This is a genomic window from Mycobacterium sp., assembly GCF_046091765.1.
Lineage (GTDB): Bacteria > Actinomycetota > Actinomycetes > Mycobacteriales > Mycobacteriaceae > Mycobacterium.
Window position 1 is genome coordinate 1 of record NZ_JBJTCF010000131.1, and the last position, 56,746, is coordinate 56,746.

Here is a 56,746-nt window from a genome sequence, read left to right on the forward strand (position 1 = left end):
TCATGATCCCGAACGCCGACACGCCCGAGGGAATCGAGCTCGGCAACCAGATCGCCGGCTACGCCCTGGCGAACGCCAAACGCTGGGGCGTGTTGCACGTCATCTGGCGGCAGGGCTTCTATCCCGGCATCGGAACCCCCAACTGGATGGCTGACTACGGCTCGCTGACGGCCAACCACTTCGACCACGTTCACATCGCCACCGACGGTGGCGGATATCCGACCGGTCGCGAGGTCTACTACCTGGGGTCGGTTCGCACAGAGCCGCCGAATTGACCGGTAGGAGACTGCCGTGGCCCCCCGGCCGCACCTGGTGGGTCACACCGCACCACACCCGCTGGCTGGTCGCGTGCGTGTCAGTGATGCTGGTGGCGGTGTGGGCCGGGGGAGCATCGTTCGCGGTGGTCCTGGTGTTTGTCGCGATCTTCGCCTCCGGAGCGGCACTAATCGCACTGGACAGCCCGGCACCGGTGCCGCACGCCGATGACAGCGCTCACGACGGCGTCGACGAAGCAGAGTTACCCGTCGGGTCCGGCGTCACGCCGAACGACGGCACGTCCCGTGCTTGATCAGCGTCTCGCGCTCCGACTCACTCAAGCCGCCCCAGATTCCGTAGGGTTCCCCGACCTGAAGCGCGTGTGCGCGGCACTGCACAATCACCGGGCAACTGCGGCACAACTGCTTGGCCCGCACCTCGCGCTGGGCGCGCGCGCGGCCGCGTTCGCCGTCCGGATGGAAGAACACCGACGAGTCGACACCCCGGCACAAGCCGTGCATCTGCCAATCCCAGAAGTCCGCATTGGGTCCGGGTAGGCGCTGTGGTTGAAGCATCTGAAAGTTCTTCTCCCCAAGAGTATTTCGCCCGATGATGCGACGAATGATGTCGGGAGCTGTCGTCGCTGACTGCCCAGTGCACGTAACGCTAGGAGTCGCAGGGAAACCACGTCAAGGGTCCCCGGCCGTGTCGGATTTCACGGGGCTCCGGGCGAATTTACCTGCCGGTCATCTCACCTGTTGCCGCCCGATGGCTCGACCTGCACCCGACCGGACTGGCTGGCCACAGTGGCGATCTGTCGCACTCCAGTTGACATGGCCGTAACGCGACGACCACGAACTGTTTACACCCGGATTTCGAGGGGTTGATACCGTCGCGACCCGATGATCTCGACGACGCTGGCCGACGCCGCGTTCGGTCACGACCCCGGCCGCTGGCCGCTGCCCGCCGCCGGCAGCGCGGCCGAACTGTGGTTGCGGGCGGTCGCCGCCGGCGGGCAGGGCCGCTACGCGAGCGCCCGCGCGGATCTGGCGGCCCTGGCTCGGTTGCGCCCGGCCGGGAGGCTGGGCTCACTGGCCGCGAGCACCGCGGGATCCTTCCTTCGCCAGCAGGGCTGGCACGGCCAAGCCCACGACTGGGACGGCCGGGCCTGGGCCAGAGCCGGCGACGACGCGGAGAGTGGAGTCGACGCCCTGATCGGACTGGCCGCCGACGCGCTCGGTGTGGCCCGGCTGGCGGCGGCGGCGGCCCTGCTGCGCCGCGCCGTAGACCTGCTGGGCCGGGCGCAGGCGCCACCGGCCCGGCTGGCGATCCGGCTGGCCTGGGTGCACGCCGAATTGGCGATGGCCGCAGGGGCGGGTGCCGAGGCCGTCGGCCATGCCCGGCGCGGCGTCGACCTGGCCGAGCAGGCGCTGCCGGCGCTGCGGCGCCATCGCGTCAAGAGCGATGTCGTGCTTGCCGCTGCGCTCTGCTGCGCGGGCGATATCGCGCTGTCCCGCACGGTTGCCGAGTCGGCTCTGGCCGACACCCGCGAGCACGGACTGGTCCCGCTGACCTGGGCGCTGGGCTGTCTGCTCGCCGACATCGGGGGCGGGTCCTACTCCGACTCCGAGATCGCCGACATCCGTGACCGCAGTGCCGCCTTCATCACGCGCCACGGCGGTCGTTGGAGCCGTCGCTAACCGTCCATCCCCGGTCAGGCCGATATTGTCGTGGTCAACACCGCTTCCGGCGATATCCGGTACGTAACGTTGGAGATGCCCTCGTCGATGACCATTCCGGGAGAACGTCTCGACGCGGCCGTCGCTGAAGCGGTTGCCGGCAGCCGGGATGCGCTCCGGGAGGTGGTCGAGACGATCCGCCCGGTGGTGGTCCGCTACGTGCGGGCCCGAGTCGGTACCGCGGAACGCAGCGGCCTCTCAGCCGACGACGTTGCCCAGGAGGTTTGCTTGGCCGCCATCCAGGCGCTGCCGCGCTACCGCGACCAGGGCCGTCCCTTCATGGCCTTCGTGTACGGCATCGCCTCGCACAAGGTCGCCGACGCCCATCGGGCGGCGGCCCGCAACCGCTCCGACCCCACCGACGCCGTACCGGAGCGCTACTCGCTGGAGTCCGGTCCCGAGCAGCGGGTCATCCAGTCGGACTCCGCGGCACGGATGAACAAGCTGCTCCAGGTACTCCCGGAGAAACAGCGGGAAATCCTGACGCTGCGCATCGTGGTCGGCCTGTCGGCCGAGGAGACCGCCGATGCCGTCGGCAGCACCCCCGGCGCCGTCCGGGTGGCTCAGCATCGGGCGCTGGCCCGGTTGAAGTCGGAGATTGCCTCGGCGGGGCTGGATGCGGGGTCGGACTATGTCTGAGCGGCCTGACATGCCTGCGAACGCCTCGCCCGGGGGCGAGCCTTCGCTGGACGCCGTGCGGCGCACCGACGAATTCGTGGATGCGCTGGCGGCCGGGCGTCCGGTCGCGCCCGAGGACCAGGCCGATGCGGCGCTGGCGGCCCTGCTCGGTGGCTGGCGCGATGACGTCAGGCGCACCCCCGAACCCGGCGTGGTCACCGAGTCCGAGGCGGTCGCGGCGCTCAACGCGGGTCTGGCTGAACGCCCCGCCGGTGTTCGCCGCGAGCGCCCCTCCGGTGCGCGGCGCACTCGCCGCGGACTGAGCGTGGTCGGCGCGGTGGCGGCCGGGATGCTGTGCATCGGCGGGTTCGGCGCGGTCGTCGCCGGCTCCGGACCGGGTGATCCCCTCTACGGCCTGCGGACGATGTTGTTCGGCGTCCCCCGAGAGGTGCGCGACGACCAGGTCGCCCTGGCCGCTCGAACCGAACTGCAGCAGGTCCAGGACCTCATCGCCCGCGGCGACTGGCAGCAGGCCGAGCAGAAACTGGTCGCGGTGAGCACTCAGGTCGCCAGCATCGGCGACGAACAGCAGAAGCAGGAACTGTTCGACACCTGGAACGACCTGTCGGCGAAAGTCGTCGAACGCGACCCGGAGGCGACCGTCCCACCCGGCATCACCTTCACCGTGCCGCCCGAGGCCACCGAACTGGTGCCTGCTGTGGCTTCGCCGACCAGCGTGCCGCAGACCCCGCCGCTGGGTGAATCGCCGTCGCCCGCGACCAGCCCGACCGCCCTGCCGACAACGACAGCACCGACCACTGCATCGACAGCGGGCGCGACTGCGGGCTCGACTGCGGGCTCGACTGCGGGCTCGACAACGGGGTCCGCGGCGACGACAGCTCCGACGACTTCGGCCTCCACACCGACGACTTCGGCCTCCACACCGACGACTACGTCTGCCGCGGCAGCCACGACCACACCGACGAGTGCGGCGCCGACCACGACGGCGTCAACAACTACAGCGGGAACGACGGCCACTGCCACGACACGGGCAGCCACGACGAGCGCATCGGTTCCGGTAGCCGCGACGGCGCCGACGTCTGTTCCCACCACAGCGTCAGCGGCGCCGAGTCCGGCGGCGGCGAGTCCGGCAACCACGACGGTGCCGGCCACTACTGGGGCCACTACTGGGGCTACTACTGGGGCCACTGCTCAAGCCCCTGCGCCGGCTTCTACGCCGGCTACCCCAACGGCCGCGACACCGGCACCGGCGGCTCCGACCACGGCGGCCACGCAGGCACCGGTCATCACGACGACTGTCGTGGTGCCGGTACCCGAATCCGCGGGCTAGCCCTCAGCGCGGATTGTCAGCGCGGATTGTCAGCGCAAATTGTCAGCGCAAACGGTCAGCGCAAATTGTCATAGTCGGTCGTCGCCTCGTCGAGGGCCGCATCGGCATAGCCGCGGCAGTAGTCCCACGTGACGTAGGCTTCCGGCTCCGGATCGAAGGCGGGTTCGTGCGGTCGCACGGTGCCGTCGACGAGGAGTTGGAGAAGATTGGCGCGCAACATGTCCCAGTCGTGGTAGTGGTCCTGCTGGCACTCGTCGCAGCACACCACCAAGCCGCGCACCCCCCGGTGAGCCAGCAGCGACTCGTAGATCGCCAAGTCGGCGAGGTCGGCCTCCACCGCGGAACGCTCCTGAGGGTCCAGCGGTTGACCGGGCTCCAGGGCGTCCAGCGCCGCCGACGGATCGCACGGGTCATCGGCGAACGGATCGGGCGGCAAGCCCGGCGGCAGATGATCGCGCACGGCTCAACACTACGCAGCCCCCGGATACGGCGCCAGAGAACCCGGCGGGCAAGCCGATAGGATGATGCCCAGTCCCCGCCCGCCGATGGAGGCCCTACCGATGTCACTCGCCGAAGGCGCCGCCGACCGGATCCCGGTCGCAACCAGCCCCGCGGTCCTCACCGGGGGCGACGACCCGAACAAAGTCGCCATGCTGGGGCTGACCTTCGACGACGTACTGCTGCTGCCGGCGGCCTCCAACATCGTGCCGGCCGCGGCCGACACCTCCAGCCAGCTGACCCGCAAGATCCGGCTGAGGGTGCCGCTGGTCAGTTCGGCGATGGACACCGTCACCGAAGCCCGGATGGCCATTGCGATGGCGCGCGCCGGTGGCATGGGAGTGCTGCACCGTAACCTCGCCATCGCCGAGCAGGCCGGTCAGGTCGAGATGGTCAAACGTTCCGAGGCCGGGATGGTGACCGATCCGGTGACCTGTTCACCGGAGAACACCCTCGCCGAAGTCGACGCGATGTGCGCCCGGTTCCGCATCTCGGGTCTGCCCGTCGTCGACGACGACGGCGCCCTCGTGGGCATCATCACCAACCGGGACATGCGTTTCGAAGTCGACATGTCCAAACGGGTCGCGGAGGTGATGACCAAGGCGCCGCTGATCACCGCTCAGGAAGGCGTCAGCGCCGACGCCGCGCTCGGACTGCTGCGGCGCAACAAGATCGAGAAACTTCCGATCATCGACGGCCGGGGCCGGCTCACCGGGCTGATCACCGTCAAGGACTTCGTCAAGACCGAGCAGCACCCGCTGGCAACCAAGGACAGCGACGGTCGGCTGCTGGTCGGCGCCGCCGTCGGTGTCGGCGAGGACGCCTGGGACCGGGCCATGGCACTGGTCGACGCGGGCGTCGACATCCTGGTGGTCGACACCGCCCACGCGCACAACCGCCTCGTGCTCGACATGGTCGGCAAGCTCAAGGCCGAAGTCGGCAGCAAAGTAGAAGTGGTCGGCGGCAACGTCGCCACCCGCGCCGCCGCCGCGGCACTGGTCGACGCGGGCGCCGACGCGGTCAAGGTCGGGGTGGGACCTGGGTCGATCTGCACCACCCGGGTGGTGGCCGGGGTCGGTGCGCCCCAGATCACCGCGATCCTGGAGGCCGCCGCGGTCTGCGCGCCCGCCGGGGTTCCGGTCATCGCCGACGGCGGGCTGCAGTATTCCGGCGACATCGCCAAGGCGCTGGCCGCCGGAGCGTCGACGACCATGCTGGGGTCGCTGCTGGCCGGTACCGCCGAGGCGCCCGGCGAGTTGATCTTCGTCAACGGCAAGCAGTTCAAGAGTTATCGGGGCATGGGTTCGCTCGGCGCGATGCAGGGGCGCGGCGCGGCCGGGTCCGGATCCTTCTCCAAGGACCGTTACTTCCAGGACGACGTGCTCTCCGAGGACAAACTGGTCCCCGAGGGCATCGAAGGGCGGGTTCCGTTCCGCGGTCCGCTCGCCACGGTCATCCACCAGCTCACCGGCGGCCTGCGCGCGGCGATGGGCTACACCGGCGCGGCCTCCATCGAGGCGCTCCAGCACGCTCAGTTCGTGCAGATCACTGCGGCCGGGCTCAAGGAGAGCCATCCGCACGACATCACCATGACCGTTGAGGCACCTAACTACTACGCCCGCTAAGCCGGAGGGGGTCAATCGTGCACGACATGGTTGATATCGGACTGGGCCGGGCGGCTCGCCGGACCTACGAACTCGCCGACGTCAACGTCGTGCCGTCGCGGCGCACCCGGTCCTCCAAGGACGTGTCGACGAGCTGGCAACTCGACGCGTATCGGTTTGAGAACCCGGTCGTGGCCCATCCCACCGACGCGCTGGTCTCCCCGGAGTTCGCCATCGAACTCGGCCGCCTCGGCGGGCTGGGAGTGCTCAACGGCGAGGGGCTGATCGGTCGGCACGCCGACGTCGAGGACAAGATCGCCCGGGTGCTCGAGGCCGCCGAGAAGGACGTCGACTCCTGCGCCGCGATCCGGCTGCTGCAGGAACTGCACGCCGCCCCGCTGGAACCCGACCTGCTCGGGGCGGCGGTGGCCCGCGTTCGCGACGCCGGGGTGACCACCGCCGTGCGGGTCAGCCCGCAGAATGCCCGGGCGCTGACGCCGGTTCTGGTGTCAGCGGGGATCGATCTGCTGATCATCCAGGGCACCATCATCTCCGCCGAGCGGGTGACTCAGGGCCGCGACGATGGCGGCGAACCGCTGAACCTCAAGACGTTCATCACCGAACTGGACGTCCCCGTGGTCGCCGGCGGCGTGGCCGACCACCGCACCGCCCTGCACCTGATGCGCACCGGCGCGGCCGGTGTGATCGTCGGCTACGGCTCGACCTCGGGTGTGACCACCAGCGACGAGGTACTCGGCATCAGCGTGCCGATGGCGACCGCGATCGCCGACGCCGCGGCCGCGCGCCGCGAGTACCTCGACGAAACCGGCGGCCGTTACGTGCACGTGCTGGCCGACGGCGATATCCACACCTCCGGAGACCTGGCCCGGGCCATCGCCTGCGGCGCCGACGCCGTCGTGCTGGGGACCCCGCTGGCGGTGGCGGCCGAGGCGCTGGGCGGCGGCTGGTTCTGGCCGGCCGCCGCAGCGCACCCGTCCCTGCCCCGCGGCGCGCTGCTGGAGGTGGCCTGCGGTGAGCGACCTCCGCTGGACGTCGTGCTCAACGGCCCCTCCGACGATCCGTTCGGGTCGCTCAATCTCGTCGGCGGGCTGCGCCGCTCGATGGCCAAGGCCGGCTACTGCGACCTCAAGGAGTTCCAGAAGGTCGGCCTGACCGTCGGCAGCTGACCGCCTAGGCTGGTGTCATGCAACCGGATGTCGACGTACTGATCATCGGTTCGGGCTTCGGCGGCAGCGTCAGCGCGCTGCGGCTGACCGAAAAGGGCTACCGTGTCGCGGTCGTGGAGGCCGGTCGGCGCTTCGCCGACCACGAGTTCGCCAAGACCTCCTGGCGGCTGCGCGAGTTCCTCTGGGCCCCTCGGCTGGGCTGCTACGGTATCCAGCGAATTCACCTGCTGCGCAACGTGATGATCCTGGCCGGGGCCGGCGTCGGCGGCGGCTCGCTCAACTACGCCAACACCCTCTACGTGCCGCCGGATCCGTTCTTTGAGGATCCGCAGTGGTCGACCATCACCGACTGGCGCTCAGAGCTCATGCCGCACTACGACCAGGCGCAGCGCATGCTCGGCGTGGTGACCAACCCGACCCTCACCGATGCCGACCGCATCATGAAGGAGGTCGCCGACGAAATGGGCGTGGGTGACACCTTCACCCCGACCCCGGTCGGGGTGTTCTTCGGCACCGACGGACGCAAGCAGCCCGGCAAGACCGTGCCCGACCCGTTCTTCGGCGGTGCCGGGCCCGAACGCACCGGCTGCATCGAGTGCGGGGAGTGCATGACCGGTTGTCGGCACGGGGCGAAGAACACCCTGGTCAAGAATTACCTCGCGCTAGCGGAAAAGGCTGGTGCGCAAGTCTTTCCGATGACCACGGTCACCAGCTTCGAGCCGCGCCCCGACGGGATGTGGTCCGTCGAGACGAGCCGCACCGGCCGGTGGCTTCGCAGGAAGCGTCGGACGTTCACCGCGCGCCACGTGATCCTCGCCGCCGGGACCTGGGGCACCCAGCGACTGCTGTTCGAGATGCGCGACACCGGCCGGCTACCCCGGCTTTCGGAGCGTCTGGGCCTGCTCACCCGCACCAACTCGGAGTCCATCGTCGGGGCTGGGCGGATGCGGGCGCTGTCCGATCTCGATCTGACCCACGGCGTCGCCATCACCTCGTCGATCCACCCGACCCCCGACACCCATATCGAGCCCTGCCGCTACGGCAAGGGCTCCAACGCGATGGGACTGCTGCAGACCCTGATGACCGACGGGGCCGGGGCCGAAGGCACCGATCTGCCGCGCTGGCGGCAACTGCTCGAGCAGGCGGGGCGCGATCCGCGCTCGATGCTGCGCATGCTCAGCCCGCGGCGCTGGAGTGAGCGCACCGTGATCGCCCTGGTCATGCAGCACCTGGACAACTCGATCACGACCTTCACCGCCCGCGGTCTGTTCGGCCGGCGGCGGATGACCAGTAAGCAGGGCCACGGCGAACCCAACCCGACGTGGATTCCGGTCGGTAACCGGGTCACCCGCCGGATCGCCGAGAAGATCGACGGCGTCGCCGGCGGCACCTGGGGCGAGTTGTTCAACATCCCGCTCACCGCGCACTTCCTCGGCGGGGCGGCGATCGGCGCAGACTCCGAGCACGGGGTGATCGATCCCTACCACCGCGTCTACGGCTACCCGACGCTGTACGTCGTGGACGGCGCGGCGATCTCGGCCAACCTGGGGGTCAACCCGTCGCTGTCGATCACCGCCCAGGCCGAACGTGCGGCGTCGCTGTGGCCGAACAACGGAGAGGCCGACCCGCGCCCGGCCCAGGGGCAGCCCTACCGGCGGCTGAATCCGGTCGCACCGCGCTCCCCGGTGGTGCCCGCCGAGGCGCCCGGGGCGCTGCGCCTGCTGCCGATTCAGCCGGTCGCCCGCCCGTAGACTGTCCCGGTGCCACGCCCGCCGCGCCCCGTCCTGGTCGTCGACTTCGGTGCCCAGTACGCCCAGCTGATCGCCCGCCGTGTGCGCGAGGCGCGGGTCTTCTCCGAGGTGATCCCGCACACCGCCGGCGTCGAGGAGATCAAGGCCAAAGACCCCCAGGCGATCATCCTGTCCGGCGGGCCGGCCAGCGTGTACGAGCCCGGCGCCCCGCAACTCGACCCCGCCCTGTTCGAGCTCGGGCTGCCGGTGTTCGGCATCTGCTATGGCTTCCAGGCCATGGCCCAGGCTCTCGGCGGCACCGTCGATCGCACCGGAACCAGCGAGTACGGTCGCACTGAACTCAATGTCCTTGGCGGGCAGCTGCATTTGGGCCTGCCCGGGACGCAGCCGGTGTGGATGAGCCACGGTGACGCGGTCACCCGCGCGCCGGCCGGCTTCGAGGTGGTGGCCGCCAGCGCCGGCGCGCCGGTGGCGGCGTTCGAAGACCGCAAGCGATTGCTCGCGGGTGTGCAGTACCACCCGGAGGTCATCCACACCCCGCACGGCCAGCAGGTGCTGAGCCGCTTTCTGCATGATTTCGCCGGGATCGGTGCCGAGTGGACGCCGGCCAACATCGCCGATTCGCTCGTCGAGGAGGTGCGCCGGCAGATCGGTGACGCCCGCGCGATCTGTGGGCTGTCCGGCGGTGTGGACTCCGCGGTCGCGGCCGCCCTGGTGCAACGGGCGATCGGTGATCGGCTGACGTGCGTATTCGTCGACCACGGCCTGCTGCGCGCGGGGGAACCCGAGCAGGTCGAACGCGACTTCGTCGCCGCGACCGGCGCGCGGTTGGTCACCGTGGACGCCGCGGCGAGGTTTCTGGAGGCACTGTCGGGCGTGCGCAACCCCGAGGGCAAGCGCAAGATAATCGGCCGGGAGTGCATCCGCGCGATCGAGGGTGCGGTGAGCGACCTGCTCTCCGGCGAGCAGGTGGACTTCTTGGTCCAGGGCACGCTCTACCCCGACGTGGTGGAGTCCGGCGGCGGGACGGGTACCGCCAACATCAAAAGCCACCACAACGTCGGGGGACTGCCGCCCGACCTCAAGTTCTCCCTTGTCGAGCCGTTGCGGCTGCTGTTCAAGGACGAGGTCCGGGCGATCGGGCGCGAACTCGGACTGCCGGAGGAAATCGTTGCGCGCCAACCCTTCCCGGGGCCGGGTCTGGGGATCCGGATCATCGGTGAGGTCACCGCAGAGCGGCTGGACACGTTGCGCCGGGCGGACCTGATCGCCCGTGAGGAACTGACCTCGGCCGATCTGGACGGCCAGATCTGGCAGTGTCCGGTGGTGCTGCTGGCCGACATCCGCTCGGTCGGGGTGCAGGGCGACGGTCGCACCTACGGCCATCCCGTTGTGCTGCGTCCGGTCTCCAGCGAGGATGCCATGACCGCGGACTGGACCCGGGTGCCCTACGAGGTGCTGGAGCGGATCTCGACGCGGATCACCAACGAGGTCCCGGAAGTCAACCGGGTGGTACTGGACGTCACCAGCAAGCCGCCGGCCACCATCGAGTGGGAGTGACGCCCGAGCGCCTAAGTCCGTGACGCCGCAGCGATCTCGGTGATCGCGGCGTCCAGGGCGCGGTCGAACTCCGCGTCGCTCTGCTGGGCCGTCAGTCCCTCGGTCAGCGCCCGGGAGAAACTGGCCACGACGCCGTGGTTGCGCGCCAGACGCGCGCAGGCCTCCGCCCGGGTGTAGCCCCCGGACAGCGCCAGCACCCGCATCACGCCGGGGTGGCCCACCAGGTCGCGATAGTGGTCGTCGGTGTCGGGCAGGGTCAACTTGAGCATCACCTGCGCGCCGCCGAGGCGGTCGAGATGAGCCAGCAGCGCGGTCCGCAGTTGATCCTCGGCCGCGGCCTTGCCGGGACTGCGGATGTCGATCTCCGGCTCGATGATCGGCACCAGGCCGGCGTCGAGGATCACCTGCGCCACCTCGAACTGCTGGTCGACCACGGCCTGCAGGCCGGCCCCGGGCAGCGTGATCACCGAGCGCATCTTGGTGCCGAAGATCCCGTTGTCCACCGCCCGGGAGAGCAGTTCGCTCAGGCCGGTGATCGGCTTCATGACCCGGGCACCGTCCTGCTCGGGCGCCAGCCCCTTATCCACCTTGAGGATCGGCACGATCCCCTTGACCCCCCAGAGGTAGTCGGCGCTCGGCCGGTCGGCGATCCAGCGGTCCATCGTGTCCTCGAACAGGATCGCCGCGATGATCCGGTCGCCGGTGAAACTCGGGCTGGTGATGATGCGGGTGCGCATCTGATGCACCAGGTCGAACATCTCCGCATCGCCGGAGTAGGAGTCCTCGGGGATTCCGTACAGCCGCAGGGCCCCGGGCGTGCTGCCGCCGCTCTGGTCCAGTGCGGCGACGAAGCCGTCCGCGTGGGCGATCTTCTCGGCCTGCTCAGTGTTCATGACCAGCATGGTGCCAGAGGGCCCTTGACGCTGTCGGGGGCCGGGCGTTTACTCATATTCGAACGTATATTCGAACTCCCGGAGGTGCCCGTGACGGCGGCGATCACCCGTGCCGAGCAGCTGTACGAGCTGCGCCGGCGGCTGGCTCAGATGTCGGGAACGCCGGGCGCCCCGATCGCCGGGCGCGCTTCCGGGGGGCTGCCGCGCGGATCGGTGGCGGTGCTTTCGGGCGCCCGGTCGCTGCCGGTCGGCATGGTCGCCGCGACGACGGCCGCCGGCGGTCACGCCGCTGTCGTCGGTCTGCCGCAGTTCGGTCTGCTGGCCGCGGCAGAGCGCGGCGCGGACCTCAGTCGGCTGGCGGTGATCCCCGACCCGGGCGCTGATCCGCTCGAGGTGGCCGCGGTGCTGCTGGACGGGATGGACCTGGTGGTGCTCGGCCTGGCCGGCCGTGCGGTGCCCGCGGCCCGGGCGCGGGTCCTGGCGGCCCGCGCGCGGCAGCGGGGCTGCACCCTGCTGGTGACGCAGGGGCACTGGCAGGGCGCGATGCGGATGGACGCCCGGGTGTCCGGGTACGACATCACCCCGGGTCCCGGATGCCGCGCCGGCGTGGCGGCGGCGGGTTGCGGGCGCATCAGCGCGGTGCGGGTGGCGACCCGGATGCTGGGGCGCGGATGAGCGCGCGGGTCCTGGCGATCTGGTGCATGGACTGGCCGGCCGTGGCCGCGGCGGCGTCGGCCGGGCTGCCGCCCACCGCCGCGGTTGCGGTCATGCACGCCAACCGGGTGGTCGCGTGCTCGGCTGCGGCCCGCGACGCCGGGGTGCGGCGCGGCCTGCGCCGCCGCGAGGCCCAGGCCCGCTGCCCGGGGCTGCACGTCGCGGTTGCCGACCCCGCCCGTGATGCACGGTTCTTCGAAGGCGTGACGGGCGCGGTGGACGACGTGGTGCCGCGCGCCGAGATACTGCGGCCGGGTCTGCTGGTGCTGGCGCTTCGGGGCGCGGCCCGCTACTTCGGCTCCGAGCAGGCCGCCGCCGAACGGGTGCTCGACGCGGTCGCCGCGGCCGGCGCCGAATCCCAGGCGGGGATCGCCGATCAGCTCGCGACGGCGGTGTTCGCCGCCCGGGCGGGACGGGTGGTGCCACCCGGCCAGGATGCGGCGTTCCTGTCCGGGCTGCCGATCAGGGAGTTGGCGGGTGAGCCCAGCCTGTCCGGAACCGGCCGATCGGAGCTGGTGGACCTGTTGTGGCGCATGGGAATTCGAACCTTCGGACAGTTCGCGGCATTGCCCCGCCGCGACGTCGCCTCCCGGTTCGGATCCGATGCGGTGCTGGCGCATCGGCTGGTTCGCGGTGAACCCGGGCGCGGACCTTCGGGGCATGAACGTCCGGAGGAGTTCGACGCGGTGCTGCACTGCGACCCGCCGATCGACCGGGTCGACGCCGCCGCGTTCGCCGGACGGGCCCTGGCCGCAGCCCTGCACCGCAGCCTGGCGGCGGCCGGTCTGGGATGCACCCGGCTGGCCGTTCACGCCGTCACCGCCGACGGCGGGGAGTTGACCCGGGTGTGGCGCTGCGCTGAGCCGCTGACCGAGGACGCCACCGCCGACCGGGTGCGCTGGCAGCTCGACGGCTGGCTGGTCCGCCGGGATGCCCGGAGCCGCGCGCTCGGCCCGGTGACGATGCTGCGGCTGCATCCGGTGGAGGTCATCTGCGCCGAGGCGCTGCAGCTTCCGCTGTGGGACGGCCCCGGCGAGGAGGACCGGGTGCGGGCCCGGCGGGCGCTGGTGCGGGTGCAGGGGCTGCTCGGTGCCGAGGCCGTGAAACTGCCCGCGCTCAGCGGCGGCCGCGGGCCCGCCGAACGCATCACCCTGACCCCGCTCGGCGACGAACAGGTGCCCCGGGCGCCCGTCGACCGGCCCTGGCCCGGGCAGTTACCCGAACCCGCGCCCGCGGTGCTCGTCGACGACCCGGTCGAACTGCTCGACGCCCGGGGCGATCCGGTGCGGGTGAGTTCCCGCGGAATGTTCACCGCCGAGCCGGCCCGGCTGGCCGGGGCGGCTTCGCGCTACCGGGGCGAACTGAGCTGGTGGGCCGGGCCGTGGCCGGCCGACGGCGGCGACGGCCCGATCGCCCGCGCGCAGGTGCTCGTCGACGGCTGCGCGCTGCTGCTGTGTTACCGGCAGCGCCGGTGGCACGTGGAGGGCGCCTATGAGTGAGGTCTCACGTCAGCCAGGCTCCGCGCCAACGCGCCGACCCGCGCCACGAACCGTTCGACGAACGTCGCGGGGTCGCCCGCCAACGCGGGATCGAGCGCCACCGCCGCAGCCAGCGGGTCGTGCAGGTGCGCCCGATATCCGACGCCGCGCCCGAGGTTGACCTCGAAACGGAATCGGACGGCGTCGTCGATGAACTCGACCAGCCGGGTCCTCGCGCCCGCCGCCCCGGTCAATCGGTCCAGCACCGCCGGGTCGATCACCGCCTGCTCGGTGAGGGTCCGGTCGCAGAGGATCAGACTCCGCCGGTCCCAGGCGACGGCCACCTCGTCGGCGGCCTGTGGGTCGACGTCGGCGTTACGCGCGGCAACGACGACCAGTCGCCGTAGCAGGCCGGGCAGGGCCGGTTCGCGTCGCAGCGCCAGCGCCAGGTTGGTCAGCGGCGCGACGGCCACCCCGACCAGCGTTCCGGGGTGGGCGCGCGCGGCCCGGACCCAGGCTTCGGCGGCGTCGTAGCCGGCCGGTCCCTGCTGTGCCGGCGGCAGCACCGCGTGGCCCAGGCCGCTCGGCCCGTGCAGATCCCCGGCCGTGACCAGCCGCGTCCGCAACGGAGCCGGCGCACCCCGCGAGACCGGCACGTCGGTCGACCCGCACAGCTGCAGCACCCCGAGGGTGTTGTGGCACACCTGGTCCACGGCCACGTTGCCGGCGGTGGCGCCGACCCCGATCAGTTCGGCGTCGTCGCTGGCGATCAGGTAGATCAGGGCCAGCGCGTCGTCGACGCCGGTGTCGACGTCGGCGAACACCGGCTGGGTCACCGCGCGTCGGCCGACGCCGCCAGTTGGTCGCGGAACCAGCCCGGGCAGGGCTGCTTCTCGAAGGTGGTGGCATCCACGCAGACGTGGGTCATCGTCGCCTCGGCGATCAGGTGCGCGCCGCGGGTGATCGTGTAGCGGCTGCGCAGCGAGGTGTTCCCCGGCGGCTCGATCGCGACGTCGACCGTCAGTTCGTCGTCGAACCTCGCGGGCGTGCGGAACCGCAATTCGCTTGCCGCCACGACGAAGTCGACACCCCGGTCGGTCACTGCGTCATAACTGCCGAACACCTCGCGCAGCGCCTCGCTGAAGGCCATGTCGACCCAGGTCAGGAAATGGCCGTTGAACGCCCGGCCCTGCATGTCGCACTCGACGTAGCGCACCCTCAGCGGCATCGCGAAGTGTGCGTCGGCGCCCACCCGTCAGACGGTATCGGGGGAGACGTTGGTGATGCCGTTCCAGTCCTGCAGCGTCCATCCGTTCACCGGGTTTCCGGTGACCACCACGTAGCCGGTGTTGGGCAGCGGATGGTCGTCGAGCAGGCTGTCCTTGGGGTTGCGGACATTCATCAGAATCCACATCATGATGGCGTACCCGCTGGAGAAGGCGACCGGTTTGTTGTCGCCGCCCTCGTAGATCTTCTGAATCGCCCCGCTGAACTGTCCGTTGAACTGCCCGCCGTTGACCGATCCGGGGATGGTGAACTCGCGGTTGCTGCGCAGCCACTCCCGCATCGGCATCCGGTAGGTCGCGGCGGAGACCTCCTCGTCGGACCCCTCGAACCAGCCCGCCGGGATCTCATTGAGCCCGGGCAGCACCGTCGCCTGCCCGCCGAGTGCCCGGGCGAGCGGGGCCGCCGACTGTTCCGAGCGCAGCAACTGGGAGGTGTAGATGCCGTCGTAGGCGTTGCCCTTGAGCCGGTTGGCCAGGGACTCCGCCTGCTGCTGTCCGGCCGGGGAGAGCGGCGGGCCCGGCGGGGCGGTCTCGATCACGCCCTCCTCGTTGGCTAACGATTCGGCGTTGCGGATCAGCGTCAGGGTGATGATGCGCTCGCCGGGCGCCGACGATCCGCCGCAGGCGGTGGGCACCACGAGGACCAGCAGGGCGAGGACGGCCCCCAGCACGGTTCGGAGGCGGGAGAGGTTCATGCTGACTAGGGTGCCTTGTCGATCGCACTTGCGGGGCGGAATCCCGGTGGAATCCCCGGGCGGGCACCGTTGATACCTCAGGAGGACTCCGATGGCACTCGATCCGACGGCGATCGGTGCGGTGACCCAGCCGCGGCTGTATGAGTGGACCGACCGCGACACCCTGCTCTACGCCCTGGGCGTCGGCGCCGGCACCGCTGACCTCGCCTTCACCACCGAGAACAGCCACGATCTCCCCCAGCAGGTGCTGCCCACCTATGCGGTGATCTGCTGCATGGGCTTCGCTGCCGCGCCGCTGGTCGGCTCCTTCAATCCCGGCATGCTGCTGCACGGCTCCCAGGAGATCCGGCTGTTCGCGCCGCTGCCGGCCGCCGGGTCGCTGCTGGTGGTCGCCGAGGTCGCCGACATCCAGGACAAGGGCGAGGGCAAGAACGCGATCCTGATCCTGCGGGCCCGGGGTTGCGACCCGGACAGTGGCGAACCCGTCGCCGAGACCCTGACGACCCTGGTCATCCGCGGCGCCGGGGGTTTCGGCGGCCAGCCCGGGCAACGCCCGGCGGCACCGCAGTTCCCCGACCGCGAACCCGACGCGCGCATCGCCCTGCCCACCCGCGACGATCAGGCCCTGATCTACCGGCTCTCCGGTGACCGCAACCCGCTGCACAGCGACCCGTGGTTCGCCCGGGAGCTGGCCGGGTTCGACCGGCCGATCCTGCACGGGCTGTGCACCTACGGCGTCGCCGGCCGGGCGCTGCTCGCCGAACTCGCCGGCAATCAGGCAGCGCGGCTCACCGCGATGGCCGGCCGGTTCTCCGCCCCGGTGTTCCCGGGCGAGACGCTGACCACGTCGATCTGGCGCACCGAACCCGGGCGGGCGGTGTTCAGGACCGAGGCTGCTGGGGCCGGTGGAGCCGCTGGCGCCGGTGGAGCCGAAAGCCGGATCGTGCTCGACGACGGGGTCGCCGAGTACACCGGCTAGATGACCCCGGCTAGATGACCCCGGCTATATGACCCCGCCCATCAGCCGGCCGATTACGTAGGTGATCGCCATCGCCACCGCGCCGCCGATGACCACCCGCTGGGTCGCGCGGACCGGGTCGGCGCCACCCAGGCGCGCACTGACCCAGCCGGTGATGGCCAGCGCCAGCAGCACGGCGACGAACGTGATCGGAATCCGCGGTGCCGGCGGCGTCAGCAGGATCGCCAGCATCGGCAGGATCGCTCCGGTGGTGAACGCCACCGCCGAGGAGATCGCGGCGTGCCAGGGGTTGGTCAGCTCGTGCGGGTCGATGCCGAGTTCGATGTCGATGTGCGCGGCGAAGGCGTCGTGGTCGGTCAGTTCCCGGGCCACCGTGCGGGCGGTCGTCGGGGACAGGCCCTTGGCCTGATAGAGCCCGACGAGTTCTTCGAACTCCTCCTCGGGATATTCGGCGAGCTCGCGGCGCTCCTTGGCCAGCAGCGCCTGCTCGGTGTCGCGCTGGGTGCTCACCGAGACGTACTCGCCGAGCGCCATCGAGAGCGCACCCGCGGCCAGCCCGGCGATCCCGGCGGCGAAGATCGGGCCGCGATCGGTGGTGGCAGCCGCCACGCCGATGACGATGCCTGCCACCGAGACGATGCCGTCGTTGGCGCCGAGCACGCCGGCGCGCAACCAGTTGAGTTTGGTGTTGATGGCGCCGACATGCGGTTCGGCGGGATGGGTCTCTGACGTCACCCCGTGAGCGTAAGGGGCGATCACCCCCTGTTCTATCGAACGTATGTTCTATACACTGCTCCGGGTGGGCTGGAACGACGGACCGCCGAACTGGGCCGAGATGGAGCGGGTACTCAACGGCAGACCGCCGCCGTCCGGCGGCCTGGCCGGACCGCCCGCCGACGGCAGCGACAGCCCGGCCTGGTCGCGCAAACGCGGTGCCTATCGCCCGCCCGCCGGGCACCGGACTCCTCGGGACGCAGGGGATCGCGCGGTTCGCTACGCCGAGTTGCACGCGCATTCGGCGTTCAGCTTCCTCGACGGGGCGAGTACGCCCGAGGAACTCGTCGAGGAGGCGGTCCGGCTGGATCTGCGTGCGATCGCGCTGACCGACCACGACGGGCTCTACGGAGTGGTGCGGTTCGCCGAGGCGGCCGCAGAACTGGGTATGCGCACCGTCTTCGGGGCGGAGTTGTCGCTGTCGGGAACCGCGCGCACCGAAGCGCCCGATCCGCCGGGACCGCACCTGCTGGTGCTCGCTCGCGGGCCGGAGGGGTATCGGCGACTTTCCCGCCAGCTGGCTGCCGCACATCTGGCCGGTGGGCACAAGGGCAGGCCGCGCTACGACTACGACGCACTCACCGAGGCCGCCGGCGGACACTGGCAGATTCTCACCGGTTGTCGCAAAGGGCATGTGCGACAGGCTCTTACCGCCGACGGGCCGGAGGCGGCGGCTGCCGCCCTCGCCGATCTGGTGGAGCGTTTCGGCCGTGACCGGGTCAGCGTTGAGTTGACCCACCACGGTCATCCCCTCGACGACGAGCGCAACGCGATACTGGCCGGTCTTGCCCTGCGTTTCGGAGTCGGCGTGGTGGCGAGCACCGCGGCGCATTTCGCCGAGCCCGGTCGGGGTCGGCTGGCGTCGGCCATGGCGGCGATCCGTGCCCGCCAGTCGGTGGATGAGGCGGCCGGCTGGCTGGCCCCGTTGGGCGGATCGCATCTGCGCTCCGGACACGAGATGATGCAGCTGTTCCGCCGATGTCCGGAAGTCGTCACCGCGGCGGCCGATCTCGGTGAGCAGTGCGCCTTCGAGTTGACGCTGATCGCCCCTCAGCTGCCGCCCTTCGATGTTCCCCGGGGGCACACCGAGGACAGTTGGCTACGCGAATTGACCATGACCGGCGCCGGGCAGCGGTACGGGCGGCGAGCCGGTGCGCCGCGGGCCTACGCACAGATCGAGCGCGAACTGCAGATCATCGCCGCGTGCCGGTTTCCGGGTTACTTCCTGGTGGTGCACGACATCACCCAGTTCTGCCGTCGCAGCGGAATCCTCTGCCAGGGAAGGGGTTCGGCGGCCAACTCGGCGGTCTGCTACGCGCTGGGGGTCACCGCGGTCGACCCCGTCGCCAACGACCTGCTCTTCGAACGGTTCCTCTCACCGGCCCGTGACGGCCCGCCCGACATCGACATCGACATCGAGTCCGACCGCCGCGAAGAAGTCATCCAGTACGTCTATGAACGCTATGGCCGCGACTACGCCGCGCAGGTCGCCAACGTCATCACCTACCGCAGCCGAAGTGCCGTGCGCGACATGGCCCGGGCACTGGGTTTCTCGCAGGGCCAGCAGGACGCCTGGAGCAAGCAGATCGATCGCTGGAGTCCGGTCGCCGCCGATGTCGACGGTATTCCCGAAGCGGTGGTCGACCTGGCGGTCGAGATCTCCGATCTGCCCCGGCACATGGGCATCCACTCCGGCGGCATGGTGATCTGCGACCGGCCCATTGCCGACGTCTGCCCGGTGGAATGGGCGCGGATGGCGGGCCGCAGTGTGCTGCAGTGGGACAAAGACGACTGTGCGGCAATCGGTTTGGTCAAGTTCGATCTGCTCGGGCTGGGCATGCTCTCAGCACTGCACTACGCCATCGACCTGGTGGCCGAGCACAAGGGCATCGAGGTGGATCTGGCCCGTCTCGATCTCTCCGAGCCGGCCGTCTACGAGATGCTGCAACGTGCCGATTCGGTCGGGGTTTTTCAGGTGGAGTCCCGGGCCCAGATGGCCACCCTGCCGCGCCTGCGGCCACGGGTGTTCTACGACCTGGTCGTGGAGGTGGCGCTGATTCGTCCCGGTCCCATCCAGGGCGGTTCGGTGCACCCCTACATCAAGCGGCGCAACGGTCTCGAGCCGGTCACCTACGACCATCCGTCCATGGAGCCGGCGCTGCGCAAGACACTGGGCGTTCCGCTCTTCCAGGAGCAGCTCATGCAGGTGGCGGTGGACTGCGCGGGATTCTCCCCGGCCGAAGCCGACCAGTTGCGCCGCGCCATGGGTTCCAAGCGATCCACCGCCAAGATGCGGCGTTTGCGCGACCGTTTCTACGCCGGGATGGCCGAACGGCACGGCATCACCGGGGACGTCGCCGACCGGATCTATGAGAAGCTCGAGGCCTTCGCCAATTTCGGTTTCCCGGAGAGTCATTCGCTGAGCTTCGCCTCGCTGGTGTTCTACTCCTCGTGGTTCAAGCTGCATCACCCGGCAGCGTTCTGCGCCGCACTGCTGCGCGCCCAGCCGATGGGGTTCTATTCGCCGCAGTCGCTGGTCGCCGACGCCCGCCGGCACGGAGTGCTCGTGCACCGGCCGTGTGTCAACGCGAGCCTCGCTCACGCCACACTGGAGAACGCCGGACTGGAGGTTCGGCTGGGGTTGGGTGCGGTGCGCCACATCGGCGACGACCTTGCCGGTCGCATCGCCGGTGAGCGCCAGGGGGGTGGGCCCTACCGTTCGCTGCTGGATCTGACCGGACGGATATGTCTGACGGTTCCTCAGGTCGAGGCGCTGGCCACCGCCGGGGCGCTGGGCTGCTTCGGCCTGACCCGCCGTGCGGCGCTGTGGGCGGCCGGCGCTGCGGCGACCGAGCGTCCCGACCGGCTACCCGGAGTGGGTTCCGCATCGCACGCCCCGGCGCTTCCCGGCATGAGTGAGCAGGAACTGGCCGCTGCCGACGTGTGGGCGACCGGAGTCTCTGCCGACAGTTACCCGACCCAGTTCCTGCGCGCGGACCTCGACGCACTCGGGGTCATTCCGGCCGGGGGACTGGCGTCGGTGCCGGACGGCAGCCGGGTGCTGGTTGCCGGGGCGGTCACCCACCGCCAGCGTCCGGCGACCGCCCGGGGGGTGACGTTTCTCAATCTCGAGGACGAAACCGGGATGGTCAACGTGCTGTGCACGCCGGGAATGTGGACCCGGCACCGCCGGTTGGCGCTGGGCGCGGCGGCGCTGCTGATTCGCGGTCGGGTGCAGAACGCGAGCGGTGCGGTGACCGTGCTGGCCGAGCGGATGCGCCCCCTTGCGATGGCCGTTGGATCCCGATCCCGTGATTTCCGTTAGTAAAAGAGAACCGTACCTGAAATTAAGATAAGAAAAGGCTTGAATTTGGCTGTTAATTCGATACTAATATGCCGTGCTACCAGCTGAAATGTAAAGAATTGCACAACTCAGACGCAGGGCGGGAATAACCCGAGAGAAATGCGGGTATGTTTACAACTACCGGGTTACCGACCGGTACGAGCAACACCGGCACAACACTAGGGAGGGCGCCATGATGAGCATGGCGGAGATCCAACTCCTCACCTACGCAGACGCCATTTTGCGTCAGCGCGGCTACGCCGATGCGGCCGACCGACTGGCAGATGTCGTTGCTCACGAGTCCGACAGCCAGACTCACGACGATCACCCCGCGCATCGTCATCTTCGCGCCGTCAGCTGAACCTTTCCGGCCGCACACTTCTGCTCGGCCGTAGTCTTTCCCCATGGCCTTGGATCTGACTGCCGACGAAGTCCTCACCACCACGCGCTCGGTTCGCAAGCGTCTCGACTTCGACAAGCCGGTGTCGCGCGACGTTCTCATGGAGTGTCTCGAGATCGCGCTCCAGGCTCCCACCGGATCCAACGCGCAGGGCTGGCAGTGGATGTTCGTCGAGGACCCGGCCAAAAAGAAAGCCCTAGCCGACATCTATCGCGCCAACGCGACCCCGTATCTGAATCTGCCCAAGCCGGTGCGCGGCGATATCCGCGACCAGCAGATGGATTCGGTGATGAACTCGGCGATGTATCTCAACGAGAACCTCGAGCGGGCGCCGGTCATGCTGATCCCACTGCTGGAGGGACGCGTCGAGCGCGCCGAGGCCGGCGTGCAGGCGTCGTTCTGGGGATCGCTGCTACCGGCGGTGTGGAGCTACATGCTCGCGCTGCGTGAGCGCGGATTGGGAACCGCGTGGACCACGTTGCACCTGATCGGGGAGGGCGAGAAGCAGGCGGCCGAGTTGCTCGGCATCCCCTATGAGCGCTACACCCAGGGTGGGCTGTTCCCGATCGCCTACACCAAGGGCACCGACTTCAAACCGGCCAAGCGGCTGCCCGCCGAGCAGCTCACCCACTGGGACAGCTGGTAGTCACACCGAGCCGGCGTAGCCGAGTTGCCGCCACGCCTCGTAGGCGGCGACGGCCGCGGCGTTGGACAGGTTCAGTGAACGCCGCCCAGCGAGCATCGGGATGCGCACCCGCGCGGTGATGCGCGGGTCGGCCAGGGTCGCCTCATCGAGGCCGTCGGGCTCGGGTCCGAACAGCAGGACGTCGCCGGGCCGGTAGTCGATGTCGGCGAACGAGGTCCGGGCATGGGCGGTGAACGCGAAGACCCGCGCCGGTCCGATCGCCGCCCAGGCGTCCTGCAGGCAGCCGTGCACACTCACCGACGCCAGGTCGTGGTAGTCCAGCCCGGCGCGACGCACCCTGGATTCGGACAGGTCGAAACCCAGCGGTTCGACCAGGTGCAACTCGCACCCGGTCGCCGCGACCATTCGGATCGCATTGCCGGTGTTGGGGGCGATGCGTGGGGAGAAGAACAGAATCCTGAACAACGGGCCGGTCTAGCGGTCCTGCTGGTCGATCAGCGACTCGATCAGTTCCACGATCCGCTGCTGGCCTGCAGCGGACGCGTCAAGCTTGCCTCGCATCTCGGCGAATCCGCGGTCGACCTGCTCGAACCCGCGATCGATCTGCTCGAAGCGCTGATCGACGTGACTGCGTAGGTCGACGAAGTCCTGTCGATGAGCGTTGAAACTCGCCGTCGTTGCACTACGAAAATCACGGATCTCGGCTCGGATCCGCCGGATGTCGCTGAGATCGTCCACAGCGGCAAGAGTAACGCCGGGGTCGGCAACGGTTGTTCCTCAGGTCCGGGTACCCAGACCCGGCTACTTCGAAATCCCCAGCACGCTGATGATCTCCAGCGCCAGTTCGGTGCGCCCGGGCCGCTGCTGGATCGGGTGCCCGATGGCCTTCTCGGCCTGGCGTATCCGGTAGCGCACGGTGTTGGCGTGCAGCCTCAACTGCTCGCCGGTGGCAGCCGCGTCGGCGCCGTTGGCCAGATAGACCCGCAGGGTTTGGCGCAGCCGCTCCGAGGTCTCGTCGAAGCCGGCCAGGCTGCCGAGTTCCCGGCGCACGAAGGCCGACCTGGCGTCCTCGTCGAGGATTCCCGCCGCCATGCAGGCGATTTCGACATCGCTGAAGGTGGTGACGGCTGCCGTCGGGTCCGCCACCGAGAGGGCGGCAACGGCCTCGCAGTGGGAGAGGCGGAACCCGTCGAGACCGGCGTGGCAGCCGCCGACCGCCGCCCGCACGAAGGGGTGCAGGGTCTCGGCGACAGCGGCGTCGAGGGTCTCGGACTGCCCGGGTGTCGCCGCCCAGCACCACGCCGTGCGCGCGCCGCACGGAATCATCAGCGGCCGGGCACTGCCGAGACCGGTGCTGACCGCGCGCGCCGCCGTCTCGAGCAGTCGCTGGACGTCCGCGTCGGGCACGGTCTCACCGACGCTGAGCACGAACGCGGTGTGGTGCTGGCGCAGCGGGTAGCCCAGACTCAGCACGGCGGCCTCGACGTCGACGGACTGACCGGCCAGCACCGCCTTGACGGTCTCGGCGTGGCGGGCCAGCGTGCCGCGCTGCCACTGCTCGCGTTCGGCGGTGAAGACCACGATCAGCGACTCGACCGCGGTGTCGATCCAGTAGGCGGCGTGCGTCCAGAACTGCATCAGGACCGCCGAGCGAATCGCCGGGTCGCCCACCTGCTCGTTCAGCGTTTCGGTGATGAAGTCCCAGGTGGCGTTGCGGCCGGCCCGGTAGACCGACAGCAGCACGGTCAGGTCGAAACCGCGCCGCGCCAGGGTGCGGGCCAGCCCGTAGATCTGGGGTGTCGCCGTGAACTCGATGGTGTCGCGGCTGACGACCGCCAAAAAACCCTTCCAGTGCGACCGGCTGCTGGCGTGCAACTCCGCGCGCAGGACGGGGTCGCGGAACTCCGGCACCTCCTCGACGATCCGGTCGTCGAGGATGTCGACAAGGTAGTCGAGGGTTTCCCGGTCCTCGGCGGTCCGGCTGAACTCCTCCAGCCACTGCCGCGCGGCGCTCGCCTCCGGTAACCCCATCTCGCTCCCTCGAGTTTTGTCCCCGCGAACAAGTCTGCCGCATTCCTTTTCGCCCGAAGCCAAGACAGTGCCAACTAAGGGGTCCACCCTGGTGAGAATGACCGAGCTGAACATTTCCCGGCGCCAGATGCTCGGCGGTCTGGCCGCCGGCGCGGGTGCGGTGGCCGCATCCAGCCTCGTCGCCGGCTGCGGCTCCAAGGAAGGCGCCGGGCCGGGCGGGGACGGCCCACCGGGCTACGGGACCGGGATCAACGAGGGCTTCGACGGCAAGATCGCCCTCGATGTGCGCGACTCGACGGCGGACTGGAAGCCCTTCGAGCTCACCCGCGCGCCCGAGGGCGCGCCCAACGTCCTGGTGGTGCTCTACGACGACACCGGCCTGGCGGCGTGGTCGCCCTACGGCGGCCGCATCGAGATGCCGGTCATGCAGCGGTTGGCCGACAACGGGGTGATGTACTCCCAGTGGCACACCACCGCCCTGTGCTCGCCGACGCGGTCCTGCATGCTGACCGGCCGCAACCACCACGTCAACCGCTTCGCCGCGATCACCGAGGGATCCAACGGGTTCCCGGGGGCGGCGGCACGGTTACCCGAACAGTGCGCCACCATCGGGCAGGTGCTGCAGGACAACGGGTACAGCACGTTCTGGGTGGGCAAGAACCACAACGTCCCCGAAGAGGACGTATCCAGCGGGGGCAGCAAGTCGGAGTGGCCGCTGCAGAAGGGCTTCGACCGCTACTACGGGTTCCTGGGCGGGGAAACCAACCAGTGGTACCCCGACCTGGTCGAGGACAACCGCTTCGTCGAACAGCCCTACCCGCCAGGGCAGGGCTACCACCTATCCAGAGACCTTGCCGATCAAGCGATCCGGATGCTGCGCGACCAGAAGTCGAGCAACCCCTCCAAGCCCTGGTATCTGTGGTTCTGCCCGGGCGCCAACCACGCCCCGCACCACGCACCGCAGGAGTACATCGACAAGTACAGGGGCAAGTTCGACGACGGCTACGAGGCATACCGGGAGTGGGTGCTGCCCCGGATGATCGAGAAGGGCGTGCTGCCCAAGGACACCAAGCTGACTCCGATCAACCCGCTACCCGACGACGTCGCCGTCGCCGCCGACGCCGTGCGACCGTGGAACTCGCTCAACGCCGAGGAGAAGAAACTGTTCACCCGGATGGCCGAGGTGTACGCGGGTTTCTCGGAGTACACCGACGCGCAGGTCGGCCGGATCGTCGACTACCTCGAACAGACCGGGCAGCTGGAGAATACGGTGATCTTCTACTGCGCGGACAACGGCGCGTCGGGGGAGGGTTCGCCGAACGGCTCGGTCAACGAGAACAAGTTCTTCAACGGCTACCCCGACGAGTTGTCGGAGAACATGAAATACCTCGACACCCTCGGCAGCCCCGACACCTACAACCACTATCCGACGGGCTGGGCGGTCGCCTTCTCCACCCCGTTCCAGATGTTCAAGCGCTATTCCCAATTCGCCGGCGGCACCTGCGACCCGATGGTGATCTCCTGGCCCAAGGGCATCAAGGCCAAGGGGGAGGTGCGCCAGCAGTACCACCACGCGATCGACGTCCCGCCGACCATCCTCGACGTCGCCGGTCTGCAGATGCCCGGCGAGTACCGGGGTATCAAGCAATACCCGCTCAACGGGGTGTCGATGCGCTACAGCTTCGACGACGCGGCGGCGCCCACGACCCGCAAGCGGCAGTACTACGCGATGCTGGGCACCCGGGGGATCTGGCAGGACGGCTGGAAGGCCGCCGCGCTGCACGCTCCGCTCAGCGGCAAGGGGAACTTCGACTCCGATCGCTGGGAGCTCTATCACGTCGATGAGGACCGCTCGGAGTCCACCAACGTCGCCGATCAGAACCCCGACAAGCTCCAGGAGCTGATCGCCGCCTGGTTCGAGGAGGCCAAGAACAACTTCGTGTTGCCGCTCGATGACCGCCCGGCGACCGAACAGCTGACGATCGAGCGGCCCCAGGCCGAACCGCCGCGGACCCGGTACCTCTATTACCCCGACACCGCTCCGGTGCCCGAGGGTGTCGCGGTCAGCGTGCGGGGCCGCTCCTACAAGATCATCGCCAACGTCGAACTCGATCAGAATCCCGAAGGCGTGATCTTCGCCCACGGATCCCGGTTCGGCGGTCACACCCTGTTCGTCAAGGACGGCAGGTTGCACTACGTCTACAACTTCCTCGGGATCAAGCCCGAGCAGGATTTCGTCTCCCAGCCGCTGACGCCCGGGAAACACTCGCTGGGAATGGAATTCACCCGGGACAAAGCCGGCCAGTACGGCGAGTCGATCGGGACGACGACGCTCTATGTCGACGGCAAGCCGGTGGCCACCGGGCCGATGCGCGCCCAGATCGGCAAGTTCACCCTCTCCGGCGACGGATTGTGCGTGGGCTACGACAGCGGTGACAACGTCTCCGAGCAGTACCAGAACCCGGGACGATTCACCGGCGGGACCATCCGGGGTGTGGCCGTGGACGTCAGCGAGCAGGCCTACATCGACCTGCAGCGCGACGCCGAGGCGGCGCTGGCCACCGACTAGAGACCTCGCCCCTACGCCCCGCGCAGCCGGATCCGCCAGCGCACCGCCAGCAGATAGCCCGCGCTGAGCCCGGCCAGCATCGCCATGTCGAACCACCACGCCGACGCGGTGTGCTCCCACCACCGGTCCTTCGGCGTGAGCGGCCCGGGCACCAGGGTGACCAGGTCCACCGTGGACGCCGAGGCGGCGAAGCCCCAGCGGGCCGGGGTCAGCCAGGACATCTGGTCGAGGACCAGCCGGTCGGTCACCGGAATCATCCCGCCGGAGAAGACCAGCTGGCTCATGATCGCCACCACCAGCAGCGGCATGATCTGCTCGCTCGTCTTGGCGATCGCCGAGAGCAGCAGCCCGAGGTTGGCCGAGGCGATACAGGTCGCTGCGATGGAGGCGAACAGCTCCAGCGCCGGATTGCCCAGCGCCACCGCTCCCTGGGTGGGAGATCCCTTGCCCCACAGCACGATTGCCGTCACGATCGCCGACTGGGCGATCGCGAAGACGGTGTACACGCACACCTTCGCCAGCAGATAGGCGGTCGTGGACAGCCCGACTGCCTGTTCGCGGCGGAAGATCGCGCGTTCGCCGATCAGATCGCGGATCGTCAGCGCGGTGCCCATGAAGATCGCCCCCACGTTGAGCAGCACCAGGATCTGCCCCGGCTCATTCGGTGCGGTCCCCATCGGGTCGGGTACGCCGAACCCGACGTCGCCGGGCACCGCCAGCGACAGCACGCCCATGATGAACGGCAGCACCGCCAGGAACACGAAGTAGCCGCGGTCGGAGACGATCAGGCGGGCCTGGCGGCGCACGATCGTGGAGAACTGCCGCCGCAGGCTGGTGTGCACCGGTTCACCCAGCTCCGAGGGCTCCTCGATCGGCGGCGGGGCGGGTTGCGGCCCGCTGAGCGCGACGTAGCGATCATTGGCGCCCTTCGGGTCCCCGGCGACGCCGGAGAAGATGTCGGCCCAGTTGGTGGTTCCCATCGCCGGGCCGATCCCGGCCGGCGGCCCGCAGAACGCGGTCTTGCCGCCCGGGGCCAGTAGCAGCACCTGGTCGCACACGTCGAGATAGGTCAGTGAGTGGGTGACCACCAGCACCACCCGGCCGGCGTCGGCGAGCTGGCGCAGCATCGTCATCACCTGCCGGTCCAGCGCGGGATCCAGACCCGAGGTGGGCTCGTCGAGGATCAGCAGCGACGGCCCGGTCAGCAGCTCCAGCGCCACCGACGCGCGTTTGCGCTGCCCGCCGGAGAGCCTGTCCACCCGGGTGTCGGCGTGCTGGGTCATCTCCAGCTCGGCCAGCACCTGGGCGACCACCTGGCGGCGGTCCTCGATGGTGGTGTCCGGCGGCAGCCGCAGTTCGGCGGCGTACATCAGCGCCTGGTTGACCGTCAGCTGGCCGTGCACCACGTCGTCCTGGGGCACCATCCCGATCCGGGACCGCAGCGAGGCGTACTCGGCGTGGATGTTGTGGCCCTCGAAGCTGACCGTGCCGGTGGTCGGATGGGTGTAGCCGCCGATCAGCCGCGCAAGCGTCGACTTGCCCGCCCCGGACGGGCCGATCACTGCGGTCAGCGTGCCGGGCCGCGCGGTGAGGGAGATGTTCTCCAGCAGGGTCTTGTTGTTCTCGATGGTCCACGTCACCGCGCGCACGTCCAGCCCGCCGGTCGCGACGACGGCCGCCTCGGGTCGCCGGGTGAGGGTGCCGCCGGTGAACACCAGATCGACGTTGCCGATGGTGACGACATCGCCCTCGTTCAACAGCGCACCGTCGACCCGCGACCCGTTGACGAACGTGCCGTTGATCGACCGGTTGTCCCTGATCTCGGTGCCGGCCGGGGTCGGGATCAGGGTGGCGTGGTGGCGCGAGGCCAGCACGTCGGGGATGACGATGTCGTTGTCGGTCGCGCGCCCGATGGTCAGCGACCCCGGCGGCGCCGGCGGCGCTGAGCCGGGCCGCAGGATCTTGAGCATCGACGTCGCCAGGTTGGAGGTGCCCTGACCGGACGCCGCGCGAACCGGCGCGGGACCCATCTTGGTGGGTGCGGCGTCGGCGGGCATCGGGCTCACCGCGGGCCGCCCAACGGATTGGGGCGCTGACACCGGCGGTGCGATCGGCGCCGTCGACATCTGCGGGGGCCGACCCGCCGACCCCTGGTAGCGACCGATCTGGAAACTCACCGCCGGTCCGTCGGGGTTGCCGAGGTTGACCACCGAACCGTCGGCGACGTCGACTTCGGGTACCCGCCGGCCGTGCACGAAGATCCCGTTGAGCGAGCCGTTGTCGACGCCGACCCAGCGCCCGGTGCCCGGGACGAAACGCAACACCAGGTGGGCCCGGGACACCAGCGGGTGGGCGATGCGCACGTCCGCCCGCAGGTCGCGTCCGATCACCACGTCGTTGCCGGGCGCGACCGTGCGCGGCGAACCGTCGAACTGCACGGTCAGCAGGGGTGCGCTCATCGGCGCTACTCTAACGTCCAGGAGCCCCGGTCAGGACGCAGCGCGTGCGCGAATAGATCGTCGGCATGCATTTGTTGCAATGCGTACACAGGGATTTGACGGAGCTCGCCGTGCCGGCTGCGGTGAGGCGGTTGATCAGATCCGGCTCGGCGAGCAGCGCCCGGCCCATCGCGACGAAGTCGAAGCCCGCGGCCATCGCCGCATCCATCGTCGTGCGGTCGGTGATGCCGCCCAGCAGGATCAGCGGCATACTCAGTTCGCTGCGGAAGCGTGCGGCGTCGCGCATCAGGAACGCGTCGGTGTAGGGATACTCGCGCAGGAACTTCGTCCCGGTCATCCGCAACCCCCAGCGCAGCGGGGGTTTGAAGGCCGCGGCGAACTCCTTGATCGGGGAATCCCCGCGGAACAGATACATCGGGTTGAGCAGCGAGCTACCCGCGGTCAGTTCCAGGGCGTCCAATCCGCCGTCGTCCTGCAACCAAAGCGCCGTCTGCAGCGCCTCCTCGACCGTGATGCCGCCGCGCACCCCGTCGGACATGTTCAGCTTGGCGGTCACCGCGATCGCCGGGCCGCCGCCGCGGTTCACCTCGGCGCGCACCGCGTTCACGATCGCGCGCGCGAACCGCGCGCGGTTGGCCAGCGATCCGCCGTAGGCGTCGGTGCGCCGGTTGATCAGCGGCGACAGAAAGGAACTCGCCAGATAGTTGTGGCCCAGGTGGATCTCGACGCAGTCGAAGCCTGCCTCGATCGCATAGCGCGCGGCGCGGGCGTGCGCGGCGGTCACCTCGGCGATGTCGGCCTCGCCGGCATGCCGCGCAAAGCGCATCGACAGCGGGTTGAAGAAGCGCACCGGAGCCAGCGCGGGCGCCCGGTTGGACCGGGAGTTGGCCACCGGGCCGGCGTGACCGATCTGCGCGCTGATCGCCGCGCCCTCGGCGTGCGCGGCGTCGGTCAGCCGCCGCAGGCCGTCCAGCGCCTCGTCGCGCATCCACAGCCCGGTCCCGTCGGTGCGTCCGCCGCGGCTGACCGCGCAGTAGGCGACCGTGGTCATTCCCACCCCGCCGGCCGCCATCTCCCGGTGGAAGGCGATCAGGTCGTCGGTGACCAGCGCCTGCGGCGTGCGGGCCTCGAAGGTCGCCGCCTTGATGACCCGGTTGCGCAAGGTGAGCGGGCCGAGCTTGGCCGGGCTGAGCACGTCGGGGACGGCGTCCATATGCAGAATGTAGCCGTGCCCGCACTCAGCCTGGACGGCAAGCTCACCCGTGACGAGATCCTGGCCGACCTGGCGGGCCGGGTCACCGCCCTGACCGCCCGGGACGCCACTCCCGGCCTGGGCACCGTCCTGGTCGGCGACGACCCCGGCTCGCACGCCTACGTCAAGGGCAAGCACTCCGACTGCGCCAAGGTCGGCATCACCTCGATCCGCCGCGACCTGCCCGCCGACATCAGCCAGTCCCAGCTCGACGACACCATCGACGAGCTCAACGAGAACCCGGACTGCACCGGCTATATCGTGCAGCTGCCGCTGCCGCGCCACCTCAACGAGAACGCCGCGCTGGAGCGCATCGATCCGGCCAAGGACGCCGACGGGCTGCACCCGACGAACCTGGGCAAGCTGGTGCTCAACGAACCCGCGCCGCTGCCGTGCACCCCGCGCGGCATTGTGGCACTGCTGCGCCGCTTCGATGTGGCGCTCGACGGCGCCCACGTGGTGATCATCGGCCGGGGTGTCACGGTGGGCCGCCCGCTGGGCCTGCTGCTGACCCGGCGCAGCGAGAACGCGACGGTCACGTTGTGCCACACCGGAACCCGTGACCTTTCCGTGCTGACCCGTCAGGCCGACATCATCGTCGCCGCCGTCGGGGTGCCGCACATGCTGACCGCCGACATGGTGCGTCCGGGGGCGGCGGTCGTCGATGTCGGTGTCAGCCGGGTGGACGGCAAGCTCACCGGCGACGTGGCCCCCGACGTGTGGGAGGTGGCCGGCCACGTCTCGCCCAACCCGGGCGGGGTCGGTCCGCTGACCCGTGCGTTCCTGCTGACCAACGTGGTGGAACTCGCGGAATCCCGATGACGGTCCGGGAGAGGGTGCGGGCCCAGTGGCCGATCCTGACGGTGGTGGCCATCTTCGCGATCGCCCTGGTGCTCGTCGCGGCGGGGTTCTGGCGCCGCGGTGCGCTGCTGATCGGGATCGGGGTCGGGGTGGCCGCCGGGCTGCGGCTGCTGCTGCCCGAGGACCGCGCCGGGCTGCTCGCGGTGCGTTCCCGCGGGATCGACGTCGCGACCATGGCGACCGTCTGTGCCGCGGTGGTCTACATCGCCTGGACCATCGACCCGCTGGGCACCAGCTGATCGCGTCAGCCCAGCGTGGCGCGCACGCAGACGGTGATGTAGGGCAGCGCCAGGCCGTCGCTGCCGGCCAGTGCGGGGTGGGTGGCCAGCAACTCGCGCACCTGCTCGAGGGTGCGGGTGCGCACCTCCGCCGGTGAGGTGATGCAGTAGCTGCGCGAGGCGACGTAGTCGATCAGCGCCTGCGGCGTGATGTAGTTGGTCCACTCCACCCGGTGGGTCCGCACCTCGGTGAACGGCTCGGGCAACTCGACGGTCGTGGTAGCCCAGTCGTGCTCCAGCCCGACGATCTCGCCGAACTCCCGGACCCAGCCGAGCCGTTCGTCGCGGACATTCCACAGCAGACCCAGTCGCCCGCCCGGGCGCAGCACGCGGGCCACCTCGGCCGCCGCCCGCTGCGGGTCGAACCAGTGCCAGGCCTGCGCCACCAGCACGGCGTCAACGGTGTTGTCGGGCAGCGGAATCTGTTCGGCGGAGCCGAGCAGCGCGGGCGTCTCGGGCAGCGCCGAGCGCAGCACCTCCAGCATCTCGGCGATCGGGTCGACCGCCGTCACGGTCAGTCCGCGTTCCACCAGGCGGGTGGTCAACTTGCCGGTGCCGGCCCCCAGATCGAGGACGTCGCGCGCGTCAGCGGGCAGCAGCCAGTCGACCGCCTCGGGCGGGTAGGACGGGCGGCCCCGTTCGTAGGCCGCGGCCTGGGAGCCGAACGACAGCGATCGGACGTGCCGGCCGTCAGTCAACGGCGAGGTCCAGTGTCTGGCGGATCAACCGCCCCACCGATTCGATCTCGATCAGGAATCCGTCGTGTCCGTAGATCGACTCCACCACCTGCAGTCCGGTGCACCCCGGCAGCAGCTCGGCCAGCTCCTCCTGCAGGCGCAGCGGGTAGAGCCGGTCGGAGGTGATGCCGCCGACCACCACCGGCACCGGGCAGGACCGCAGTGCGGCCGCGATCCCGCCGCGTCCGCGCCCGACGTCGTGGTTGGACAGCGTCTCGGTCAGCGCGACGTAGCTGCCGGCGTCGAAGCGCTGGGTCAGCTTCGCCCCCTGGTACTCGAGGTAGCTCTGCACCGCGTAGCGGCCGCCGCCCAGCGGATCCTCCCGGTCCGCCCCGCTGCCCTGCGGGTCGTTGCCGAACCGGGTGTCCAGTTCGACCTCGCCGCGATAGGTCAGGTGCGCGAACCGCCGCGCCAGCGCGAGGCCGGTATCGGGGGAGCGGCCGGTGCCGTAGTAGTCCCCGCCCTGCCAGTCCGGGTCGGCGGTGATGGCCGCGATCTGATTGCTCTGGGTGCCGATCTGGTCGGCGGTCGCCCGGGCGCCGACGGCGAGTACCAGTGCCGCGCGCACCCGGTCGGGGTAGCCGACCATCCACTCCAGGGCCCGTGCGCCGCCCATCGAGCCGCCGACCACGGCGGCGACCTCGGTGATGCCCAGGGCCGCCAGCGCGGCGACGTCGGCGTTGACCTGATCGCGCACGGTGATCAGCGGGAAGCGTGAGCCCCAGGGTTTGCCGTCGCGGGCCAGCGAGCTCGGCCCGGTCGAGCCGCGGCAGCCGCCCAGCACGTTGGTGGCGACCGCGCACCAGCGGTCGGTGTCGATCGGGGCACCCGGGCCGGCGATGCCGTCCCACCAGCCGGGGATGCGGGAGTCGCCGGTCAGCGCGTGCAGCACGACCACGACGTTGTCGCGGGCCGGGGACAGTTCGCCCCAGCGCTGGACGGCGATCGAGACATCGTCGAGGACCGCGCCGTTCTCCAGCGTCAGCGGGCCGATGTCGACCACGCCGATCTCACCCTCGGCGGGCAGGGTGTCGGTCGGTTCGTAGGACAGCGTCATGCCCGGCTCCTCGCAGCGACGCCGGCCACCGATCTCGTGGCGGCGAACCCGAGCTCGAGGTCGGCCAGGATGTCGTCGATGCCCTCAAGTCCGACCGCCAGTCGCACCAGCCCGGGGGTGACGCCCGAGGCCAGTTGCTCGTCGGCGGAGAGCTGCTGGTGGGTGGTCGAGGCCGGGTGGATGACCAGGGAGCGCACGTCGCCGATGTTGGCGACGTGACTGTGCAGTCGCAGCGCGTCGACGAAGGCCTTGCCCGCCTCGACCCCGCCGGCCAGCTCGAACGCCAGCACCGCGCCGACACCGCGGGGGGCCAGCCGCTGGGCCCGCTCGTACCACGGCGAGTCGGGCAGCCCGGCGTAGTTGACCGCGGTGACGTCGGGACGGGCGGCCAGGAACTCGGCGACCGCCTGCGCGTTCTGCACGTGTCGCTCCATGCGCAGGCTCAGCGTTTCCAGGCCCTGGGCGACGAGGAAGGCGTTGAACGGCGCGGCGGCCGAACCCAGGTCGCGCAGCAGTTGCACGCGGGCCTTGAGCGCGTAGGCGGGCGGGCCGAGTTCGGCGAAGACCACGCCGTGATAGCTGGGGTCGGGCACGGTGAAGCCGGGGAACCGGCCCGAGGCCGCCCAGTCGAAGTTGCCGCTGTCGACGATCACCCCGGCGATCGCGGTGCCGTGTCCGCCGAGGTACTTGGTCGCCGAGTGCACGACGATGTCCGCGCCCTGGGTGATCGGCTGGATCAGGTACGGCGTCGCGATGGTGTTGTCGACGATGAGCGGCACCCCGTGGTCGTGCGCCACCGCCGATACCCCCGGGGTGTCCAGGAGGTCGATCTTCGGGTTGGAGATGGTCTCACCGTAGAAGGCTTTGGTGTTCGGGCGCACCGCCGCGCGCCACGAGTCCAGATCATCGGGATCCTCGACGAAGGTGGTCGCCACGCCCAGCTTGGGCAGCGTGTAGTGGAACAGGTTGTAGGTGCCGCCGTAGAGCCGCGGGCTGGACACGATGTGATCGCCGGCCTCGGCGATGTTGAGGATCGCGAAGGTCTCCGCCGCCTGGCCGGAGGCGAGGAACAGCGCGGCCACCCCGCCCTCCAGGGCGGCGATGCGCTGCTCGACCACGTCGGTGGTCGGGTTCATGATCCGGGTGTAGATGTTGCCCGGCTCGGCCAGCCCGAACAGTGCGGCGGCGTGGTCGGTGCTGTCGAAGAGGTAGGACGTGGTCTGGTAGATCGGCAGCGCGCGGGCGTGGGTGGCCGGGTCGGCCTGCTGTCCTGCGTGGATCTGCTTGGTCTCGAACGACCAGCGATCGGTGTCGGTGGGGTCGGTCATACCGGTGGGCTCCTCGTGGGGCGGGGACGTCGGGACTGCTGCGCGTCGGGCACGGCTCATCGCCACGCGTGGCGAACTGCGGCGCCGGCGCGCTCAGCGACAGTGACGTGGGGCAGAAAGCCTGCAGTAGGTGCCGTGCATAAGGTTTCCCTGTCTGCTCTGGGGGCCCGTGCTGGCGGACCCGCGCTTGCCGTGCAGCCTCCGTAGGCTGCTCAACCTGGTCATCACCCGGGGCACCCCACCGCGGTTGGAGGGTTGCCGGCCAGCAAGCCGGGGCTTGACGCTGGCGCTCATGACCGGTTCTGAGCCTAGCGCACGGCACCGGTCCCCCGCCAGTAATGTGGGCCGGGCGGGTGCTCGCCCGCCCGGCGGAGGAGGATGGGCGTCGCTGATGAAGATCAAGGTCAAGGGCACCGTCGTCGAGCTCGACGGCGACGAGATGACGCGGATCATCTGGAAGCTGATCAAGGAGTCCCTGATCCTGCCCCACCTCGACATCAACCTCGAGTACTACGACCTGGGCATTGAGAACCGCGACGCCACCGACGACCAGGTGACCATCGACTCCGCCCACGCCATCCTCAAGCACGGCGTGGGCGTCAAATGCGCGACCATCACCCCCGACGAGGCCCGGGTCAAGGAGTTCAACCTCAAGAAGATGTGGCTGTCGCCCAACGGCACGATCCGCAACATCCTCGGCGGCACGATCTTCCGCGCCCCCATCGTGATCTCGAACGTTCCGCGGCTGGTGCCCGGCTGGACCAAGCCGATCGTCATCGGCCGGCACGCCTTCGGCGACCAGTACCGCGCCACCAACTTCAAGGTCGACCGCCCCGGCACGGTCACCCTGACCTTCACCCCGGAGGACGGCAGCGAGCCGATCGTGCACGAGGTGGTGCGCATCCCGGAGGACGGCGGGGTGGTCATGGGGATGTACAACTTCAAGAAGTCGATCCAGGATTTCGCCCACTCCACCTTTTCCTACGCCCTGCAGCAGAACTACCCGGTGTACCTGTCGACGAAGAACACCATCCTCAAGGCCTACGACGGCATGTTCAAAGACGAGTTCCAGCGCATCTTCGACGAGGAGTACAAGGAGCAGTTCGACGCGCGCGGCCTGACCTACGAGCACCGGCTCATCGACGACATGGTGGCGTCCTGTCTGAAGTGGGAGGGCGGCTATGTGTGGGCGTGCAAGAACTACGACGGTGACGTCGAATCCGACATCGTCGCGCAGGGCTACGGCTCGCTGGGCCTGATGCCCTCGGTGCTGATGACCCCGGACGGCAAGACCGTCGAGGCCGAGGCCGCGCACGGCACGGTCACCCGGCACTACCGGCAGCACCAGCAGGGCAGGCCGACCTCCACCAACCCGATCGCGTCGATCTTCGCCTGGACCCGCGGGCTGGAGCACCGCGGCAAGCTCGACGGGACCCCCGAGGTGATCGAGTTCGCCGAGACCCTCGAGGAGGTCGTCATCGCCACCGTCGAGGGCGGTCAGATGACCAAGGACCTCGCACTGCTGATCAGCCCGTCCCAGCCCTGGCAGACCAGCGAGCAGTTCCTGGCGACTCTGGCCGACAACCTCAAGAAAGCGCTCTGACCCCGGTTCGACTAGATGACCGCCGCGGCCCTGGGCTGATTGAGGGTCGTCAGATTGGAGCCGCGCGGGTCACCGAGGCTGACCATGCTCTGGTAGTACTCGATCACCCGCTGGTTGGAGACGGTCAGTGCCGGCCACTGGGGGTAGTCCCAGGTGTCGTTCATGAACGGCTGTTTCTGGTCGTGGCTGAGCACGGTCAGGTGATTGACGTCGTGGGAGGTGGCGGCCCCTTCGATCACCAGCCGGCCGTTCGCGCGATCGTGCATCCAGCCGCCGTAGTGCGGTTCCATCTTCAAGGTGTTGACGAAGGCGGTCACGTAGCCGTTGTCGGTCAGGTACTTGGCGTAGCCGGCATGGCCGTATGTTGCGACCATCGTCATCACGTCGGCGGTCGACCCCAGCCGGGCCGTCCGTTCAATGTCGGCGATGAGTTGGGGGTTGTACTTGGCGTCGGCGATCCAGCCGACCTTGGCGCCCTGCATCGCGTAGAACAGCCCGACGCCTTGGACATCGTTGCCCCATGCCTCGGGGTTGTTCGTCAGGCTGTTGGCGAAGGCCCACGTGCCGACCTTGTCGATGGTTGTAGGGGCGAGCCCGGCGAAGCCGCGCAGATTGTTGTAGGCGACCAGGGCCTCGGTGGTGATGGCGGTGCGTCCGCCCGCCAGGGCGTCCATGCCCGTGTGGCTGCTGCCATGGAACATGCCGAACGACATGATGTCGGTGTAGGAACCCGTACCAGTCGGTGTCGGCGTCGTGGTGGTGCCGCCTGTCGTGGTGGTGCCGCCGGTCGTGGTGGTGCCGCCCGTGGTGGTGCCGCCCGTGGTGGTGCTCGTCGCGGTGGTGATCGTCCCCAGCCCCGACCCGTCGATCACGGTCGCCCCGACCGGGTTCGACAGGGTGACCGTGAACGTCTCGTCCGCCTCGGCCACGGTGTCGGCCAGGACCGGGACCGCGACCGTCTTCCGGGTCTCGCCCGGCGCGAACGTCACCGTGCCCGACGTGGCCACAAAATCGCTGCCGGCCGTCGCGCTCCCGTTGGCGGTCGTGTAGCGCACCGTGACCGTCTGGGTGGACGGCGCGGCCAGGGTGAGGGTGAACACCGCCAGCGCGCTGCCGCCGGTCCCGAACTGGATCGGCTTGAGGTAGGACAGCTTGGTCTGGTTGACCGTGTTCCAGTCGTCGGCCAGGATGCCGCCGGTGTCCCCGGAGTTGGGATTCCATGACCAGAAGGCCCAGCTGATGTCCTCGGTACCGGCCGGGATGTCGATGGTGCCGTTGTTGTCGAAGTCCCCGGAGATGTAGGACGTGATGGCCTCGAACCAGACCGGATCCTTCGGATCCTGCAGTTTGGTCCCGAACTCGCCGACATAGATCGGGGCGATGTTGTTCTCGTAGATGTAGCCCCACATCTGGCGGAACTTCGCCGGCAGGCCGGCGCCGAAGTCGGCGGTCTGGAACCACGGCTGCGGGAAGACCGAATTGGGGTAGTCGTGCGGGGAGTAGACGACCCGGTTGGGCACACTCAGCACGATCGGGCGGTCCTTGACACCCATCAGGTTGCCGCCCCACCAGTAGTTCTGGCCCTGGTAGGTACCGATACCCTCGACGAGCACCAGCAGATTCGGGTTGACCGCGAGGACCGCGTTGCCCGCCCGCTCGGCCGCACGCGCCCAGTCGGTGGCCCCGCCGCCGCCCCAGGTGCCGTTGTAGGGCTCGTTGTGCAGGTCGACGCCGATCACCGTCGGGTTGTTCTTGTAGCGTGCCGCCAGCGTCTGCCAGTCGGCGACCCAGGCGTTCTCAGTGTATTGGCTGTTGTACCACAGACCGTTCTCCGAGGTGCCCGCACCCGCGCTGCTGCGATGGTGGTCGAGGATGATCCGGATACCCTTCTGTCCGGCATAGTCGACGATTTTGTCCATCACCTGCAGGCCTGAAAGTCCCTGCAGATCAGGGTTTTTCGAGAAGTCGATCCCGTTGGCGGCGGCAGTTGTCCGCACCAGTTCGCTGGAGAAGGGCAGTCGAATCGTGTTGAACCCGTTGGCCGACATCTGGTCGATCATGTCCTTGTAGCTGCGGGTCCACAGACCATGCGGAGCGAACGTGGTCGACTCCATGCCGAACCAGTTCACCCCGGACAGTTGCACGGGCTTGCCCTGCGAGTCGAGGATCTGGTTGCCCGAGGTGCGCAGGAAGCCGGGGGCGATACCGCCGGCTCCGGGTTCGCTCACCACCGCGTCGGAGATGCTCAGACCCGGGGTGAGGGTGCCCGTGTCGTCGTCGAGGATGGACCCGATCGCCGACCCGTCGGCGATGGTCAGGCCCTGCGGATTCGACAGCGTCACGGTGAACGTCTCGTTGGACTCCTTGACCGTGTCGCCGATGATGCCGACGTGGACCATCTGCGAGGTCACGCCCGGGGCGAAGGTGATCGTGCCCGAGGAGGCCTCGTAGTCGACCCCGGCCCGTGCGGTGCCGTCGGAGGTCGAGTAACCCACCGTGACGGTGGTGGTCGGTGCCTTGTCCAGCGCGACGTTGAACATGAAGTGCGCGTGCTCGCCGTTGCCCTCGATGACGGCGAGGTCGGCGATCGACACCGCCGGCGGGGTCGCCGGAGCCGAGTCGACATCGTCGTTGACGATGGTGCCCACCCCGAGGCCGTCGGCGATGGTCGCCTTCACCGGATTGGACAGGTTCAGGGTGAACTGCTCGTTGAGTTCGACCAGGCGGTCACCGGTGACGGCGACGTTGACGATCGCACTGGTCTGGCCCGGAGCGAAGGTCAGCGTTCCCACCGCCGGCGTGTAGTCGCCCCCGGCCGCCGTCGCGGTGCCGTTGGCGGTGGTGTACCCGACGGTCACCGTCTCGGTGGAGGCTCGGGAGAGCCGGACGGCGAACGCCGCCTGCGTCGTTCCCGAGTTGCCCTCGGTGACCGTGGCGTCGGCGACGGTCAGGCTGGGCAGCGTGGTGGACGGCTGGGAGGCGGTGAAGATCAGGTTCTGCCACTTGCTCCGGGTGCCGCTGTCGAGGGCGACGATGTTCGACGTCGTCAGCGCCGACAGCCCCACCCCGTTGAGGGTGTAGGTCTGGTTGTTGTTGGTGATGGCGATCCGGGTCGAGCCGGCCTGCTCGGTGACGTCGAACTCGGTGGGTTTGAACCAGCCGAAGTCGAGTTTGTCCTTGGCCGGGTCGAAGTTCAGCGCCGTATTGGTCCCGTAGCGCCAGGCGATCACGGTGGTGGTGCCGGCGGTGCCGGCCGGGGGTGCGCCCGTGCCCGCAGACGTGGGCCACACGGTGGTGCCGGCCACCGGCACACCCTGGGGCTTGATCTGGGCGTCGGGGATGGCTCCCAGACCGAGCTGGGTGTGCACCCTGTCCTCGCGAACCTGCGCGAAGTGGAACACGAAGTTCTTGGTGGTCAGCTGCGACTTGGTGACACCGCGCAGGATCAGGGCCTGACCGGTGCTGGAGTTCGAGATGATCACGCCGTCGGGGCTGTCGACCAGGTAGACCTGTTCGCGGGTGCCGAAATAGCGGAAGTCCACCACGTCGGTGGTCGGGTTGAAGGCCACCCGGTCGACCTGCCCGACCTCGTGGGAGCGGGCGTAGACGGTGTTCGGTGCCGGGGTCACGCCACGTTCCCAGGCCAGCGCCCCCGAAAGGTCCTGGCGCAGATGGTCGTTGATGATCGGGGTGAAGTTGTCGATCGTCAGCTGGCCCAGCGACACGCCCTGCACGATCGCGGTCTCTCCGGTCCACGGGCTGCGGAAGCCCACACCTTCGGGGGTGTCGACAACGATGAAGTTGTGCACCGAGACGTCACCGAAGTCGAGTTTGTCGCGGGCCGGGTTGAAGCCGACGATGTTCGGGCCGGGTGCGGTGACCTTGTAGACAACGCCTGCCGCCGTGGCGGTGTCATCGTTGGTGATCGTCCCGGTGGCGGTCGCCTTGGTCAGGATCGCGCCGGAGGGGCTCGACAGGGTCACGGTGAGGGTCTCGTTGGATTCGACGGTGGTGTCACCGCGCACACCGACGGTGATGTTCTGCGTCGTCACTCCGGGCGCGAAGGTCAGGGTGCCCGACGTTGAGGTGTAGTCAGAGCTCGACGCGGCGGTGGCGTCGGACGTGGCGTACCGCACCGAGACCGGTGTCGCCGACGCCCGCGACAGGGTGACCGCGAACACCAGTGAACTGGTGCCGCTGTTGCCCTCGTTCACCGTCGCATCGGCGATGGATATCGCCGGCAGGGTCTGGCTCGGGTTCGAGGCCGGCGTGCCGTTGACGGTGAAACCGGTCGGTAGGGATGCGACGGCGCCGGGGGTGGCCTGGTAGCCGAAGGAGGTGGCCTGTCCGCTGGCGACCTGGCCGTTCCAGGCGGCGTTGCGGATCACGTAGTGGTAGGTCTGGTTGCCGGCCGCGTTCACGGTCTGATTGGCGACCCGGCTGACCACGGTCGCGTTCCAGATGTTGGTGATCTGGGCGGGGGTGTCGAACTCGACCGTCCAGCCGTTGAGGGCGGCCTGGCCGGCCGTGACGCTCACGCTGGCGACGTGACCCGCGCCCCAGTCGTCGGTGACCCGGTAGTCGACGCGGGCATTAGCCGCGGTGCTGGTGGCCGCCGCCGGGGTGACGGCCGGGCCCTGCTGGGCGCTCCCGGATCGCCGCGCCACCGCGAGGGCGGCCCAGCCCACCGGGGACTGCGTCGGTGCGCCCCGGTCCGGGGCGGCCCCGTTCGGTACGGGCGCCTCGCTGACGGATTCCGGCGCGGGCTTGGCCTGCCGGGACCGCGTCGCGGTCGCCTTGGTCGGCTTCGGGCTGGTGGCCCCGCCGGCCTGATTGGCCCCGCCGGTCTGATCGGCCCCGCCGGCACTGTCTGTCGCATCGGCGTGGCCGATGCCGGCGCCGGCCGCCACGGCCAGGCCCAATCCGAGGGCGACCGCCGCCGCCCCGCGCGCTGCTCCGCGAGCAATGGAATCCATGAGATCCCCCTGAGATTCTCTTCTTTTTGGAACGCGCGTTACCAGAATTATCACAGGTTTGCATCGTTGGCTACACCCGTATCCAAAAATTCACCGAATCATCCCGGTACGCTGCCCGTATGTCCCACCCGTCCCGTTGGGCCGGACTGTCCCCCGCCGAAAGGCGCGCCGGGCGCCGCAAACTGCTGGTCAAGGCCGCTTTCGAGTTGCTCGGCACCGAGGGTGAGTCGGCCGTCACGGTCCGGTCGGTCTGCCGGGGCGCCAAGCTCAACAACCGCTACTTCTACGAGAACTTCACCGATGTCAACGAAGTGCTCGGCGTCGTCTACGACGAGGTCTCCGCCGACCTGATCGACGCGCTGAACAAGGCCATGGCCGACCAGCCCGACGACCGGGCCCGGCTGCGGGCCGGGATCCGGGCCGCCCTGGACTTCAGTTCGGCCGATCCCCGCCGGGGCCGGGTGCTGTTCACCGAGGGCCGCACCAACCCGGTGCTCGTCGCCCGCCGGGCGGCAAGCCAGCAGCAACTGCTCGAATCGGTGCTGCCCGAATCGGCTCCCGAGTCCCGGTCGGCCCGGTTGGCTCAGCGGGTCGGTGCCTCCATGTACGCGGGGGCGATGGCCGAACTCGCCCGGCAGTGGCTGTCCGGCGCGCTGGGCACCGATCTCGACGCGGTCGTCGACACTGTGATCCGACTGCTGGCGCCCACCCAACGCCGCTAGGGACGGCTTTCAGGACGCCGGGCAGCCCTCGCGGTTGGCACCGCTCAGCGCCGTGGGCGCATCCTCGAGGGCTTGGCGGATCACCTCGAACGCCGCCGGATCCCAGGTGAGGGCCGTGCTCCACTGCAGTCCGGCCGCATTGGAGATCACGATGCTGTGGGTGTCGTCGAAGGTGTGGCAGCGCCGGTGCGGCAGCACCGGATCACCGACGTCCTTGGCCAGCGCGCTGTCCAGTGCGACGATCCCGTCGTTGGGCCACACCGCCGGATCGGCCGGTCCCTGCACGGTGAACTTCTTGCCGCCGAGCAGCACCACCGGGATCTGGTCGAGCACGCCGGACTGGAACTCGTTCCACCCGCTCTTGCCCATCAGGAAGGCCGTGTTGACTTCCCGGCCCGATCCCGACATCGTCTGTGTGACACGAGCTTTGATCTCGGTCATGCGGGCTTCGCAGAACGCGTCGCCCTGGCACTTCGACATCGGGATGAGATCGTTGGCGTAGTCCGAGAGGTACGTGCCCTGCCAGGGCGTGCCGACGGTCGTCAGTGAGCGAACCTTCACCGGGCTGCTGGTGGTCGCCATCACCCGGATCGCCGCCCGCGAGTACAGACCGCCCATCGAGTGGGCGACGAAGTCCACCTCGTTGACGCCCTTCTCGCTGTGCAGCCAGCCGACGAACCGGGCCAGGTGCTCGCCGGCGGTGTCGATACTGCCGGTGGAGTTGACGGTCATATTCTCCGGCAGCGTCACCGGGCACACCCCGAACGCCCCGAAGCCGGTCTGGTCGACGACCTGTCCGCGGCCGGCCATGGCCGGCGCGGTGTACACCGGGTAGCTCTTGCCCAGCAGGTACTCGCGGATCGCGGTAAGGCTGTCCCCGGCCGCCAGGCCGGTGGCGCAGGCCTGGTCCGGGCTGGTGAACGGGGTGGTCGCGTCGCCCCCGGAGACCACCACCACGGCCTGGGCGGGGGAGCGCTTCTGCGGCCCGTCGGACCGCGAGCAGCCCGTCACCACGGCCAGGATCACTGTCATCAGGGCGAGCAATCTGCGCATGACAGGATTGTTCCACCATGACCGCGCCCACGAGTCCCGTTAGCCGCCCGCAACCCGGGGTCGTGTTCTCCGGTGTGCAGCCCACCTCCGACTCGCTGCATCTGGGCAACGCGCTGGGCGCGGTGAACCAGTGGGTGGGCCTGCAGGACGACTACCGGACTTTCTTCTGCGTGGTCGACCTGCACGCGATCACCGTCCCGCAGGATCCCGCGGTGCTGCGCAGGCGCACCCTGCTCACCGCCGCCCAGTTCATCGCGCTGGGCATCGACCCCGCCCGCGCGACGATCTTCGTGCAGAGCCACGTTCCCGCCCATACCGAATTGTCCTGGGTGCTCGGCTGTTTCACGGGTTTCGGCCAGGCGTCCCGGATGACGCAGTTCAAGGACAAGTCGGCCAAGCAGGGCGCGGACTCCGCGACCGTGGGCCTGTTCACCTATCCGGTGCTGCAGGCGGCAGACGTGCTGCTCTACGACACCAACCTGGTCCCGGTCGGCGAGGACCAGCGCCAGCATCTCGAGCTCGCCCGAGACGTCGCGCAGCGGTTCAACGCCCGCTTTCCGGAAACCTTCGTGGTGCCCGAGGTGCTGATCGGGCAGAGCGCGAAGATCTACGACCTCGCCGAACCCACCGCCAAGATGAGCAAGTCCGCGGCCAGCGACGCGGGCCTGATCAACCTGCTCGACGATCCCGCGATCACCGCCAAGAAGATCCGCTCGGCCGTCACCGACAGCGGACGCGAGATCCGCTACGACGCCGAGGCCAAGCCCGGTGTCTCCAATCTGCTGGCCATCCAGTCCGCGGTCACCGGCATACCCGTCGACACCCTCGTCGACGGGTACGGCGGCCGCGGCTACGGCGATCTGAAGTCCGACACCGCCGAGGCGGTGGTCGCCTACGTCACCCCGATTCAGCGGCGGGTGGACGAACTGCTGGCCGACCCCGCCGAACTGCAGGCCGTCCTGGCCGAGGGCGCCGGGCGCGCCCGGGAGGTCGCCGGGCGGACCCTGGGCCGGGTGTATGACCGGCTCGGCTTCCTCCCCGCCGGCTGATGGGCCTGCTGGCGCGACTGCGGGTCCGGTACCCCTGGCTGGACCATGCGGTGCGCGCCCAGCAGCGCTACGACAGGTCCCAGGGCGACTTCTACGCCGCCGGGATCAGCTACTTCACCCTTTTCGCACTCTTCCCGCTGCTGATGGTCGGCTTCGCCGTGGTGGGGTTCGTCCTGGCCAGCCGTCCGCAGCAACTGGCCGAGATCGACAGCCGGGTCAAGGCGGCGGTCCCCGGGGAGTTCGGTGAGCAGATCCTGAGCCTGATGGACGCCGCGATCGCCTCGCGCACCTCGGTGGGTGTGATCGGTCTGGTCACCGCGCTGTACGTCGGGTTGCTGTGGATTCAGCGAGTGCGCGCCGCGCTCAGTCAGATGTGGGGGCAGGACTTTCCGTCGCCGGGCTTTCTCAGCATCAAGGTCTCCGATGTGGCGGCCCTGGTGGTGGCGTTCCTGGCCAGCCTGCTGTCCCTCGGCTTGAGCGCGATGGCCGGTTCGGTGCTGACGCTGACCGGATTCGCCCGGGCGGGCTCGCTGGTGTTGTCGATCCTGGTGGCATGGCTGCTGTTCACCGCGATGATCGCCCGGTTGCCACACGACCCGATCGCGCTGCGCCGGTGCGCGCGCGCGGGCCTGCTGGCGGCGGTCGGATTCGAGGTGTTCAAGCAGGCCGGTTCGATCTACCTGCGGGTGGTGCTGCACGGCCCGGCCGGCGTCACCTTCGGTCCGGTGCTGGGCCTGATGGTGTTCGCCTACATCACCGCGCGGCTGATTCTGTTCGCTGCGGCGTGGGCAGCCGAGCGCTACCCGGGATCGTCCTCCGCGGCGGTCTGATCGCGCAGTAACACCTCCTCGGGGTGGTGATAGTCATTGACGCGGGCCTGCCCGCGGTCGAGGTGCGGTGGCGGTATCCACTCAGTTCGGTTGTCGCTCTTGCGTTTTCGGGTGCTCCATCCGTTCGGGGTCCCGTCGACCAGCCGGTTGTCGCATCCGCAGGCCAGAGTGAGCTCAGCGATGTCGGTGTTTCCGCCGTGCTGCCAGTCGCGCTCGGCGTGGTGGACCTGACTGTGATAGGCCGGCGCCGTGCAGCCGGGCTTGGAGCATCCACGTTCCAGTGCGTGCAGGACGAGGCGCTGTCCAGCGCTGGCGGTGCGTCGGGTGCGCCCGTAGTAGAGCTGGATCTCCCGCGGGTTGTGCAGCAGCACCAGGTAGGGGTGGACCTCGGCGGCCATCCCGAAAAGGGTGGGGATCGGCACGCGGGTGCCGCCACCGGTGTGGGCTGATCCGGCCGCGGCGGTCAGGTCGGCCAGCGTCGCGGTCGCCACAACGGTGACCGGCAGTCCGTTGTGCTGCCCCAGTTGTCCGGAGGACAGCATCGCCCGGCAGACGGCCTTCACGGCGTCGTGGGTGCGCTGTGCGGCGCTGCGGGTGTCGCCGGCGATCTGGTCCTGGGACGGGCCACCCGGGCCAGCAGGGCCACCCTGGCCAGCGGGGAGGCAGTGGCCGGGGCTGGCGAGTTTGGCGAAGATGGCGTCGAGGGCCGCCCGCAGTTCGGGATCGATCCACCCCGAGATCCGGCTCATCCCGTCGAGTTCCTGGCGGCCCAGGGTCACACCGCGTTTGCGGGCGTGCTCGCGCTCGTCGTCGAGCGTGCCGTCCTGGTCGAGGTAGCCCATCAGTTGGCGGGCGACATCGCGCAGTCCCTCCGGGGTCAGCCCGCCGGCGAGTCCACTCAGCTGGGATTCGGCAGCCGAGCGGGTGCCGAGGTCGATGTCCGCCGGCAGCTGGTCCATGAAGGACCGGATCACGGTGACGTGCTCGGCGCCGATCTCGCCCCGGGCCTGCGCCGCCGCCGTGCCCGGCAGCGCCGGCTCCAGGCGATCCCCGGTGACCGCGCGGCGTGGTCCGAGCTGGTCGGCCTCGGCGATGCGGCGGCCGGCGTCGAATCCGCTGATGCCCAGCCGGTCGGACAGCACGGCCCGCCAGGACTTGGCACCCATCTCTTTCGGCGTGGCCTGGGACTGCAGGTGAGCGAGCAGCGCATGCTCGGTGCTGGGCTGGCGGCGCCGATGAGTCTCCAGGCGGTGCAGCACCGTCAGCACCTGCCCCGGCCCCAGCGCGTGGACCGGCAGCGCGGCCAGCTTGTCCCAGGCCGTTTCGACCGCGTCCAGGGCAGCCATCACCGCCTCGGCGTCGGGGGTGCGCATCTCCATGAATCGAACATTAGTTCGAGGGTCCGACAAGAACGGCTAGGGCCGGGCCCCGACCCGCTGATTCAGCGACCGCGCAGCCATGATCAGGCTGAACACCACACCGGTTCCGATCACCGCAACCCCGATCCGGATCGGCAGCGCGTCGGCGGTCAGCACCGGCACCGACGTGGCGGGTCCGGCGTCGGGCTTGGGCGGCAGCAGCGACGGGTCCGGCTCGATCAGGGTGCCGACCTTGGTGCCCGGAGCGGTGGCGAAACCGTAGTCGAGCAGCCGCGCGGCCTGCTCCCACGGCGCGATCGGCTGGCGGGTTCCGCGCAGCAGCACGGCCACCAGCCGCCGCCCGTCGCGCTGGGCGGCCCCGACGAATGTCTGGCCGGCGTCGTCGGTGTAGCCGGTCTTGCCGCCGAGGGCGCCCGGGTAGTTGTAGAGCAGCTTGTTGTCGTTCTCCACCGGGTAGGGCGGTTGGTCGGGGGCGTCGGGGAACTGATAGGTCCGGGTGCGCACGATGTCGGCGAAGATCGGGTTGTTGAAGGCGTAGCGGTAGAACAGGCCCATGTCGTAGGCCGAGGTGCTCATCCCCGGGCCGTCCAGACCCGACGGGGTGGCCGCCCGGGTGTCGCGCCCACCGAGCTTGCCCGCCAGCACGTTGAGCTTGCCCAGCGCGGCCTGCATGCCGCCGAGCTGAGCCGCCAGCGCGTGGGCGGCGTCGTTGCCGGAGTACATCAGCAGGCCGTGCAGCAGGTCGCTGACGGTGTAGCGGCCGTCCGGATCGACGCCGACCTTGGTGCCCTCGACGTTGGCGTCGTCCTGGGTGCCGGTGACGATCCGGTTCAGCGGGAGCTCGTTGATGGCCTGCATCGCCGTGAGCACCTTGACCAGACTGGCCGGCCGGTGCCGGCCGTGTGGGTCGCGGGCGGCGATCACGTCGCCGGTGTCCAGATCGGCGACCAGCCACGACTCGGCGGAGACGTCGCCGGGCACGGGCGGGGTGCCGGCGGCCACGATGACCCCGCAGCCGGCCAGCGCGTCGCCGCCGACCGGCGCGGCCGGCACCGGCAGCGGCTGGGGCGGGTCACCGGCGGTCGGAACCTCCGAGGAGTCCACCGCGGGCGGCGTGGACACCCGGTAGGGGCAGTTCTCCTCGGCCCAGGCCGGAGCCACCGCCGGCCAGGCCGCCGTCAGCAGGACCGCGGCCGTCGCCGTGATCGGTCCGGCCGGGCGCCGCAGGGTCCATGTCGCCATCGACACGCAGGGTAGGCGACATCGGGGCGGAAACCGGGGAGCCGCGCGGGGGGCGGCTCAGAGCAGGCGGCTGGCCTCGCCGAGCACCCGGTGCAGGATCCGGTAGATCTCGTTGAACTCGGCGGGGCCGCTGATCAGCGGCGGAGCCAGCTGGATGACGGGATCACCACGGTCGTCGGCCCGGCAGTACAGCCCGGCCTCGAACAGCGCCACCGACAGGAATCCGCGCAGCAGCCGCTCGCTCTCCTCGTCGTCGAAGGTCTCCCGGGTGGCCGCGTCCTTGACCAGTTCGATGCCGTAGAAGAAGCCCTCGCCGCGGACGTCGCCGACGATCGGCAGCTCCAGCAACTGCTCGAGGGTGGACCGGAAGATCGGCGCATTGGTCTTCACGTGGTCGTTGATGCCCTCGCGTTCGAAGGCGTCGAGGTTGGCCAGCGCGACCGCCGCCGAGACCGGGTGCCCGCCGAACGTGTAGCCATGCCCGAACATGGTCTTGCCGTCGTTGTACGGCTCGAAGAGCCGGTCGGTGGCGATCATCGCGCCGATCGGCGAGTAGCCCGAGGCCATGCCCTTGGCGCAGGTGATGATGTCGGGCTGGTAGCCGAAATCCTCGCAGGCGAACATCGACCCGATCCGGCCGAACGCGCAGATCACCTCGTCGGAGACCAGCAGCACGTCGTACTCGTCGCAGATCTCGCGGACCCGCTCGAAGTAGCCCGGCGGCGGCGGGAAGCAGCCGCCGGCGTTCTGCACCGGCTCCAGGAACACCGCGGCGACGGTGTCCGGGCCCTCGAACTCGATGGCCTCGGCGATCCGGTCGGCGCAGTACTGCCCCCACGCCTTGATGTCGGTGTTGTAGGGCTCGGGCGCCCGGTAGTAGTTGGTGTTGGGCACCCGGAATCCGCCCGGCGTCAGCGGCTCGAACGGCTTCTTGAAGTCCGGCAGGCCGGTGATCGCCAGCGCCCCCTGCGGGCTGCCGTGATAGGCGATCGCGCGGGAGATGACCTTGTACTTGCCCGGCCGGCCGGTCAGCTTGAAGTACTGCTTGGCCAGTTTCCAGGCGCTCTCGACGGCCTCGCCGCCGCCGGTGGTGAAGAACACCCGGTTGAGGTCGCCGGGGGCGTAGTGCGCCAGCCGCTCGGCCAGTTCGATCGCCGGGGGTGTCGCGTAGGACCAGATCGGGAAGAACCCCAGCTGCTCGGCCTGTCTGGCGGCGGCCTCGATGAGGTCCCTGCGGCCGTGCCCGAGCTGGACGTTGAACAGGCCCGACAGGCCGTCGAAGTAGCGCTTGCCGTAGCTGTCATAGACATAGACGCCCTCGCCGCGGGCGATGATCGGCGGGGCGATCCCGCGGCCGTGCCGGGCGAAGTGGCCCCACAGGTAGCGCTCCGCCTTCGCGTCCAGTACGGAGGTGAGGTCCTGGGTGGTTGTCTCGAGTGTCATCGGGTGCCCCAATTGTATTGCTGTTTCACGAGTTTGAGATAGACCAGGGTCTCCGTCGAGGACACCCCGGGAACGGCGCGGATCTCGGTGTTGAGCAGTTCGAGCAGCTCGCTGTCGTCGGCGCACACCACCTCGACGATGATGTCGAAGCTACCCGCGGTCAGCACCACGTAATCCACCGCGGCCACCTTGGCCAGCTTCTCGGCCACCCTGGTCGCGTCGCCCTGGCAGCGGACCCCGATCATCGCCTGGCGGGTGAAGCCCAGCTGCATCGGGTCGGTGACCGCGACGATCTGCATCACCCCGCCGTCGACCAGCCGCTGCACCCGCTGGCGGACCGCGGCCTCGGACAGCCCGACCGCCTGCCCGATGCCGGCGTAGGAGCGCCGGCCATCGGACTGCAGGCTCTCGATGATGGCCTTGGACATGTCGTCGAGATGGGCGGGCACCCCCTGATTGTGCACGGAATCCGTCGTGCAGAGCAACGCGGGCTGATGAAATCCGGGGTTTGGCCGGTCAAGGCGGGGCGAAAACGTAGCATTGGCCCGTGATTGCGAGCAGCTGGATCGAGGGCGCGCCGGTGGTCACCGGCGGCGGCAACCATCAGGTGATCAACCCCGCCGACGGCTCGGTGGTGGCCGAGTTCGCGATGGCCCAGCCCGCCGACGTGGACATCGCGGTGGCCTCGGCCCGCGCGGCGCTGTCCGGCTGGGCGGGCGCCACGCCGGGCGAGCGCTCGGCGGTCCTGGCCACGCTGGCCGAGGTCCTGGCCGCCTCCGCCGAGGAGGTCATCGCCGAGGAGGTCAGCCAGACCGGCAAGCCGGTGCGTCTGGCGACCGAGTTCGACGTGCCGGGCAGCATCGACAACATCGCGTTCTTCGCCGGTGCGGCCCGTCACCTGGAGGGCAAGGCCAGCGGTGAGTACTCCGCCGACCACACCTCCTCGATCCGCCGCGAGGCGGCGGGGGTGGTCGCCACCATCACGCCGTGGAACTACCCGCTGCAGATGGCGGTGTGGAAGGTGATCCCCGCGCTGGCCGCCGGGTGCACGGTGGTGATCAAACCCGCCGAGCTGACCCCGCTGACCACCCTGACCCTGGCCCGGCTGGCCAAGCAGGCCGGGCTGCCCGACGGTGTGCTCAACGTGGTCACCGGCGCCGGCGCCGATGTCGGTGCGGCGCTGGCCGGCCACCGCGACGTCGACGTGGTCACCTTCACCGGCTCGACCGCGGTCGGGCGCCGGGTGATGGTCGCCGCCGCCGCGCACGGTCACCGCACCCAGCTCGAGCTCGGCGGCAAGGCGCCGTTCGTGGTGTTCGACGACGCCGACCTCGACGCGGCCGTCCACGGGGCGGTGGCCGGGTCGCTGATCAACTCCGGCCAGGACTGTACGGCGGCCACCCGCGCGATCGTGGCCACGAATCTCTACGACGACTTCGTCGCCGGGGTGGCCGACCTCATGGGCAAGGTCGTCGTCGGCGACCCGCAGGACCCCGACACCGACCTGGGTCCGCTGATCTCCTTCGCGCACCGCGACAAGGTGGCCGGAATCGTCGCCCGGGCACCCGATCAGGGCGCGAGGGTGATCATCGGCGGATCCGCGCCGGAGTTGCCCGGCGCCTACTACCTGCCGACGCTGCTGGCCGACGTGGGCGAGGACTCGGAGGCCTATCGCGACGAGATCTTCGGGCCGGTGCTCACGGTGCGCCGCCACGACGGCGACGACGACGCGCTGCGGCAGGCCAACGACACCGACTACGGCCTGGCCGCCTCAGCCTGGACGCGCGACGTGTACCGCGCGCAGCGGGCGTCGCGGGAGATCAGGGCGGGCTGCGTGTGGATCAACGACCACATCCCGATCATCAGCGAGATGCCGCACGGCGGGTTCGGCGCCTCCGGCTTCGGCAAGGAGATGAGCGACTACTCCTTCGAGGAGTACCTCAGCATCAAACACGTGATGAGCGACATCACTGCATCAGTCGAAAAAGGCTGGCACCGAACGATTTTCAAGCTCCGCTGAGCTTTACTCCTCCGGTTCTCGGGTGAATTCCACCCCGGTCTCCGGGTCGATGGCGGTCTCGCCCGGCGGCAGATTGGACAGGTCCGGGGAGATCACCGTGGGCATGTCGCCGGAGTCGGGCAGACCGAGGGTGGGCACCTTCACCGCGGGCTCGAGCACCAGATCCGCGCTGGACCGCCGCGACAGGGTCAGGCCGTGGAAGAAGTCCGGCGAGGCGATCCACCAGACGATCATCACCACCACACCGATCAGCAGTCCGCCGATCCCAACCACCGCCACCGCACCCCAGCCGAAGATCGTGACGTTGTTGCCGGCGTCGTCGACCAGCCAGTCCGGCTTGGCGTACTGGATCAGCCCGTAGACGAACACCGCGGTCAGGATCAGCCCGCCGGCGAGCGGGATCAGTCCGCGCATCACCAGGTCCCGCGCCGAGGCGGTGAGGTCCTTGCGGTAGAACCACACGCACGCGAACCCGGTCATGCCGTAGTAGAAGGCGATCATCAGACCGACCGAGCCGATCAGTGCGGAGAGCAGGTTCGGGGAGACCAGGGTGAACAACACGTAGAACAGAATCGACACCACGCCCATCGTGATCGTGGAGACGCTCGGGGTCAGATAGGTGCGGTGGATCTTGGCGAACGAACTCGGCAGCGCCTTGTACACGCCCATCGACAGCGTGGTGCGCGCGGTCGGCAGGATCGTGGTCTGGGTGGAGGCCGATGCCGAGGTCAGGATCGACGCGGCCAGCAGCAGCAGGGCGACTTTGCCCAGCAGGCTGTCGCCGAACAGGTCCGGTCCGATTGCGGCGAACACGTCGTCGGCGTTGTCCTCGTTGCCCAGCCCGACGCCCTCCTTGCCCACCCCGGCGAAGGCGATCGCCGCGACCGCGACCAGGGCGTAGGTCGCCAGCAGCAGGAACGTCGAGATCACCGCGGCGCGTCCGGGCGTGCGGCCGGGGTCGTCGGACTCCTCGTTGCAGGCCACCGCGGTGTCCCAGCCCCAGTAGATGAAGATCGCGGCCAGCACCGTCGGGGCGATCACGGTCGAGAAGTCCAGCCCGGCCGGCCAGAACCAGTCCAGTGAGGGTTTGATCGAGTACGGCTCGGCGGTGTTGGTGTACACCCTGAACAACGCGACCGCCGCGAACACCGCCAGCACCACCAGTTCGGTGGCCAGCAGCCCGTACTGGACGCGCGCCGAGACCTCGATGCCGCGGTAGCAGATGTAGGTCATCAGCACGATCCAGATCACGCCCGCCACCGTCGAGGCGAAGGTGCTCTCGGCCAGGGCGGCCACCGAGGTCCAGCCCAGGCCGCCGACGAAGGTGAACGAATACGCTCCGGCGATCTGGGCGAGGTTGGCCATCACGATCACGTCGGCGGCGATGATGCCCCAGCCACCCAGCCAGCCGACCAGCGGCCCGAACGCCCGGGTCGACCAGGTGAAGGTGGTGCCGCAGTCCGGTTCGGCCTTGTTCAGTTCCTGGTAGGCCACCGCGATCATGTACATCGGGATGAACGCCAGCAGCAGGATGGCCGGCGCCTTGACCCCGGCGAGGATGACGCCGCCGGTGGCGACCACCAAACCCAGGCTGGCGGCCAGCGAGTAGGCCGGCGCGGTGGAGGCCATGCCGACCACGATGCTCGACACCAGTCCCAGCGCACCGCCCTTGAGGCCCTTGCTGTCGACTGAACTGCTTGCCGCGAAAGTGGCTTCGCCTTTGCTCACGGGTTCTCCTACCGCCGGGTGACCGTGAGCAGAGTACGGTACGGCGGCCGGCTCAGCGCGCGAACATCAGCGCGCGCTTGACCTCCTGGATCGCCTTGGTCACCTGGATGCCGCGCGGGCAGGCTTCGGTGCAGTTGAACGTGGTGCGGCAGCGCCACACGCCGTCGATCTCGTTGAGGATCTCCAGCCGCTCGGCCGCACCCTCGTCACGGCTGTCGAAGATGAACCGGTGGGCGTTGACGATCGCCGCGGGGCCGAAGTAGCTGCCCTCGTTCCAGAACACCGGGCAGCTGGTGGTGCAGCACGCGCACAGGATGCACTTGGTGGTGTCGTCGTAGCGCTCCCGGTCGGTCGGGCTCTGGATGCGCTCCCGGGTCGGCGGGTTGCCGGTGGTGATCAGGTACGGCTTGACCGCGCGGTAGGCGTCGAAGAACGGTTCCATGTCGACGACGAGGTCCTTCTCCACCGGCAGTCCGCGGATCGGTTCGATGGTGACCGTCAGCGGCTTTCCCTGCTTGCGCGGCAGCAGGTCGCGCATCAGCACCTTGCAGGCCAGCCGGTTGATGCCGTTGATGCGCATCGCGTCCGAGCCGCACACCCCGTGCGCGCAGGAGCGGCGGAAGGTCAGCGTGCCGTCCAGGTAGCTCTTGACGTAGATCAGCAGATTGAGCAGCCGGTCGCTGGGCAGGCAGGGCACCCGGAAGCTCTGCCACCCCCCGGAGTCGGCGTGGGCGTCGGGGTCCTCGGGGTTGAACCGGGCGATCTTCAGCGTCACCATCACCGAGCCCTCGGGCACGGGCGGCAGCGGCGGGTCCTGCGTCTCGACTGTTGCGGTCATGTCTAGTACTTGCGCTCCATCGGCTCGTAGCGGGTCTGCACGACCGGCTTGTAGTCCAGCCGGACGTCGCTCAGGAGGTCGGCGCCCTCCTTGTAGGCCATCGTGTGGCGCATGTAGTTGGTGTCGTCGCGGTTGGGGTAGTCCTCGCGGGCATGGCCGCCGCGGGATTCCTTGCGGTTGAGTGCGCCGGCCACCGTCACCTCGGCCAGTTCCAGCAGGAACCCGAGTTCGATGGCTTCGAGCAGGTCGCTGTTGTAGCGCTTGCCCTTGTCGTGCACGGTGATTCGGGCGTAGCGCTCCTTGAGCGCGTGGATGTCGGTGAGTGCCTGCTTGAGGGTTTCCTCGGTGCGGAACACCGCCGCGTTGTTGTCCATCGACTGCTGCAGTTCGCCGCGGATGTCGGCCACCCGCTCGTTGCCGTGCTCGGAGAGGATATTGGCCACCCAGTCGACCACCATGCTGGCCGGGTCGGGCGGCATGTCGACGAAGGGGTTGCCGAGCGCGTAGTAGGCGGCGGCGAGGCCGGCGCGGCGGCCGAACACGTTGATGTCCAGTAGCGAGTTGGTGCCCAGCCGGTTGGCGCCGTGCACCGACACGCACGCACACTCCCCGGCGGCGTAGAGCCCGGGCACCACCTTGGTGTTGTCGCGCAGCACCTCGCCGATCACCGTGGTCGGGATGCCGCCCATCACGTAGTGGCACGTCGGGTAGACCGGCACCAGTTCGGTGACCGGGTCCACGCCGAGGTAGGTGCGGGAGAACTCGGTGATGTCGGGGAGCTTGGCCTCCAGGACGTCCTCGCCGAGGTGGCGCACGTCGATGTAGACGTAGTCCTTGTGCGGCCCGGCGCCGCGGCCCTCGAGGACCTCCAGCACCATCGAGCGGGCGACGATGTCGCGCGGGGCGAGGTCGACGATGGTCGGCGCGTAGCGCTCCATGAATCGCTCGCCCTCGCCGTTGAGCAGCCGCCCGCCCTCGCCGCGGACCGCCTCGGAGATGAGGATGCCGAGCCCGGCCAGCCCGGTCGGATGGAACTGGTGGAACTCCATGTCCTCCAGCGGCAGGCCCTTGCGGAAGACGATGCCCAGACCGTCGCCGGTCAGGGTGTGAGCGTTGGAGGTGGTCTTGTACATCCGGCCCGAGCCGCCGGTGGCCAGCACCACCGCCTTGGCGCGGAAGACGTGGATGTCGCCGGTGGCAAGCTCGTAGGCGACCACGCCGGTGGCGACCGGTCCGCGGGCGGTCTCGGAGAGGACCAGGTCGAGCGCGTAGAACTCGTTGAAGAATTTCACGTCGTGCTTGACGCAGTTCTGATAGAGGGTCTGCAGGATCATGTGGCCGGTGCGGTCGGCGGCGTAGCACGCGCGGCGCACCGGGGCTTTGCCGTGATCGCGGGTGTGCCCGCCGAACCGCCGCTGGTCGATGCGTCCCTCCGGGGTGCGGTTGAACGGCATCCCCATCTTCTCCAGGTCCAGCACCGCGTCGATGGCTTCCCGGCACATGATCTCGACGGCGTCCTGGTCGGCGAGGTAGTCCCCGCCCTTGACGGTGTCGAAGGTGTGCCACTCCCAGTTGTCCTCTTCGACGTTGGCCAGCGCGGCGCACATGCCGCCCTGGGCCGCGCCGGTGTGGCTGCGGGTCGGGTAGAGCTTGGTCAGCACCGCGGTGCGCACCCGCGGGCCGGCCTCGACGGCGGCGCGCATGCCGGCGCCGCCGGCTCCGACGATGACGACGTCGTAGCGGTGTTCATGGATCATCGGCGAGGTTTCCTAGATGTTCGGGTCGAAGGTGACCAGGGTGTACGTGCCAACCAGCAGGATGAGGATCATCGCGACCGCCAGCAGCGCGTTGAGCCAGAACCGGGTGCTGTCCTTGCGGGCGTAGTCGGCGATGATCGTGCGCAACCCGTTGCCGCCGTGCAGCTGGGCCAGCCAGAGCATGGACAGGTCCCAGATCTGCCAGAACGGCGAGGCCCAGCGCTGGGCGACGTAGTTGAAGTCGATGCGGTAGACGCCGTTCTCCATCATCAGCCCGATGAACAGGTGGCCGATGACCAGGAAGACCAGCACCACCCCGGAGAAGCGCATGAACAGCCAGGCGTACTTCTCGAAGTTGGGCGTGCCGGCCCGCCGGCGCGGCGCCCGCGGGTTGTCCAGGCTGGCCGGGCGGTCGTAGTCGCGCTCCATGACCGGCGCCGGCGGGCCCAGCCGTCCTTCGCCCGGGGAGAGGGGAGTGGTGGTCATAGGAACCGCTCCGCCATGTGCATGCCGATGACCACCGTGGCGGGAACCACCAGCAGCAGCCACCCGGCCGCGACCGCCCACAGCATCTGGCGCTGGTAGCGCGGCCCCTGCGACCAGAAGTCGACCAGGATCACCCGCACGCCGTTGAGCGCGTGGTAGAGCACGCAGGCGACCAGGCCCAGTTCCATCAGGCCGACGATCGGGGTCTTGTAGCTCTCGACCACCGCGTTGTAGGCCTCGGGGCTGACCCGCACCAGCGCGGTGTCCAGGACGTGAACGAAGAGGAAGAAGAAGAGGGTGGCTCCGGTGATGCGGTGCAGCACCCATGACCACATACCCGGGTCGCCGCGGTAGAACGTTCGGCGCTTGCGGGGCGCCTGGACGGCTGAAGTCATCAGGTCCTCCAAGGTTCTAAGACAGGCTGGCCTACCTTTGACTTTAACCCGCTCGGGGCCCTCAGATAGTGACGATTGGATGGCGATGATCACACCGCTGACCCTGGAGATGATCCAGCAGGCGCCCAAGGCGTTGCTGCACGATCACCTCGACGGCGGGCTGCGCCCGGCGACGGTGATCGACATCGCCGGGCAGGTCGGCTACGACGGCCTGCCCAGCACCGACGCGGCCGAGCTGGCGGCCTGGTTCCGCACCGCGGCCCACAGCGGTTCGCTGGTCCGGTACCTGGAGCCCTTCGCCCACACCGTCGCGGTGATGCAGACCGCCGAGGCGCTGCACCGGGTGGCCAGCGAATGCGTGGCCGACTTGGCCGCCGACAACGTCGTCTACGCCGAGGTCCGTTTCGCGCCGGAGCTGCATCTGACGACCGGCCTGACGCTGGACGAGGTGGTCGAGGCGGTGCTGGCCGGCTTTGCCGACGGGGAGCGGGCGGCCGCCGCCGACGGCAGGGAGATCCGGGTGCGCTGCCTGGTGACCGCCATGCGCCACGCCGCCCGCTCGCGGGCGATCGCCGAGCTGGCGATCCGGTTCCGCGACCGGGGTGTGGTCGGGTTCGACATCGCGGGCGCCGAGGCCGGCCATCCGCCGTCGCGCCACCTGGACGCGTTCGAGTACATGCGGGCCAACAACGCCCGCTTCACCATCCACGCCGGCGAGGCGTTCGGGCTGGCCTCCATCCACGAGGCGCTGGCCTTCTGCGGCGCCGACCGGCTGGGCCACGGCGTGCGCATCGTCGACGACATCGACCAGTCCGGCGGCACCCCGCGCCTGGGCCGGCTGGCGTCGATCGTCCGTGACAAGCGGATCCCGCTGGAGCTCTG

The 56,746-nt window shown here is 69.5% G+C and carries 50 protein-coding genes and 1 riboswitch (1 of these 51 cut by a window edge); of the genes, 24 read left to right on the forward strand and 26 right to left on the reverse strand.

The features are described from left to right. Both ACKOB8_RS14835 and ACKOB8_RS14840 read left to right on the forward strand, forming a co-directional pair. Window positions 1-275, forward strand: a 275-nt coding sequence (locus ACKOB8_RS14835; protein ID WP_526378578.1) for a VldE C-terminal domain-containing protein, incomplete at its 5' end; no start/stop codon positions are given. A 77-nt stretch (window positions 276-352) separates the two neighbouring features. After that, window positions 353-568 carry a hypothetical protein gene (locus tag ACKOB8_RS14840; RefSeq protein WP_526378580.1) on the forward strand — a complete coding sequence of 72 codons (216 nt, stop codon included), beginning with the start codon at window positions 353-355 and terminating at the stop codon, window positions 566-568. Here the strand turns inward: ACKOB8_RS14840 and ACKOB8_RS14845 are convergent. Further along, a complete protein-coding gene (locus tag ACKOB8_RS14845; RefSeq protein ID WP_526378582.1) occupies window positions 537-830 on the reverse strand; it encodes a WhiB family transcriptional regulator in 294 nt (97 codons plus the stop codon). The two genes, ACKOB8_RS14840 and ACKOB8_RS14845, sit on opposite strands and share 32 nt — an antisense overlap. A gap of 327 nt (window positions 831-1,157) precedes the next feature. Here ACKOB8_RS14845 and ACKOB8_RS14850 point away from each other — a divergent pair, with 327 nt between their 5' ends. The 3 genes from ACKOB8_RS14850 (at window position 1,158) to ACKOB8_RS14860 (ending at window position 3,963) form a co-directional block, all read left to right on the forward strand. Beyond that, window positions 1,158-1,955 carry a hypothetical protein gene (locus tag ACKOB8_RS14850; protein ID WP_526378584.1) on the forward strand — a complete coding sequence of 266 codons (798 nt, stop codon included), beginning with the start codon at window positions 1,158-1,160 and terminating at the stop codon, window positions 1,953-1,955. A gap of 87 nt (window positions 1,956-2,042) precedes the next feature. After that, the gene (locus tag ACKOB8_RS14855; protein ID WP_526378682.1) at window positions 2,043-2,633 is read left to right on the forward strand and encodes an RNA polymerase sigma factor; all 591 of its coding nucleotides are present in this window, start codon (window positions 2,043-2,045) and stop codon (window positions 2,631-2,633) included. 10 nt (window positions 2,634-2,643) lie between these two features. Beyond that, on the forward strand, window positions 2,644-3,963 hold the full coding sequence (locus ACKOB8_RS14860; protein ID WP_526378586.1) for an anti-sigma-D factor RsdA: 1,320 nt from the start codon (window positions 2,644-2,646) through the stop codon (window positions 3,961-3,963). A 55-nt stretch (window positions 3,964-4,018) separates the two neighbouring features. On the opposite strand, the gene ACKOB8_RS14865 is transcribed toward ACKOB8_RS14860, so the two are convergent. Next, window positions 4,019-4,423 (reverse strand): DUF5319 family protein, encoded by a 405-nt coding sequence (locus ACKOB8_RS14865; RefSeq protein WP_526378588.1) that lies wholly within the window; start codon window positions 4,421-4,423, stop codon window positions 4,019-4,021. 100 nt (window positions 4,424-4,523) lie between these two features. Here ACKOB8_RS14865 and guaB point away from each other — a divergent pair, with 100 nt between their 5' ends. From guaB to guaA, 4 genes are read left to right on the forward strand one after another with little or no spacing between them, the layout of a single operon-like run. Beyond that, complete coding sequence (gene guaB / locus ACKOB8_RS14870; protein ID WP_526378684.1) at window positions 4,524-6,086, forward strand: IMP dehydrogenase; 1,563 nt, start codon at window positions 4,524-4,526, stop codon at window positions 6,084-6,086. Between the two features lie 26 nt (window positions 6,087-6,112). After that, window positions 6,113-7,252, forward strand: a complete 1,140-nt coding sequence (locus ACKOB8_RS14875; protein ID WP_526378686.1) for a GuaB3 family IMP dehydrogenase-related protein — start codon at window positions 6,113-6,115, stop codon at window positions 7,250-7,252. 17 nt (window positions 7,253-7,269) lie between these two features. Next, a complete protein-coding gene (locus tag ACKOB8_RS14880) occupies window positions 7,270-9,003 on the forward strand; it encodes a GMC oxidoreductase (protein ID WP_526378590.1) in 1,734 nt (577 codons plus the stop codon). Between the two features lie 9 nt (window positions 9,004-9,012). Beyond that, a complete protein-coding gene (gene guaA, locus ACKOB8_RS14885; protein ID WP_526378592.1) occupies window positions 9,013-10,563 on the forward strand; it encodes a glutamine-hydrolyzing GMP synthase in 1,551 nt (516 codons plus the stop codon). A gap of 11 nt (window positions 10,564-10,574) precedes the next feature. Here the strand turns inward: guaA and ACKOB8_RS14890 are convergent, their stop codons facing one another. Continuing rightward, on the reverse strand, window positions 10,575-11,456 hold the full coding sequence (locus tag ACKOB8_RS14890) for a fructose bisphosphate aldolase (RefSeq protein WP_526378594.1): 882 nt from the start codon (window positions 11,454-11,456) through the stop codon (window positions 10,575-10,577). Window positions 11,457-11,546: 90 nt separating this feature from the next. Here ACKOB8_RS14890 and imuA' point away from each other — a divergent pair, with 90 nt between their 5' ends. Beyond that, a complete protein-coding gene (gene imuA', locus ACKOB8_RS14895) occupies window positions 11,547-12,131 on the forward strand; it encodes a DnaE2-dependent mutagenesis accessory factor ImuA' (protein ID WP_526378688.1) in 585 nt (194 codons plus the stop codon). Then, on the forward strand, window positions 12,128-13,669 hold the full coding sequence (locus tag ACKOB8_RS14900; protein WP_526378596.1) for a DNA polymerase Y family protein: 1,542 nt from the start codon (window positions 12,128-12,130) through the stop codon (window positions 13,667-13,669). The genes imuA' and ACKOB8_RS14900 overlap by 4 nt, the downstream gene beginning before the upstream one ends. Here the strand turns inward: ACKOB8_RS14900 and ACKOB8_RS14905 are convergent. Genes ACKOB8_RS14905 through ACKOB8_RS14915 form a run of 3 tightly spaced genes read right to left on the reverse strand, consistent with a single transcriptional unit; the run spans window position 13,660 to window position 15,629 of the window. Continuing rightward, window positions 13,660-14,484, reverse strand: coding sequence for a nucleoside hydrolase (locus ACKOB8_RS14905; RefSeq protein WP_526378598.1), 825 nt, complete (start codon window positions 14,482-14,484; stop codon window positions 13,660-13,662). The genes ACKOB8_RS14900 and ACKOB8_RS14905 overlap by 10 nt on opposite strands. Further along, window positions 14,481-14,900, reverse strand: a complete 420-nt coding sequence (locus ACKOB8_RS14910; RefSeq protein WP_526378600.1) for an acyl-CoA thioesterase — start codon at window positions 14,898-14,900, stop codon at window positions 14,481-14,483. The genes ACKOB8_RS14905 and ACKOB8_RS14910 overlap by 4 nt, the downstream gene beginning before the upstream one ends. 3 nt (window positions 14,901-14,903) lie before the next feature. Then, on the reverse strand, window positions 14,904-15,629 hold the full coding sequence (locus tag ACKOB8_RS14915; protein WP_526378602.1) for a histidine phosphatase family protein: 726 nt from the start codon (window positions 15,627-15,629) through the stop codon (window positions 14,904-14,906). A 91-nt stretch (window positions 15,630-15,720) separates the two neighbouring features. On the opposite strand from ACKOB8_RS14915, the gene ACKOB8_RS14920 reads away from it, so the two are divergent. Beyond that, window positions 15,721-16,608 carry a MaoC/PaaZ C-terminal domain-containing protein gene (locus tag ACKOB8_RS14920; RefSeq protein ID WP_526378604.1) on the forward strand — a complete coding sequence of 296 codons (888 nt, stop codon included), beginning with the start codon at window positions 15,721-15,723 and terminating at the stop codon, window positions 16,606-16,608. Window positions 16,609-16,632: 24 nt separating this feature from the next. On the opposite strand, the gene ACKOB8_RS14925 is transcribed toward ACKOB8_RS14920, so the two are convergent. Then, window positions 16,633-17,343, reverse strand: a complete 711-nt coding sequence (locus tag ACKOB8_RS14925) for a VIT1/CCC1 transporter family protein (RefSeq protein ID WP_526378606.1) — start codon at window positions 17,341-17,343, stop codon at window positions 16,633-16,635. A gap of 64 nt (window positions 17,344-17,407) precedes the next feature. Between ACKOB8_RS14925 and ACKOB8_RS14930 the strand changes: the two genes are divergently transcribed. From ACKOB8_RS14930 to ACKOB8_RS14940, 3 genes are all read left to right on the forward strand, one after another. Then, on the forward strand, window positions 17,408-20,707 hold the full coding sequence (locus ACKOB8_RS14930; protein ID WP_526378608.1) for a DNA polymerase III subunit alpha: 3,300 nt from the start codon (window positions 17,408-17,410) through the stop codon (window positions 20,705-20,707). Between the two features lie 211 nt (window positions 20,708-20,918). Then, a complete protein-coding gene (locus tag ACKOB8_RS14935; protein WP_526378610.1) occupies window positions 20,919-21,086 on the forward strand; it encodes a hypothetical protein in 168 nt (55 codons plus the stop codon). Window positions 21,087-21,129: 43 nt separating this feature from the next. Continuing rightward, a complete protein-coding gene (locus ACKOB8_RS14940; protein ID WP_526378612.1) occupies window positions 21,130-21,771 on the forward strand; it encodes a nitroreductase family protein in 642 nt (213 codons plus the stop codon). On the opposite strand, the gene ACKOB8_RS14945 is transcribed toward ACKOB8_RS14940, so the two are convergent. From ACKOB8_RS14945 to ACKOB8_RS14955, 3 genes are all read right to left on the reverse strand, one after another. Beyond that, on the reverse strand, window positions 21,772-22,236 hold the full coding sequence (locus tag ACKOB8_RS14945; RefSeq protein WP_526378614.1) for a tRNA (cytidine(34)-2'-O)-methyltransferase: 465 nt from the start codon (window positions 22,234-22,236) through the stop codon (window positions 21,772-21,774). 9 nt (window positions 22,237-22,245) lie between these two features. Continuing rightward, window positions 22,246-22,509 carry a hypothetical protein gene (locus tag ACKOB8_RS14950; RefSeq protein WP_526378616.1) on the reverse strand — a complete coding sequence of 88 codons (264 nt, stop codon included), beginning with the start codon at window positions 22,507-22,509 and terminating at the stop codon, window positions 22,246-22,248. A 63-nt stretch (window positions 22,510-22,572) separates the two neighbouring features. Continuing rightward, a complete protein-coding gene (locus ACKOB8_RS14955) occupies window positions 22,573-23,802 on the reverse strand; it encodes a PucR family transcriptional regulator (protein ID WP_526378618.1) in 1,230 nt (409 codons plus the stop codon). Window positions 23,803-23,899: 97 nt separating this feature from the next. On the opposite strand from ACKOB8_RS14955, the gene ACKOB8_RS14960 reads away from it, so the two are divergent. Then, on the forward strand, window positions 23,900-26,371 hold the full coding sequence (locus ACKOB8_RS14960; RefSeq protein WP_526378620.1) for an arylsulfatase: 2,472 nt from the start codon (window positions 23,900-23,902) through the stop codon (window positions 26,369-26,371). An 11-nt stretch (window positions 26,372-26,382) separates the two neighbouring features. Here ACKOB8_RS14960 and ACKOB8_RS14965 read toward each other — a convergent pair whose 3' ends face one another. Both ACKOB8_RS14965 and ACKOB8_RS14970 read right to left on the reverse strand, forming a co-directional pair. After that, window positions 26,383-28,830: an ATP-binding cassette domain-containing protein gene (locus ACKOB8_RS14965; protein WP_526378622.1), complete on the reverse strand. Its 2,448-nt coding sequence runs from the start codon at window positions 28,828-28,830 to the stop codon at window positions 26,383-26,385. Window positions 28,831-28,840: 10 nt separating this feature from the next. Next, window positions 28,841-30,043 carry an NADH:flavin oxidoreductase gene (locus tag ACKOB8_RS14970; RefSeq protein WP_526378624.1) on the reverse strand — a complete coding sequence of 401 codons (1,203 nt, stop codon included), beginning with the start codon at window positions 30,041-30,043 and terminating at the stop codon, window positions 28,841-28,843. 15 nt (window positions 30,044-30,058) lie between these two features. Between ACKOB8_RS14970 and ACKOB8_RS14975 the strand changes: the two genes are divergently transcribed. Next, window positions 30,059-30,904: a bifunctional methylenetetrahydrofolate dehydrogenase/methenyltetrahydrofolate cyclohydrolase gene (locus tag ACKOB8_RS14975; RefSeq protein WP_526378626.1), complete on the forward strand. Its 846-nt coding sequence runs from the start codon at window positions 30,059-30,061 to the stop codon at window positions 30,902-30,904. Next, window positions 30,901-31,182, forward strand: coding sequence for a DUF3017 domain-containing protein (locus ACKOB8_RS14980; RefSeq protein ID WP_526378628.1), 282 nt, complete (start codon window positions 30,901-30,903; stop codon window positions 31,180-31,182). The genes ACKOB8_RS14975 and ACKOB8_RS14980 overlap by 4 nt, the downstream gene beginning before the upstream one ends. Window positions 31,183-31,187: 5 nt before the next feature. Here ACKOB8_RS14980 and ACKOB8_RS14985 read toward each other — a convergent pair whose 3' ends face one another. From ACKOB8_RS14985 to ACKOB8_RS14995, 3 genes are read right to left on the reverse strand one after another with little or no spacing between them, the layout of a single operon-like run. Further along, on the reverse strand, window positions 31,188-31,919 hold the full coding sequence (locus ACKOB8_RS14985) for a class I SAM-dependent methyltransferase (RefSeq protein ID WP_526378630.1): 732 nt from the start codon (window positions 31,917-31,919) through the stop codon (window positions 31,188-31,190). Then, window positions 31,912-33,015, reverse strand: coding sequence for a homoserine O-acetyltransferase MetX (metX, locus tag ACKOB8_RS14990; RefSeq protein ID WP_526378632.1), 1,104 nt, complete (start codon window positions 33,013-33,015; stop codon window positions 31,912-31,914). The genes ACKOB8_RS14985 and metX overlap by 8 nt, the downstream gene beginning before the upstream one ends. After that, window positions 33,012-34,343, reverse strand: a complete 1,332-nt coding sequence (locus tag ACKOB8_RS14995; protein ID WP_526378634.1) for a bifunctional o-acetylhomoserine/o-acetylserine sulfhydrylase — start codon at window positions 34,341-34,343, stop codon at window positions 33,012-33,014. The genes metX and ACKOB8_RS14995 overlap by 4 nt, the downstream gene beginning before the upstream one ends. Before the next feature lie 178 nt (window positions 34,344-34,521). Beyond that, window positions 34,522-34,641, reverse strand: a riboswitch (SAM riboswitch). A gap of 93 nt (window positions 34,642-34,734) precedes the next feature. On the opposite strand from ACKOB8_RS14995, the gene ACKOB8_RS15000 reads away from it, so the two are divergent. Continuing rightward, entirely contained in the window at window positions 34,735-35,946 is a 1,212-nt protein-coding gene (locus ACKOB8_RS15000; protein ID WP_526378636.1) for an NADP-dependent isocitrate dehydrogenase, read from the forward strand. A gap of 11 nt (window positions 35,947-35,957) precedes the next feature. On the opposite strand, the gene ACKOB8_RS15005 is transcribed toward ACKOB8_RS15000, so the two are convergent. Next, window positions 35,958-40,922, reverse strand: a complete 4,965-nt coding sequence (locus ACKOB8_RS15005; protein ID WP_526378638.1) for a Calx-beta domain-containing protein — start codon at window positions 40,920-40,922, stop codon at window positions 35,958-35,960. Window positions 40,923-41,041: 119 nt separating this feature from the next. Here ACKOB8_RS15005 and ACKOB8_RS15010 point away from each other — a divergent pair, with 119 nt between their 5' ends. Continuing rightward, window positions 41,042-41,644 (forward strand): TetR/AcrR family transcriptional regulator, encoded by a 603-nt coding sequence (locus ACKOB8_RS15010; protein WP_526378640.1) that lies wholly within the window; start codon window positions 41,042-41,044, stop codon window positions 41,642-41,644. 9 nt (window positions 41,645-41,653) lie between these two features. Here the strand turns inward: ACKOB8_RS15010 and ACKOB8_RS15015 are convergent, their stop codons facing one another. Further along, window positions 41,654-42,697, reverse strand: a complete 1,044-nt coding sequence (locus ACKOB8_RS15015) for an esterase/lipase family protein (RefSeq protein WP_526378642.1) — start codon at window positions 42,695-42,697, stop codon at window positions 41,654-41,656. Between the two features lie 17 nt (window positions 42,698-42,714). Here ACKOB8_RS15015 and trpS point away from each other — a divergent pair, with 17 nt between their 5' ends. Together trpS and yhjD are read left to right on the forward strand one after the other, a co-directional pair. Next, a complete protein-coding gene (gene trpS, locus ACKOB8_RS15020) occupies window positions 42,715-43,746 on the forward strand; it encodes a tryptophan--tRNA ligase (protein ID WP_526378644.1) in 1,032 nt (343 codons plus the stop codon). Beyond that, window positions 43,746-44,576, forward strand: a complete 831-nt coding sequence (gene yhjD, locus ACKOB8_RS15025) for an inner membrane protein YhjD (RefSeq protein WP_526378646.1) — start codon at window positions 43,746-43,748, stop codon at window positions 44,574-44,576. Before trpS ends, yhjD begins: the two co-directional genes overlap by 1 nt. Here the strand turns inward: yhjD and ACKOB8_RS15030 are convergent. Genes ACKOB8_RS15030 through ACKOB8_RS15045 form a run of 4 tightly spaced genes read right to left on the reverse strand, consistent with a single transcriptional unit; the run spans window position 44,546 to window position 49,068 of the window. After that, complete coding sequence (locus tag ACKOB8_RS15030) at window positions 44,546-45,949, reverse strand: HNH endonuclease signature motif containing protein (protein WP_526378690.1); 1,404 nt, start codon at window positions 45,947-45,949, stop codon at window positions 44,546-44,548. The two genes, yhjD and ACKOB8_RS15030, sit on opposite strands and share 31 nt — an antisense overlap. 42 nt (window positions 45,950-45,991) lie before the next feature. Further along, the gene (locus ACKOB8_RS15035) at window positions 45,992-47,197 is read right to left on the reverse strand and encodes a D-alanyl-D-alanine carboxypeptidase family protein (protein WP_526378648.1); all 1,206 of its coding nucleotides are present in this window, start codon (window positions 47,195-47,197) and stop codon (window positions 45,992-45,994) included. 57 nt (window positions 47,198-47,254) lie between these two features. Beyond that, window positions 47,255-48,640, reverse strand: a complete 1,386-nt coding sequence (locus tag ACKOB8_RS15040; protein WP_526378650.1) for an aspartate aminotransferase family protein — start codon at window positions 48,638-48,640, stop codon at window positions 47,255-47,257. After that, on the reverse strand, window positions 48,637-49,068 hold the full coding sequence (locus tag ACKOB8_RS15045) for an Lrp/AsnC family transcriptional regulator (protein ID WP_526378692.1): 432 nt from the start codon (window positions 49,066-49,068) through the stop codon (window positions 48,637-48,639). The genes ACKOB8_RS15040 and ACKOB8_RS15045 overlap by 4 nt, the downstream gene beginning before the upstream one ends. A gap of 122 nt (window positions 49,069-49,190) precedes the next feature. On the opposite strand from ACKOB8_RS15045, the gene ACKOB8_RS15050 reads away from it, so the two are divergent. Next, window positions 49,191-50,660, forward strand: coding sequence for an aminobutyraldehyde dehydrogenase (locus tag ACKOB8_RS15050; protein WP_526378694.1), 1,470 nt, complete (start codon window positions 49,191-49,193; stop codon window positions 50,658-50,660). Between the two features lie 3 nt (window positions 50,661-50,663). Here ACKOB8_RS15050 and ACKOB8_RS15055 read toward each other — a convergent pair whose 3' ends face one another. From ACKOB8_RS15055 to sdhC, 5 genes are read right to left on the reverse strand one after another with little or no spacing between them, the layout of a single operon-like run. Further along, entirely contained in the window at window positions 50,664-52,388 is a 1,725-nt protein-coding gene (locus ACKOB8_RS15055; protein WP_526378652.1) for an amino acid permease, read from the reverse strand. A gap of 52 nt (window positions 52,389-52,440) precedes the next feature. After that, the gene (locus ACKOB8_RS15060) at window positions 52,441-53,226 is read right to left on the reverse strand and encodes a succinate dehydrogenase/fumarate reductase iron-sulfur subunit (RefSeq protein ID WP_526378654.1); all 786 of its coding nucleotides are present in this window, start codon (window positions 53,224-53,226) and stop codon (window positions 52,441-52,443) included. A gap of 2 nt (window positions 53,227-53,228) precedes the next feature. Beyond that, window positions 53,229-54,983: a succinate dehydrogenase flavoprotein subunit gene (gene sdhA / locus ACKOB8_RS15065; protein ID WP_526378656.1), complete on the reverse strand. Its 1,755-nt coding sequence runs from the start codon at window positions 54,981-54,983 to the stop codon at window positions 53,229-53,231. A 12-nt stretch (window positions 54,984-54,995) separates the two neighbouring features. Beyond that, window positions 54,996-55,469 carry a succinate dehydrogenase hydrophobic membrane anchor subunit gene (locus ACKOB8_RS15070; RefSeq protein WP_526378658.1) on the reverse strand — a complete coding sequence of 158 codons (474 nt, stop codon included), beginning with the start codon at window positions 55,467-55,469 and terminating at the stop codon, window positions 54,996-54,998. Next, entirely contained in the window at window positions 55,466-55,864 is a 399-nt protein-coding gene (sdhC, locus tag ACKOB8_RS15075) for a succinate dehydrogenase, cytochrome b556 subunit (RefSeq protein WP_526378660.1), read from the reverse strand. Before sdhC ends, ACKOB8_RS15070 begins: the two co-directional genes overlap by 4 nt. A gap of 85 nt (window positions 55,865-55,949) precedes the next feature. On the opposite strand from sdhC, the gene ACKOB8_RS15080 reads away from it, so the two are divergent. Next, a protein-coding gene (locus ACKOB8_RS15080) for an adenosine deaminase (RefSeq protein WP_526378696.1) crosses the window boundary here: on the forward strand, window positions 55,950-56,746 show its 5' portion. Its footprint extends 289 nt past the window's final position; 797 of the gene's 1,086 nt are visible here — the first part of the coding sequence; the start codon lies at window positions 55,950-55,952; its stop codon lies beyond the right edge, outside the window.

Coding starts and splice junctions, on each gene's coding strand:
- ACKOB8_RS14965 (WP_526378622.1), bottom strand. CDS start 28,830: ATGAGCGCACCCCTGCTGACCGTGCAGTTCGACGGTTCGCCGCGCACG.
- ACKOB8_RS14890 (WP_526378594.1), bottom strand. CDS start 11,456: ATGAACACTGAGCAGGCCGAGAAGATCGCCCACGCGGACGGCTTCGTC.
- ACKOB8_RS14855 (WP_526378682.1), top strand. CDS start 2,043: ATGACCATTCCGGGAGAACGTCTCGACGCGGCCGTCGCTGAAGCGGTT.
- ACKOB8_RS15000 (WP_526378636.1), top strand. CDS start 34,735: ATGAAGATCAAGGTCAAGGGCACCGTCGTCGAGCTCGACGGCGACGAG.
- ACKOB8_RS15070 (WP_526378658.1), bottom strand. CDS start 55,469: ATGACCACCACTCCCCTCTCCCCGGGCGAAGGACGGCTGGGCCCGCCG.
- ACKOB8_RS14860 (WP_526378586.1), top strand. CDS start 2,644: ATGCCTGCGAACGCCTCGCCCGGGGGCGAGCCTTCGCTGGACGCCGTG.
- guaB (WP_526378684.1), top strand. CDS start 4,524: ATGTCACTCGCCGAAGGCGCCGCCGACCGGATCCCGGTCGCAACCAGC.
- ACKOB8_RS14970 (WP_526378624.1), bottom strand. CDS start 30,043: ATGGACGCCGTCCCCGACGTGCTCAGCCCGGCCAAGCTCGGCCCGCTC.
- yhjD (WP_526378646.1), top strand. CDS start 43,746: ATGGGCCTGCTGGCGCGACTGCGGGTCCGGTACCCCTGGCTGGACCAT.
- ACKOB8_RS14900 (WP_526378596.1), top strand. CDS start 12,128: ATGAGCGCGCGGGTCCTGGCGATCTGGTGCATGGACTGGCCGGCCGTG.
- ACKOB8_RS14980 (WP_526378628.1), top strand. CDS start 30,901: ATGACGGTCCGGGAGAGGGTGCGGGCCCAGTGGCCGATCCTGACGGTG.
- ACKOB8_RS14845 (WP_526378582.1), bottom strand. CDS start 830: ATGCTTCAACCACAGCGCCTACCCGGACCCAATGCGGACTTCTGGGAT.
- ACKOB8_RS14920 (WP_526378604.1), top strand. CDS start 15,721: ATGGCACTCGATCCGACGGCGATCGGTGCGGTGACCCAGCCGCGGCTG.
- ACKOB8_RS15010 (WP_526378640.1), top strand. CDS start 41,042: ATGTCCCACCCGTCCCGTTGGGCCGGACTGTCCCCCGCCGAAAGGCGC.
- trpS (WP_526378644.1), top strand. CDS start 42,715: ATGACCGCGCCCACGAGTCCCGTTAGCCGCCCGCAACCCGGGGTCGTG.
- ACKOB8_RS14915 (WP_526378602.1), bottom strand. CDS start 15,629: ATGAACCTCTCCCGCCTCCGAACCGTGCTGGGGGCCGTCCTCGCCCTG.
- ACKOB8_RS15040 (WP_526378650.1), bottom strand. CDS start 48,640: ATGACACTCGAGACAACCACCCAGGACCTCACCTCCGTACTGGACGCG.
- ACKOB8_RS15035 (WP_526378648.1), bottom strand. CDS start 47,197: ATGGCGACATGGACCCTGCGGCGCCCGGCCGGACCGATCACGGCGACG.
- ACKOB8_RS14960 (WP_526378620.1), top strand. CDS start 23,900: ATGACCGAGCTGAACATTTCCCGGCGCCAGATGCTCGGCGGTCTGGCC.
- ACKOB8_RS14940 (WP_526378612.1), top strand. CDS start 21,130: ATGGCCTTGGATCTGACTGCCGACGAAGTCCTCACCACCACGCGCTCG.
- ACKOB8_RS14995 (WP_526378634.1), bottom strand. CDS start 34,343: ATGACCGACCCCACCGACACCGATCGCTGGTCGTTCGAGACCAAGCAG.
- ACKOB8_RS14850 (WP_526378584.1), top strand. CDS start 1,158: ATGATCTCGACGACGCTGGCCGACGCCGCGTTCGGTCACGACCCCGGC.
- ACKOB8_RS15015 (WP_526378642.1), bottom strand. CDS start 42,697: ATGCGCAGATTGCTCGCCCTGATGACAGTGATCCTGGCCGTGGTGACG.
- ACKOB8_RS15030 (WP_526378690.1), bottom strand. CDS start 45,949: ATGCGCACCCCCGACGCCGAGGCGGTGATGGCTGCCCTGGACGCGGTC.
- ACKOB8_RS14955 (WP_526378618.1), bottom strand. CDS start 23,802: ATGGGGTTACCGGAGGCGAGCGCCGCGCGGCAGTGGCTGGAGGAGTTC.
- ACKOB8_RS14875 (WP_526378686.1), top strand. CDS start 6,113: ATGGTTGATATCGGACTGGGCCGGGCGGCTCGCCGGACCTACGAACTC.
- metX (WP_526378632.1), bottom strand. CDS start 33,015: ATGACGCTGTCCTACGAACCGACCGACACCCTGCCCGCCGAGGGTGAG.
- ACKOB8_RS15060 (WP_526378654.1), bottom strand. CDS start 53,226: ATGACCGCAACAGTCGAGACGCAGGACCCGCCGCTGCCGCCCGTGCCC.
- sdhC (WP_526378660.1), bottom strand. CDS start 55,864: ATGACTTCAGCCGTCCAGGCGCCCCGCAAGCGCCGAACGTTCTACCGC.
- sdhA (WP_526378656.1), bottom strand. CDS start 54,983: ATGATCCATGAACACCGCTACGACGTCGTCATCGTCGGAGCCGGCGGC.
- ACKOB8_RS14935 (WP_526378610.1), top strand. CDS start 20,919: ATGATGAGCATGGCGGAGATCCAACTCCTCACCTACGCAGACGCCATT.
- ACKOB8_RS15005 (WP_526378638.1), bottom strand. CDS start 40,922: ATGGATTCCATTGCTCGCGGAGCAGCGCGCGGGGCGGCGGCGGTCGCC.
- ACKOB8_RS14880 (WP_526378590.1), top strand. CDS start 7,270: ATGCAACCGGATGTCGACGTACTGATCATCGGTTCGGGCTTCGGCGGC.
- ACKOB8_RS15045 (WP_526378692.1), bottom strand. CDS start 49,068: ATGTCCAAGGCCATCATCGAGAGCCTGCAGTCCGATGGCCGGCGCTCC.